The organism is Adhaeribacter sp. (assembly GCF_057359045.1).
Genome location: NZ_JBMQUD010000078.1, coordinates 57,672 through 102,804, shown reverse-complemented (window position 1 = coordinate 102,804; position 45,133 = coordinate 57,672). Strand labels below are relative to the sequence as shown.

Genomic DNA, 45,133 nt, shown 5'->3' with positions numbered 1-45,133 from the left:
CGGTTAAAATATTCGGGTCGAAAATGATGTCTTCGGGCGCAAAGCCGACTTCTTCGGTTAATATTTTGTAAGCACGAGCACAAATTTCAGTGCGGCGCTCGTAGTTATCGGCCTGACCTTGCTCGTCGAAAGCCATTACCACCACGGCGGCACCGTAACTGCGCACTTTGCGGGCTACTTCTTTAAATTTTTCTTCGCCTTCTTTTAAACTAATGGAGTTAACAATGCACTTACCCTGTACACATTTTAGACCGGCTTCAATCACGCTCCACTTAGAAGAGTCAATCATAACGGGCACGCGCGAAATATCGGGCTCCGATGCAATCAGGTTGAGGAAATGGGTCATGGCCTTCTCAGAATCGAGCATGCCTTCGTCCATGTTTACGTCGATAATTTGGGCGCCATTTTCTACCTGCTCGCGAGCGATAGATAGCGCCTCATCGAAATTATCGTTCAGAATTAATCGGGCGAATTTTTTGGAACCGGTTACGTTGGTCCGTTCGCCAATATTAATAAAAGTAGAACCTTCGAAAATGGTTAAAGGCTCTAAGCCGGAATATTTAGGAACGGCCGGTAATTGGGGTTTCTGGCGCGGTGAATATTCAGCAGCAATGCGGGCAATTTCTTTAATGTGCGGCGGCGTGGTACCACAACACCCACCCACAATATTTACAAAGTTATGCTCCAGAAAATCGCGGATGTGCGCGCCCATTTGCTCCGGACTTTCGTCGTACTCGCCAAAAGCATTAGGTAAGCCCGCGTTGGGGTAAGCGCTCACGTAAAACTTAGAGGCCTTCGACAAAGACTGAATATGCGGACGCAATTGTTTAGCACCCAAAGCGCAGTTCAAGCCTACACTCAACAAAGGCAAATGCGAGATGGAATATAAGAAAGCCTCTACGGTTTGGCCCGAAAGGGTCCGGCCGCTGGCATCGGTAATGGTGCCCGACACCATAATGGGCAAGCGCTTACCGGTGCGCTGCGAATACTGGTCGATGGCAAATAAAGCCGCCTTGGCGTTCAGCGTATCAAATATCGTTTCTACCAAAAGCGCATCCACGCCGCCGTCTACCAAGCCTTCAATTTGTTCGGTGTAAGCTATTACGAGTTCGTCGTAGGTGATAGCCCGGTAAGCCGGGTCGTTCACGTCCGGCGACATGGAAGCGGTGCGGTTGGTCGGGCCGATAGCGCCCGCTACAAAACGAGGCTTGTGCGGTTCGCGGGCGGTAAACTCATCGGCGGCCTCGCGGGCAATTCGCGCCGATTCATAATTAAGTTCGTAGGCCAGGCTTTCCATGCCGTAATCGGCCATCCCAATGGTAGTCGCACTAAAAGTATTAGTTTCTGCAATATCGGCGCCGGCCGCAAAATATTGGCTGTGAATTTCTTTAATAATGTGCGGCTGCGTGAGCGATAGTAAATCATTGTTGCCCTTCAAATCCGAAGGATAATCTTTAAAGCGCTCGCCCCGATAGTCGGCTTCTTCCAGCTTGTATTGCTGAATCATAGTGCCCATGGCGCCATCGAGCACCAGAATGCGTTTTTTAATTTCTTCTTCGATGCGCGTAATGGCGCTTTCGGTAGCAATCGTTGTCATAGTAATCGTGCGTTAAGCAAAAATTAGGGCTTTTTAGGCCAGTTTTTGCTTATCAAGATATTCGTGTGAGTTAGTCCGGATTTATGCAATCTGTTTATCTCATCTTTCCCACGGCCGTGTACCGTTTGCGGGATGGAAGTAGCACCCTGCTTGCCAGGGTTGCTAAGACTTCAACGGGCCATGTCCCTCGGTCTTTCTTGATAAGTGGTGCAAATATAAATAGTTAAAAGATAATTAACAAGTATATCTTAAATAGTATATATATTCTAAAGAGTAGCAATAAAAAAGTAGGGTAAAACATTTTATCACTGGAGAAAGCATAAGGGATAAGTCGCTTGCATAAAATAAATTTTCTAAAGCTTCTCAGCGCCACATTCGGGCGCAAGGGCCATGCATAAACTATGCTTTCTGGTGGCTGCTTAAAATATTTATACAGAAAGGTGTGGCATTGATTTTAAGGGTGCTTCTGGTTGATAATTTAGATTGGAGCAGTTCTGAAAAGTTGTTCCAAATAATCTTTCAAAGAAACTGGTAATAGCTCTTGCGCCGATAAATGCTAAGTAAAGGCAAATATTTGTTTTGTACTTTAATTTTAATTAGCTGTTCATAGTTTTTCTTCGAGCCACAGAAAACCCGCGCACACCAAGAAAAAAATAAAGAAGTAAATCTGGGGCCAGGGTTCCTGTTTGTAATAATATTGAAGCGGCTCTTTTTTATTTGTTGCTGCTTCTTTAATCCATGATTTTGTTTGGTTTAGCCTTATGTGCTGCTGTTGGGAAGTCCAGGCTGTAGCGGGGAAAACATAGAATGCGTGCGGTGTGCCGCCGGGTTTTTGTACCTGGTGCCAGCCGGCTTGCCGTGGCCAGTAAGTACCCGTAAACCGATGGGGTAAAACCGGGTGTTGGGCCAGATAAACAGACGTACTATCGGCCTGGGTTGTACGTACTAACGCTTCAGGAAAATCCGGTTTCGCCAGATTCCCAGTATATTCTGCGAGGTGTAAGGTAAGTTGCTGATTTACGTAGGAATGCGGCGTGGCGGTAGTGTGCCAGGTGTGGTTAGCCAATAGCGGTTTGGTTAGCTGGCTCAATACAAAAGCCCAATATTGGTTATAAGTTGCCGAATCGCCGGCCAGGCGCCAGCTAAAGGTTTCGGGAAGTAAGCTAAAGGCTACCGTTCCCCAGCCCTGTTTTTGGGCAGCAAGCAGGGTGCCCTGGGTATGCCAAACTAAATTCTTTAACGTTGGATTAAAATTAATGGTAGCGGGTGCGGTTAAACCAGACGCGGTTTTTTGCCTCTCGGGCCAATAAATAGCGGCTACATTTGTTTTGGCGTTTGGGGCCGGCTTAAACCGGAAAGCGGCTAATAATGGGGGGTTAGATGGCATAGGCCATGTGGCCGGAAGCGCTAATAACCCCAAACCATTCGTCCGGATGGCCCGGACTAAATTATTTTGCTCAGTTACGGTTAAGTGCTGCAGGGCATCCGAGTCGGTGACAATTAAATCGAATTGATTGAGTAGCGCGGAAGATAAAACCGAGAGGTTTTGGCGGTTAAAGTTAAGCCATTCGGTTTGGTAAACATTTTTACTGATAGTAGTGCGTACCGCTACTGCGTGGCCGGCAGCAGCCAGGTAATTCTTTAAAAATTTAAACTCGAAACCGGGCGAGGCTTGTAATAAGAGCACCTTAATGGATGGCCGGGGTGCCACAACTACTGGTACTGGGCCCGCATAAGTTGTTGGTTTTGATTTTTCCTTTTCTTCGAGGGTTAAAACCCATTCGCCGGTTTGTTTAGGTAAATACCGAAGCAAAAATCGGTTGTAACCTGCTTTGTTTAGGGTGATAGAATCCTGGCGTTTACCAGCCAGAGAAAGAAAAAGCTGAGTAGTTTTAGCCGTAGCCTGGTAATATTGGCCCGTAACGGTAATATTTTCTCCGAGCAGCATTTCATTTGGCCAGTTAACCTCAGTAACTCCTGCTGGCGGGGCGTTTAAATGCGTAATCAGTTGCACAGAATCTGCTTCGGCCAACTCATCGGCAGTTAAACCATATCCTAAAACGTGTAGTTGCCTTACCTGCGGATGGTTTGTTCTTATTTCTTTAAGGCTGTTTATTTGTAGGCCAGGGCCGGTTACTTGGGCGTAACGGAAAATACTTTGGTTGCGGCCAACTTTGCGTCTTAATACTTTTAAGGAATCGGGGTAGTAACCGGGGGTAAGCAGTATGGCCTGGGTGGTGTTTTGCCGGATAGTCCTTTGGGGAGGCCGGGCAACGAAAAGCAGCGCTATAACGGCCCCCACAATGGCCAGCGACCGCCAGGCCAATCGGCGACGATTAGGTCGCTGCCAGGCCAGCCATAACAGCCCGCCGGCCAGTAAAACAGCACCGATATAGTAATAAATGTTTGCCAATGGGTTAAGTACTATTTTATATTCTGGAAATATTTTTCGGCGAGTGCGTGCCGGTACGTTGGCGTTGGGGCCGGGGTGTTTACCGGTGGCGGTAACAAATTACTGAATGCCCTTATCAGGGTTTGTAAGCAAGATTGGCAAAGTGGTTGCCCGGTTTGCATTTGGGAAATAATAGTGCGCAAATCTTGCAAAGATGTTAAATACCTATCTGGTTCTTGTAAAGCCGCGGCGGCCAGTTCGGGGCCGGCCTGTTGCAATAAAGTTGCCTGCTTAGCGTCATAATTTTGTTTTTCAGTTTGTTTTAGTAACCAGGTAAGGGCCTGCCGGCTGGCCGGATAAAGATTTTTTGCTTCTTTTTTTGTTTGGGTTTCAATTTTGTTTACCTGGGTTAAATCGCCGGTTAGCCTTTTTTCGGCTTCCTTTAGTGGGGGTAAGGGAAAACCTGTTTTCCGGACGTATACCCGGCTACTTTGCTGCACGTCTTTCAGTAACCGTAAAGCTTTGTACTCAAAAGGCAAAGCCTGGCGGGGCTGGTGCAGACGTAAACGCAATTCGGCTTCCCACATTTGGGCCAGAGCTGCTTTTAGCTTTACTTTAATGGCAGGTTCAAAATAGGTAGCTTCTTCTTCGTTGTTGTGCCGGTGTATAAATGGGGCCAGCGCATTGCCAGAACTTTGGTTCCCGTGGTCGTGGCCATCGTCGTCGGAGTGGGTTTCCGGTTTTGCTGCTGGGTTGGCGCCCGCATTGGTTTCGTATTCTTCGCCTAGAAATTTGCCGTAGCGCAGGCGCAATATTTTTTGCTCTTCGCCTAAATTCTGTGATCTGTCTTGGAAAGCTGTTTTGTCCAGGCTTTTACTTTTGCTAATTAACTTTTCGGTATCGATAATGAGCTGGCGCTGGCTCCGGAAATAAGTGGGTACGGTATTCAGGCCCATGGCTAAACCATCAAAATCAGTAGTTACCGTTGTATCTTCCAGTTGTATTAGAAAACTTTCGGTGCGGGTATAACCACGATTATTATCCTGGGCCTGCAAATAAAAATACAGTTCGTCGCCGTACGTTAGGCCCAATGATCTTAGGTTTATGCTTTGCCGGGCCTGAAAGGAAGTTTTGTTTTCGTTGGCAGAAATATGTAGCGGTAAGTTTACTTGTTTAAATTTAACGTTTTCGCCGGAGCCCTGGGCAATGGTAGCTACCAAATCAACATTTTGTAACCTGTAATCGTCGGTAATAGTAGCCCGTACGGGTATTATTTGCGGGTCGCCGAAAGCTACCGCGGTAAATGCGCCAGGATTTTGTACCGTTATGCGCGGAGGCTGGTCTTTGATGACTGTTACTGCGTAATATTCCGACTTCTGGTTATTTAGGTTTATGGTATAAATAAAAGGCTGGGTTACCCGCAAACTAAAGGTAAACTGGTTGTGGTGCTCAGGTGTTGGTTTGAAATTTAGATTCTTCTTTCCGGCCCCGGACAACTGGAGGGTATTAACTGGCCCGGTTGTTTTAATTTCCCAGGTTATCAGAGCGCCTTCTTCGGCTTTAAAACTAGGTGTACTTACCCTATAAGGTTGGCGCTGGGTATACGGTGGTGGCACAACCCTAATAGTAATTTGCTGTACCTGGGGTAATATTTTCCGGACGGTTTGCATGGCCGGAGCCGAAATAGCTGTTGCGTTTGGTGCCTTTGGAGCCAATGACTTGAGTAAAAACAACAGGCCGGCAGCAGCCAGACAACTTATTAGAATATACCAGGCCTGCCGGTACTGTACGGGAGTAATTTGTGCCGAATTTAATTGATTGAAGTAAGGTTGTATGCGTTGGCGTTGCATTTGCTCCAGCAGCGTCAGTCTATCGGGCGGTAACAAAAATAGTTGGCAACTTTCTTCCAGTTCCGGATGGGTACGGTTTAAGTGCCGGCAAATAATGGCCGGGGTAATTTGTACTACTCCATATAATTGAAAGCCTGCCCACAACAAGAAAGCTCCTAACCCACCGAGGCAAAACAGCCAGATTATTACATTATAGGGCCATTGGTAAAGTATAGCGGCCAGCACCAGCAATACGCCCAGGAGCAGCACCCCGTAGTAACCCAGCTTACGCTGCATGTAGTTTTGCCGTACCTGCTGGAAAAAAAGAATAGAACTCATAAAGTAGCACGACGGTAAGACCAAATCCGTTCGAATAAAAATAACAAAGCCGCCATGCCCCAGAACCAATCTTGCAGGGGCTGCTGCCGGCTAAGCCTTGCCGGTAACAAATAGCGGACAAAAAAAATGGGCTGAGCCTGTTCCGGGCTCAGTATTCTTTGGTCGTGGGGGAGAAAATGCCCGGTGGTTTGTTCCGGGAAAAGCAAGTTATAAATAATTTCGGGGAAAAGCGGGTTTTCGGTTAAGCCGGCCCAGGCCAGGTTAAACCGGCTCCCGAAATAATAAATATTGCCTTTGCCCACGGATTGCCTTTGCAGGAGCTTTTCGCCAAAATTATTCGTCCAGATGGGGAAACTACTTGGGGAATTTGATAATTGCTGCTGGTAAATCCGGATAGTAGCCGGGGTAAAATCAGGACGAAACCAGGTAGTCTGGTTAAGTTTTGGAGCAGCAGGCGCATCTTTTAATAGTTGCATACCAGCTTGCAGGTGCTGATCTACTGCGGCGGACCAATTGGCATCGGATAACCAGAAAAGCCAAATACTGCGGGGGGTAATAGTGGTAGGGCTGGTGGTAAGATTAATGGAAATAGGTTGGCCTGTATAGCTGCTGATGGCTTTTAGGGCCGCTTGCACATATTGGGCATCGGCTTGCCGGGAGCGATCGTAAAAAACAGTTATTTCGGGTGGTGTTTGCTTAATCCGTACAGAATCGGAGCCGGAACGTAAATATTCCTGCCCGCCGCCAGGTAAGTACTGCCAGGAAGATAGTTCGGGTTGGAGCAGCGCGGTGCCGGATTGGGGCAATGGCATGGTAACCAGTTTAAAATGGGTGCCGGTGGCTGAACTGGTACCCAGGCGTACGGCAAGCGTATCGGGATTAATTTTAAAGGCGGCCTGTACCCACAGACGAGGCATTGCTGCCGGAAAAGTTAACCACCGGAAAGTGCGCGGCAAATTGGGCCGCGAACCTCTAAAATATTTTAACTCTGTGGGTGTGAAAATAATATTATCGGCGGTATCCGGAAAATTTTTAGCCAGGAGAGTAGCCATAAACCAATAATTTTCAGGCGCAGCCGGTACATTCATCGGTTCTTTCCCAGATTTAATAGCTTCCCATTTTGAGGGAGTAATTAAACTAAAGGAAGGCGTAAATGTGTGTAGGCTATAACCTTGCCCGATTAAGGAATCTACGGTAGATTGGATTTGCTTTAAAGATGCCGGGGCCAGCAAATCGGGCGCCACAAACACATTTTTACCCGGCACTCCGGCTTTGTTGTTTAGCCAAACCGGGCTGCACAAGCATAAAACCAGAAAACTAAGCAGCAAACAACGCAGCAGCAACAACCATAGGTTTTGTAACCGGAAGCGGCTTACCCGTTGGCTTGCGGCGGCTTGTAACCACCGGATGCTGCCTACCTGAATAACACCAGGCTTTTTCTTGTGCCACAAATGAATAAATACCGGTACCAAAAGACCTACCAAGGCAATTAACCAGAAAGGGGAAAGCAGTTGGAACATGCAGTAAAATCAGCTAGTAAAAATATTATGAGCGTTTAGTTGTGGGGTTATTTGTTTAGGTGAATAAGTGTTTTGTGGCAGAACCGGTGGTGGTAAACGTTTAAAGCAATTCAGTAATATTTTTGGCGGGTTTTTAAGAAGGTGCGCAGGGCCGTATCTAGCGGTTGGTGCAAATACAGGCGTTGGTAATGGATGCCTTTTTTTCGGAGCGATTGCTCCAGGTTAAGCAACCAGGCCCCGTATTGTTGCTGGTAAACCGTTCGGTGCCGGGCCGCATCTACCTGTACCTGTTCGCCGGTTTCCAGATCTTCAAAAGTAATTAAGCCGTTATACGTTAAGGTTTGTTCTTGCTGGCCGATTAAATGCAGTAAAATGACGTCTTGGCTCCGGTTGCGCAGCCCTTGCAACAAGCTGGTTATTTCGGTTTCCTGCTCGTACATATCGCTTATAAAAATTGAAATGGTTTTTTGTTTGGTGTAGCGCAGCAGCCGTTGCTGAATTTTTGCTTCGGCAAACTTGCCAGCGGGCGCTGTTTTGTCTAAAGTTTGCCAGAACCGGTGCAAATTACCCTGATTGGCCTGCGGCAGTACGTCTTGTAATTGCGCCTGCTGCAAAATGTGTAAGCTTATTTCGTCGCCTTGTTGCGTAGCCAGGTAGCCCAAAGCGGCCATTGCCAGGCGGGCGTAAGCTATTTTGCTAATACCGTTTTCGGTGTGGTTTAAAGAATGGCTGGCATCCAGGATAAACTGCACGCGCAAATTGGTTTCAGCTTCGGCCTCGCGAATAAAGTAGCGGTCGGATCGGGAAAACATTTTCCAGTCGAGGCGGCGTAAATCGTCGCCGGGTTCGTAGCTGCGGTATTGGCTAAATTCTAAGCCGGCTCCCCGGCGCTGACTCTGGTGCAAGCCCGTTTTAAAGCCCACTACTACCATTCGCGCTACCAATGCCAGGTCTTTCAACCGAATCAGAATTTGCGGGTTAATCATTTTTAATTGTTAATTGTTGGTTGATGATTGCCAAGTGCTTTGTTTGAAATCCTTAATTTTTTGCCCAAAGGCTAAATCCACCTCTCGCCAAAAAAATACTCAATACCAATATTTAACCTTAGCAATATTTTTATCTAAGTTTTACAGCACTTGCCCTGGAAAAAAATAATATCAAATAACTCATTTTAAAATAGCTGCCGGTAAGATAATGGCCTGCAGGAGTTTGGTTATGGCGTGATCGGTGTTTATTTCTTCGGCTTCGGCATTATAGCTTAATACCAAGCGGTGCCGGAGCACGGGGTAAGCCAATAAGCTAATATCCTGGGCGGTAACGGCAAACCGGTTGTGCAGCAGGGCGCGGGCTTTGGCACTTAAAATAAGCGCTTGCCCCGCTCGCGGACCAGCTCCCCAGCGTACGTAATTTTTAATAAAATCAACCTTAGAAATAGCCGGGCGGGTATTGCGTACCAATTGGTTTACAAAAGCAATTAAATCGGGGCTAATGGTTACTTCGCGAACTAAAGCTTGGAGCTTCATTATTTCGTCGGCGGTTATAACCGGCGAAATTTTTGAAGATTGCGCACCGGTAGTACCAGATAAAATATGCAGTTCTTCCTGCTCGGTGGGGTACTTAATGCGAATGTACAACAAAAAACGATCGAGTTGGGCTTCGGGCAAAGGGTACGTGCCGGCCTGCTCAATGGGATTTTGGGTGGCCAGAATAAAAAAGGGGCGGGGTAGCGGGTAGGTTTTGCCGGCGTAGGTTATTTCAAACTCCTGCATGGCCTCTAGTAAGGCGGCCTGGGTTTTGGGTGGTGTACGGTTTATTTCGTCGGCCAGCACAATATTTGCAAACACCGGACCGGCATTAAATTTAAAAAAGCGTTTGCCGGTGCTGTGGTCTTCTTCTAATATTTCGGTGCCCAAAATATCGGTGGGCATTAAATCGGGGGTAAACTGAATGCGCCGGAAAGCACAGGCGGTAGCCTGGGCCAGGGTCCGGACCAAAAGGGTTTTGGCCAAGCCCGGTACACCCTCCAGTAAACCGTGCCCGCCGGCCAATAAAGTTATGAGTACCTCTTCCAGCACTTGTTCCTGCCCGAAAATTACTTTGCCTACTTCGGTTCGGAGATTAGGTATTTTGGCTAATAAAGCTTGTACAGCGGCTTCGTTATTCATTTTTTAGCTGGTTTGATTAAAGTTTTTCAGATTTGGTAAGGCACTGCTGTTTTTTTTGTGGAGATAAGCGGGGGAATTGTCTCCATTAAGCAGGCTTTACCCAAAATCATTGGTGAGCGTTAATACAAGGTTTGTTATCTAATATTTTATTATCTCTATTAATTAGAGCAAAGTTTCCTTAGTTTAAAATGAATATAGTCCGGAATAGTTAAGCTTATTGCTTAAATATCAGGCGGTTAAAGCATGCATAATTATATTTACGCCAAATTTGGTATTGTCTTCGGCCAGCCAGCGTTTGTTCCGGTAGTCGTAGTCCCATTCGCAGCCGTAATCTTTGTTGCTGTATAACACTCCAATGCGGCCGTTTACCAGTATGGCTTTTAAATAATCGTGCACCAGGTCGTCGCCCCAGCCGTTTAGTTCAAAAGAAGTTGTAGGCGGCCCTTCCGGAAACTTAAAGAAAGCCCGGTAGAGCGGGTGCGCATTGGAAATTTTCTGCAAAGCGTTTGGGCCAAAACAAACCTGCATCTGCTGCTCAAACGAACGGGCAAAAAGGCCGTCAATATCGTGGTTGCAATCGTCTGCAAATACAAAGCCGCCGTTGCGCACATAGTTGGTAAAGTTGGTTTTTTCTTTGGGGCTAAACTGCACCAGTTTGTGGCCACTGAGGTAGCAAAACGGATACTTAAATATTTCCGGGCTTTCCAGCGCTACAATTTTTTCCTGGGCGTTTATTTTTAGTGTGGTGTATTCAATTAAAGAATTTAAAATATTGGTCGGCATGCGGGCGTCGGTGTCCCAATCGCCGGAGCGGTACTGCAGACGCACAAACGTAAAAGTCGAAACTACAGGCATGAATTAAGTTAAACGTAATGCTGGGCCAAGAGCCAAGTTTAGCCGTCAGAAAAAATATTCTCTCCCCAAATTAAGAAATATTCTAGTAAACCAATGGGTTTAGGTAATCTCTTACCCAAGCAAGTTCGGACAATATATATATCGGGGTTAAATAGCATACCCGAAGCAATGCTAAAAGTACTCTTAATTAAAGGTATTATTAAATTTAACTTCTAATCGACTAAGAATAATTTAAATTAAAATAAAATACCTTATATTGGTTAAGATTTTATCAGGTAAAGTAGTTTAATAGAAGTTTACCAAAATTTTTCTTTTCGCTCTTTTTTGCTGTTTGTCTCAGAATAAACCAATAGGTAAAAAAATAGTGCGTGGGTGTAATTTAAGTTGAGGCGGGAAGACAGAAGAAAAAATATATTTATTTATTAATATATTTAAAATTATTGATATATATTTGTTTAGCCAAAGCAGTAAAAATCAAAGTGTTAATTGCCTGGTCTAACATTACCCACAATGCTTTTGTATTTCGTAAATTTTTCTGGTCAGAATTCCCGTGCTCGGTGGCTCCCTATCTGGCTGATATTGGTTTTAGCGGCAGTGCTGCGGTTAAATAATATTACCCAGCCTTACATAGATGCTTTTAGTTGGCGGCAAGCCAGTACTGCCATGATGGCCGATAATTTTTTGCACCGCAACCCTAATATTTTATACCCCGAGGTAAGTTGGAGCGGACCGGGCCTTAGTTACCAGGGGCGCGAATTTCAGACGGTTACATATATGGCGGCTTTACTTTACCGCGTAGTAGGGCAGCACGATTGGGTAGGCCGCGGTGTGGCCATTCTGTTTGGTTTGTGGGGCATATTTGCGCTTTACCAACTTACCCGGCGGGTCTGGGACGAAAAACATGCCCTGGCTACGGCTTTGGTTATGGCCATTTTACCCGGTTCTGTTTTTACTGATCGTTCGTTTTTACCGGACCCGGCCATGGTTTCGTTGGTGGTAACCAGTTTATGGCTATTGGTGGCGTATCTGCAAACAAATAAAACGTGGTATTTAATGCTGGCGGCCATTATGGGGTGTTTGGGCTTTTTAACCAAAATACCGGGTTTGCTGGTGGGCATTCCTATGGTGTATGCTGCTATTGCCATTTTACAGGCTAAAAAAGAATTATCGTGGCAGCGGCTAGGCATTATGGTGGGGGTAGCACTAGTAGCTTTGTTGCCGGTAGTAGCTTATTATTTATGGGCGCGTCACCTGGCGCTTACTTACCCCCCGCACCATTTTGCCGGCTCCGGTAACTGGCTCTGGGATGAAGGTTTAAAAAGCTGGATAAGCAAGCGGTTTTACCTTCTAAGTTTCTACAATGTTATGCTTTATTGGTTGTGGGGCTTGCCAGGTTTGGTGCTGGTATTTTTTGGCTTGCTCTATCTGCCACCACTGGTTGCCACCTCTGCCCAGGAACCAACTAAAGCTTTGGTTAAAGCGCCGTGGTTTTACCATTTTTGGTTGGCTGGCTGTGTTTTCTATTATATTATTGGGGCGCAGGAGCTGATTCATAATCCCTGGAACTTCCATATTTTCAGCCCGGTGGCGGCGGCCTTTGCCGGGCGCGGACTGGTAATATTGGGGAGTTTGGGCAAAAATACCATTGGTGCCCGCTCTTGGCTGCCGGCTATGCGAGTAGCGGTAGTGCTGGTGTGTATGGGTTACTCGAGTATTTCTATTTTAAGAAACGCGCTGTACAACAGCCAGAATGCTTACCGCAGTTACCAAATGGGTATGGCCCTGCAACAGTTAAGTAAACCCCAGGATTTGGTAATTACCATTCCAGAAGATATCGGCGACCCGGTAGCTATATATTACAGCCGGCAGCGGGGCTGGGTATTTCCGCCGGCAGATGGCTGGGCCCCTACGGCCCTGCCCGCCAACGACCAGGAATCTATCCAACACCTCGAAAATTTACGGGCGCAAAGCGCCGATTGGTTTGGCATTGTTAGCACGCATTACCAGGATATACTGTATAACCACCCGCAACTGGCGCGGCACATTCAGGCAACTTGTCAGCTTCAGGTCCAAACAGAAAATTACATCATTTTTAAAGTACCCAAGCAGGCTGTGTTAGCGCGCACCGCTACGTCGCCGGCCCGACCGGGAACAGTGGTAAAATAACCCTATCGGCCCACCTGGTTTTATCCGGATTAAAAAATATTAGATAAAATGTATAAAGTTAAATTATCGGTTGTTATTACCCTGCTGAACGAAGAAGATAACATCCATCCGTTGCTGCAAAAGCTACATGCGGCCCTTACCGGATACGACTACGAAATTATTCTGGTAGACGACGGCTCTACGGACCAAACTGTAAACATGGTTAAATTATTTGCGGACGAACGCGTGCGGCTGCTTATTTTTTACAAAAATTATGGTCAAACTTCGGCTATGGCTGCCGGTATTGCCCAGGCCCAGGGCGAGTACATTGTAACCATGGACGGTGATTTACAAAACGACCCAACGGATATTCCGATGATGCTGGCCAAGCTCGAAAATGAAGGCTGGGACGTGGTGGGTGGCCGGCGGGCTAAACGACAGGATGGCATGGTGTTGCGCAAAGTGCCCAGTAAAATTGCGAACGCCATTATCCGGAAGATGACGGGGGTTTACCTGAACGACTATGGCTGCACACTGAAAATATTTAAAAACAGCATCGCCAAAAATTTAGGCCTTTACGGGCAGTTGCACCGTTTTGTGCCGGTGTTGGCCAAGTTGCAGGGCGCCAGAATAACCGAAGTAAATGTAAAGCACCACGCTCGCATTCACGGCCAATCTAAGTACGGATTGGGGCGTACCTTTAAAGTAATGAGCGATTTGCTGCTGATGGTCTTTTTCCAGAAATATTTGCAGCGCCCCATGCACTTATTTGGTTCGGTCGGTATAATTGCGTTTTTAGCCGGTTTAATTATTAATTTCTACCTCGTCGGTGAAAAACTGTTTGGTGCCGAAATTGGCGGGCGTCCCTTACTTATATTAGGTGCTTTGCTAATTTTAGCGGGCATTCACCTGATTACCTTTGGTATTATTGCCGAAATTCTGATGCGTATTTATTTTGAATCGCAGGATAAAAAACCGTACAATATTAAAGAAGTATATATTGGCCAAAACGAGTCTGAAAAAATATCTTAAATTTTGCTTAAAGCTGGCGTTTACCCTTGTAGCCGTATACTTTGTACTACGCGAAATTGACTTAAGCCAGGCTAAGCAATTATTAGCGCACCTGCAGTTTGGCTGGTTGGTAGCCGCTTTAATTTTGTTTAACTTATCTAAAATTGTAAGCGCTTTTCGGCTAAATAAATATTTCGAGGCCATTCCGGTAATAATAGATAAAAGCCTGAACCTGAAGTTGTACTACATTGGCATGTTTTACAATTTATTTTTACCCGGTTCTATTGGCGGCGATGGGTACAAAGTATATTTAATTAACCGGCTGTACAAAACCAAAGTTAAAGACCTGATAAGCGCCTCTTTACTGGATCGCATTAGCGGACTGGCCGCCCTGGCATTTTTAGCTGGTATTTTGCTACTTTTTACCAACCACCGGCCGGTATTTTTTAATTTTAACTTGGTAGTGGGGGTAGCTACCCTATTGCTGCTGCCGGGGTATTATGTATTTTGTGTTTGGTTATTCCGGAAATTTATAGGCCAGTTCTGGGTAACCGGGTATTATTCTTTTCTGGTGCAGCTTTTACAGGTAATTTGTGCGGTTTGTCTGTTGCAAAGTTTCGGCGTTCGTGGGCAATATATAGATTACCTGGCCCTTTTCCTTATTTCTTCGGTGGTATCGGTTTTGCCCATTACGGTAGGTGGCGTAGGGGCCCGCGAGTTGGTGTTTCTGCTCGGTTACCAATATTTGCCAATCGATAAAACTGTGGCGGTATCTTTTAGTTTACTCTTTTTTGGTATTACGGCGCTTTCTTCGCTGGTAGGCGGGGTTTTTACCGTAACCCCCAATACGCCGGAGGGCAGTATGCTTAACCCGCAAAAATTAAGTAAAAGAATATTTTAACTAAACAGTGAGATAGCGGGGCTTAAGAAAATCTCCTAACGACCAGCTACCTTACCGTTCTGCCTGTTAAATATTAAAACCTGATTCTGTCTTTGCCGGCTCTTAGTAGCCCGCACTTACTAACATAGAAATCAGCACCACGCCAATTCCAATGCCTAAAGCCCCGCCTGTGGCAGCTTTGCCTATTTTTCGGCGGTAAGCCTCAGCTTTGTAACCACTTACGTAGTGCGTGTTCTGGACCAGGTTGGTATCCATGTCTTCGGTGAATTTTAGTTTAGGCGGAACGGCTCCAATAATTATAGGGCCTGGCAAACCCATGGCCAGGGCAGTAGCGGCACTTCCCCAAAAAGCACCGGTTCCCCGGTAATGTTGGCGGGCATCTGTCCGGCCGCGCTGGTACATGGTTTTGGGATCGGCGTTGCTGGTGCTGTTTTGCGACGGAGTAATAATATTTTTGGTGCCGTCGGCATATTTAATCAGAAAAACCGACGCCTTAGCAATGGTTAAAACGGGGTAATGCAACGAATCGGCTTGTTTATAAATTATATCCTGTGAAGTAATATCGGTTACTTTAACCTTTAGTTCGTCGCCGGAATTGGTCAAAATAATGTCCTGTGCTTGCAGGCCCAGGGTAATAAACAGAAATAATAAAGATAGTATAGGTTTATTCATAAATAAAATAGGATAAAAGCTGTTAATGGGTGTGTTGTATAAGTATTATACAAATATATATTTTTGTTCTGAAGTATTGCTTAAACCTAAATATATTCATTGATTAATATAAACTTGCGGCGGGAGAGTCTATTCTTTTGATTTTAAGGCAAGAGAATATTTTACATTCTCTTGCGGGATGGGGTAAAATCTAAATTGTTAAATATTTAAATCAGCCGGGTACAAATAATAAGAAGCAAAAAAATGCGCTATATTTAATGCCCAGAATCAGACGTTTATTTTACCGGATATAAATAGGCAATTATCTGATAATAAATAATTTGTTCTGTTTAATTTTTGGCTTCTTAAAATAAGCAACCCGCTCAGGTAAGTAATTTAGAACTATTATTGTAAGCTATAATGGCCAATATTTGGTAGCGTACATCTTAGATAAATATTGATTGGCTTAGTTTTTAACGGAACTTACCCCCAGAATTAGATTTTACATTCTGTATAACATTTGTTTTATGGATGATCTTAAAATAACCATTGATACGCTTTCGGCAGAAGATAAAAAGGAATTTAACTATTTTATCCAACGGCAAAAAAACAAACGCAACCGCAAAGATTACGAGCTTTTTCAGTTATTACAGGGCAAAAAAAGTTACAAACCCCAGGAACTGATTCAGCGGTTGTACCCCGAAGAACCCAATGCCGTGGCGTATTATGCCTTGCGCAAGCGCCTGATGCAGCACCTCACCGATTTTATTGTGCTCAAGCGCATGGAAGAAGACCCAACCGCCGGTTCTTCGATTATGGGTATGCTCTCGCTGGCTAAATATTTATTTGATGTACGGGCCGACCGCCTGGCCTGGAATATGTTGCGTAAAGCAGAAAAATTGGCTATTGCCAACGACCAGTTTGATTTGCTTAACACCATTTACAATGTACAAATAGAAAAAGCCGATTCTGAGTTTGCCGACGACTTGGACGAGATAATCCGGAAGCGCAATGAAAACAAACTGGCCGCCGACGAAGACGAGCGGGCCAATATTGCCAATAGCTTAATTATAAAGCACCTGGAAACTACCCGCCAGCAAGGCCGCGATTTACAATTCGACGACACCATCCAAAACATACTCAAAGCTTACGGTTTAAAAGAAGCGGTAAGTCAGCGGCCAGCCTTGTTTTACAAGCTCATGTCTATTACCCGGAGTTCGGTGCTGGCCCGCAAAGATTTTTATTCTTTTGAGCCTTTTATTATTAGCCAGTACCAACAGGTGCAAGCCACGCACGGGTTTTCGCCGGCGCACCAGTATTATAAAATTAGCTTGCTTTACATGATTGCGCACGTGTTGTACCGCAACCGTAAATTTTCGCAGTCTAACTATTATTTACAGGAACTCTACCAAACCATTACCGGCGAGGGCAAAAGCCTTTACTCTACTTTTTACGCCAAGTACGTTTTCCTGAAAACCGCCAACGATGCCTTTTTACGTAACCTGGAAGGCGCACTGAGCCTGATGTATGATTTGCTGCACCAGAAAAGCCATTTGCTAAGTAAGCGCCAGACCCTAACCGCCAGTTTGGGGCTTAGCTTTATTTATTTTGCCCAGGAAGCTTACCAAAAAGCCAACCGGGTACTCATGAACATTGAGCATTCTGATAAATGGTGCGAAAAAATAATGGGTAAGGAGTGGGTTTTAAAAAAGCACCTCGGCGAGTTAATTATTCAATATGAGTTTGGCAACCTGGATATAGCTTTAGATAAAGTTAAAAATATTAGGCGGAATTGCCAGGAATTGCTGGAGCAGCCGGTATATAAAAATGTAGCTGCCTTTATCCAGCTTTTAGAACAACTTATATTACAACCCGATGCCGCTACCCGCCGCACTTTTTTAAACCAGGTACAAAATGTACTGGAGTTTGTGCCGCCCGAGCGCGAAGATTTGCAAGCCATGAGTTATTATGCCTGGCTTAAATCTAAAATGGTAAGCCGCCCTTACTACGAGGTTTTGCTGGAACTAGTGAGTTAAAATTGGATAGGCAGGTTAAAGCTGTTTGGCAACGTTGCCGGAAAAAATATTCTTTTCCGGCCGGCTAATTATCTGTTTAAAAAGATATTTTTGTTTTTTGGAGGGCTTGGTTGGCCGCAAGGAGGCTTAATTTTCTGGCAATTTGTTTATTATTTAAACAGATACTAAGTAGTTTACTATTTAAGCTATTATGGGTTCGTAATTTTAATCTAAGAAAACTAGCCCCAACCCTAGCCATTGCTGAAAGCTAAAAAACTAACTACTAATAACTAATTACTGCTAACTTATGAGTATGGAGCAAACTTGGCGCTGGTTCGGCCCCAAAGATCCGGTGTCTTTATCTGATATCCGGCAAGCCGGCGCTACAGGCATTGTAACGGCTTTACACGAAATTCCTAACGGCGAAGTATGGCCCGTAGAAGCCATTCAGGAACGGAAACAATTAATTGAGCTAGACGAATCGGTGAGCCCGGCACGTCCGCGGGGCCTGCGCTGGTCGGTAGTAGAGAGTGTGCCGGTACACGAATATATTAAAACGGGCCATCCCGAGCGGCAGCGTTGCATCGAAAATTACAAGCAAACCATCCGGAACTTAGCCGCGTGCGGCATAGATACCATTTGCTACAATTTTATGCCTATATTAGACTGGACCCGTACCGATCTGGCTTACGTGGTAGAAGATGGCTCTGAGGCTTTGCGTTTTGATGCGGTTGCTTTTGCGGCTTTTGAATTATTTATTCTGCAACGGCCCGGTGCCGAGGCCACTTACAACCAGGCGCAAATAGCGGTGGCTAAAGAATATTTTTCGGGTTTGGATGCCCAGGCCCAAAAACAACTACAAAATAATATTATTGCGGGTTTACCGGGTTCCGAAGAAAGTTTTACCCTCACCGAATTTCAGGCGGTACTAAACACGTATGATCAGGTAGATGATCAGCAGTTGCGCAAGAACCTGGCTTATTTTCTGCAGGAAATTATACCGGTTGCCGAAGAAGCTGGTGTGCGTATGGCAATTCACCCCGACGATCCGCCGCGGCCAATTCTGGGTTTACCCCGCGTTGTAAGCACCGAAGCCGATTTAGTAGAGTTACTGAACGTAGTAGATTCGCCGGCCAATGGCTTTACCATGTGTACGGGTTCTTACGGTGTTCGGCCCGACAACGACTTGCCCGGTATGGTGCAGCGCCACGGCCACAAAATTAATTTTGTGCATTTACGCAGCACCAAACGCGACCCGGACCAACCCGAAACGTTCCATGAAGCCGACCACCTGGCCGGCGACGTTGATATGTACGCCGTGGTACGGGCCCTGGTAGAAGAAGAACAGCGCCGTCGCCGCGAAAACCGCCCGGATTACCAAATGCCTTTCCGGCCGGATCACGGTCACCGCATGCTCGACGACTTACATAAAAAAACCAATCCAGGTTATTCGGCTATCGGGCGTTTGCGCGGTCTGGCCGAATTGCGTGGCCTGGAATTAGGGATAATCCGGTCTTTGGACTTGCAGCCTGAAACGGTATAATACCCAAGCATCATACTAACATCTTTAATTAAAAAACCGGCACCCCATTTTTGCCCCAAGCTAGAAGGTGCAAAAATGGGGTGCCAGGTTATATTTTTGCTTTTAATAGCAAATAAAATTTATTTTTTGGCTTAATTTGGCTTGATGTTAAGGTTGATGCCGGATGGGTCTAAAACAATTAATTAAAAATTTCTCGGTAGCCTTGGTTGCCCTCCTGTTTTTTATAGGGGTTACTTTGGCTGCTTATTTTTTTTTAAAGAAGGAGGCAGAGGAAAGGTTCAATAATCGGTATACCACGCAAACCGCCCAAGCTAAAAGTTTAATTTATCGCCGGCTGAACAATTATATCCAGGCTCTTAAAGGAGCCCAGGGGTTGTTTACGGCATCTAACGATCTTACCCGTGAGGAGTGGGCCAGGTACTTTGATAACCTGGGGGTATACCAGAATTATCCGGGCATACAGGGTATAGGTTTTGCTCAAGTAGTACACCCCACCGATTCAGCCGCTCATATTCGGGAAGTACGTGCCGAAGGGTACCCGGATTACACCATACAGCCGGTTGGCCAACGGGAAGTATATGTACCTATTCTTTATATAGAACCCTTTACCGGTCGTAACCTGCGGGCCTTTGGCTTTGATATGTTTAGTGAGGCAACCCGCCAACGCGCCATGGAACGTGCCCGCGATACTGGTGAGCCCTCGGTTACCGGTAAAGTAAAGCTGGTACAGGAAACGAACGAAGATGTACAGGCCGGCTTTTTAATTTACCTGCCCGTATACCAGAGCCAACAGCAAACGGCTACTTCCGCTGAGCGCCAGCAATTGCTTAAAGGTTATGTTTTTAGTCCTTTTCGGGCCAGCGACTTAATGAACCAACTGTTTAATGAGAGCTATAACGATTTTGCCATTCAAGTTTTCGACGGATATCCGTTAACCGCAGAAAACCTTTTGTACGCCAATCGGCCCGATTATCCCTTACCCGATGGTAAACAAGAGAAACTCCTGCAAAAAGATTTAAAATTAGATATAGCGGGCCGCACCTGGATTATTCATTTTCAGGCGCTCCCTGGTTTTTTAAATAACCGCAGCAAACTCCCCGATTTTGTGCTGGTAGGTGGTATTTTTATTAGTTTACTAATAGCTTTTGCCTTTTGGTCGTTGGGCAATATGCAATACACTAACCGGTTAAAACAAACCATTACCGATAATGCTACCGTAGGACTTTTTATCTTAGATGGCAAAGGCTATTGTACTTTCATGAATCCAATGGCCGAGCAGATGACGGGCTTTACTTTGGCCGAAATGCAGAATCAAACCATGCATAATCTTATTCACTACATGCATCCGGATGGTTCGCCGTTTCCAATGGAAGATTGCCCGTTGGGAATAACCCTAACCCAAAATACTTCTTTACGGGAGCACCAGGATGTTTTTATCCGGAAAGATGGTACTTTTTTTAATGTAAACTGTACAGCTACGCCGGTATACGAAAGAGGTGCTTTTGTGTATATGGTGTTAGAAGTACGAGATATAACCAAAGAAAAAATAGCCCAGGCAGCGCTAATTGAGAGCGAAGCCCGGTTCCGGAGCATGGCCGACAATGCCCCGGTAATGATTTGGCTGAACGATGAGAAAAACTTAACTACTTACCTGAACCGGCAATGGTTGGAGTTTACCGGTCAATCGTACACAGAGGCGTTGGGTAGTGGCTGGACCAAGGCCGTACACCCCGACGATAAATTAAGGCTGCAAAATATTTTTGTGCAAGCCCATTTAAACAGAAGCAGTTTTGAAGTAGATTATCGCTTAAAACGAAAAGATGGCGAGTACCGTTGGGTGGTAAGCAACGGTAGCCCGCGTTTTAATAATGCCGGTAATTTCTTGGGCTATATTGGTTCGGTAATAGATATTACCGACCGCCGGGAAGCCGAGCAGAAAACAAAAGAGAACGCCAACTTACTGCATAAAATATTTCTGGAAGTACCGGCTATTGTGGCTTTAATCCGGGCAGCCGATCAAACCTATATTTTTTCAAATCCGTTATACCGCAAATTTTTAGGTAACCAGGCTTTGCCGGGCAAGGATATTCGGTTGGCCCATCCCGATATTTCTGGCCCAGGTTTATTTGATCGGGTAGACCAGGTAATTAGTACGGGTAAACCTTACGTGGGTAAAGAAGTGCCCATTAGCAACGAACTTAACGGAAAAAAACAAACCGGCTATTTCAACCTGGTTTACCAGCCTATACTGGACCCCGATGGGGCAGTAGAGGCCGTGTTGGTATTTGCTATAGAAGTTACCGAACTGGTAAACAGCCGGCGTAAGCTTATGCAAGCCAACGAAGAACTAAAACGGATGAACGATGAATTACGCCGTACCAACACCGATTTAGATAACTTTGTGTATACTGCTTCGCACGACCTAAAGGCGCCCATTGCCAACCTGGAAGGTCTCATTAATGATATGATGCACAGCATTTATACCCAGTTGGCTCCCGAAGAGCAATATGTATTACAGTTGCTCCAGGATTCTATTAACAAGTTAAAACGTACTATTTCTGATTTAACCAATATAACGCGGGTACAGAAAGAAGTAAACGAAAGCGAAATAAACCTTTCTTTTGCCGAAGTGCTGGCCGATGTAATGTTGGATATCAATCCGTTGGTGACCGAAGTGCAGGCCCAAATTACAACCGATTTTGCGGTACCCCAAATAACCTATGCCCGTAAAAACCTGCGCAGCATCTTATACAACCTGGTTTCTAACGCCCTTAAATACCACGACCCGGCCCGGCGCCCCGAAATTACCATCAGTACTGCTGCCGCCGGTAATTTTGTAAAACTTTCGGTTACTGACAATGGCTTAGGTATTCGGCCCGACCAGCAGCACAAACTTTTTTCTATGTTTAAGCGGGTGCATACCCACGTAGAAGGCAGCGGCATTGGGCTCTATATTGTAAAACGAATTGCCGAAAACAACGGCGGACGCATAGAAGTACAAAGCGAGCCCCATAAAGGATCTACTTTTACCGTTTACTTCCAGGTATAACCACTAATGGCGAGCAGCATATTTGCCCGGTAGTTAAAATCCGCATTATTTATTTAGTCGGGCTATCGGGTTAATAAAAAGCCGGCTAATTAATTATAACTATTCCTGCGATAATATTTAGCTAAAAAAGAAACCCAGCCTTTACGCTGGGTTTCTTTTTTATGTACCTGGGTACCAGTTACGTAAGCGTACCTCTATTTTGTTATCGCCGGCATTTACCTGGGTTTTAAAGGCGGCAACGTCACTTAAGCCATTCTGGCCCCGGTAATGGTATGGATATACTATTTTGGGTTTAAAGGCCAATACGGCTTGGGCCGCCTGGTCTACATCCATGGTATAAGGTAAATTCATGCAAATAAATGCTGCATCAATATTTTTAAGGGCACGCATTTCGGCTATATCTTCTGTATCGCCGGAAAAGTAAAGGTTTTTATCACCAATAGTTAGTACATAGCCGTTGCCGCGCCCTTTGGGGTGACGGGAATCAGCCGTTTCGGGGAGGTTGTACATGGGTACCGCTGTAATAGTAACGCCAAATTTAGTGTTTTTAGCACCATTTGCCAGTACCACCACTTTGGGTTTAAAAGCAGGGGGCAACATGTCGGCTACCGCCTGGGGTACCACAAACGTTGCTTTAGATGTATTTATGGCTGCCAGGGTTTTAAGGTCCATGTGGTCGCCGTGAATGTCAGTAATTAAAATTAAATCAGGCGTATCCAGGCCGGCAAAAAAGTTAGCGCCACCAGCCGGATCTACGTAAATGGTTTTGTTGTCCCATTTTAAAACAGCCGAAGCATGTTGTACCGGCTGAATGGTAAGCGGTCCTTTTTTAGTATCCAGCTTATCGGGAGTTGCCCGCTGGGCATAAGCCTGTAACATAGTAAAAGTAAACAAGGTGAGTAAGAGGTACTTTAGTTTCATGAGATAATAAGTTTAGGGGTAAACAATTGCCATAGCTTAATGTTTGGCCAGTGTTAGTACGATTATTCTATAAACGTAGTAGTTTAAAGATAATAAAAATGTTCACCTGCCTATTTTATTTACGTCTTGAATTAAATATACCGAAGATAAATTTTAAAGTGAATTACCTTTTGTAAGCGGATCCGGTTTATATTAAATAATTCCTTACACCATATTTGCTACTCATTTTATGCTGTTTCGAGCTTAAAAGATCTACCATTTGGACACAACTATGAAATGGCTCATTTGCTATAAAGTTTCTTCCTGCTTCTGTTATTTCTGGAGCGAATCTTTTGGGTAGAAAGCCATACCGACTACTTACCGTTATGCTTAATTACCTGTTTTACTTCCTAACCAGAAGATTCTTCTGGAACCAAGATTCTGGAATTCTTCGGATTCTGCAGAATGACCGAGATGGCAGGAATGTGTCTTAATCCTAAGCTTAAAAGATGAGGAAATTAATTTGAGATTAAATTCATAAAATAATTTTTTCTAAATAAATTAATATTTGGCGATGGATATTAATTATTGTATTTTTGACAATAACTAAGTAGCCCATTATTCAATTAATAACTATTTACGCCGTATAACCTTTATATCTGCCCAAATCATTAATTAACCTAAACCATGACCCAAAATATTTTTTTTAAACCTGCCTTCTTTCTGCTGCTAGGAGCCGGTATTTTCTTAAACGCTTGCGGCAATCAGAACGGGAATACTGCCCAAACCGAAGCAACCCAGGAGGGTACGGCTACTAATAGCGATAGTACTCAGCAAAAAGCCATCTCTAAACCGTTGGTAACCAATATTTATACTGCCGATCCTTCGGCCCACGTATTTAATGGTAGAATTTATATTTACCCCTCGCACGACATTGAAGCCGGCATTCCGCAAAACGACAACGGCGACCATTTTGCGATGCGCGATTACCACATTCTGTCGATGGATAGTATAGGCGGAAAAGTAACGGACCATGGTGTGGCGCTGGACGTTAAAGATATTCCGTGGGCCGGCCGGCAGTTGTGGGCTCCCGATGCTGCTTTTAAAAACGGTACTTACTACTTGTATTTCCCGGTTAAAGATAAAGAAGATGTTTTCCGGATTGGCGTAGCTACAAGTAAATCGCCGGTGGGGCCCTTTAAAGCAGAGGCCAAACCTATTGAGAATAGCTTTAGCATGGACCCGGCAGTATTTACCGATACCGACGGAAAATCGTACATGTATTTTGGGGGTATCTGGGGCGGACAACTACAACGTTGGAGCACGGGAAAGTATAACCCCAAAGATGAATATCCGCAAGACGACCAACCTGCTTTAAGCCCCAAAGTTGCCCGATTGAGCCAAAACATGCTGCAATTTGATGAACCCGTGCGGGATATACAAATCTTAGACGAAACGGGTAAACCCCTGCTGGCCAAAGACAATAATCGCCGCTTTTTTGAAGCTGCCTGGCTACACAAATACAACGGCAAATATTACTTTTCGTACTCTACCGGCGATACCCATTTTATCGCTTACGCCACCGGCGATAATCCTTACGGACCTTTTACCTACCGTGGCGTAGTTCTAAACCCGGTTATTGGCTGGACGAACCACCACTCTATTGTAGAGGTAAACGGTAAATGGTATCTCTTTTACCACGACAGCGAATTATCGGGTGGCCAAACCCATTTGCGCAGCGTAAAAGTTACCGAACTAAAACACCGCCCGGACGGCACCATCGAAACCATTACAGCTTATACCAAATAAGTTAATTGGCGTTCATAAAAAAAGGCACTTGTTATGTAACAGGTGCCTTTTTTTATTATTGATGCCGATGTAAATTAATACTCCGTTTTAATATTTAATAAAGCTAAATATGGGTGTGTTTGTTTAATTCGTACACACTGATAAGCGAGTAGCATTTATTTACTTGTAATAAGCTGATTTTAAATGCTTATTCTTATCAGACTATACGGCATCGGAAAGGCTGGTAAAAGTAAAGTCCCGGATTTTCATAGGCGGTACTAAATGGCCCCCCATGCGTTGGGGCTTGCCCAGTTCTTCCAGGTTGTTCAGCATAATAATAGGGCTTTCGTTAAACCGGAAATTTTTGATGGGGTGCTTTATTTTACCGTTTTCAATAAAGAAAGTACCGTCGCGGGTAAGGCCAGTATAAAGCAAGGTTTGCGGGTCAACGGCCCGGATATACCACAGGCGGGTTACCAGAATTCCGCGCTCAGTGGTTTTAATCATTTCTTCTACCGATTTGGTGCCGCCCTGCACAATAAAACCGGCTGGTGGAGGCACCGATTTAATGTTTTTCTTTTGGGCCCAAAACCGCGCAGACGGCATAGTTTTTACCACGCCTTTTTCAATCCAGGTAACTTTTTCCAGGGGGCGGCCATCGCCCGCCCAGGTACCCGTTGGAATTTGAATATTGGTAGGGTCAGAATAAATGGTAATTCGTTCATCAAATAATTTTTCGCCGAGTTTGTTGCCACCGCCTTTTTTAGCCAGGAAGCTACGTCCTTCGTCGGCAGAGCGGGTATCGAGGCTGTTCATGAGCGCGCCCAACAAACTGGCATCGGTGTTAGATACCAAAGCGGCTGGCTCCAGAATTACGGTGTATTTGCCGGGTTCAATGGCTTTGGCGTTGGTAGAACCTATTGCCTTGGCAATGGCAAACTGCGAGGCTTCGGCTGCATCAAATTTGGTTACATCGCTTACATCGCGGGTAGCATAACCCGAACCGGTGCCATCGGCGGTGCGCATGGTTACCGAAAACTCCAGGTTAGTACTTTGATCGTAAGCAAATAAGCCTTTCGAGTTCATTTTAGCCCGAAAAGCCGATGCATCTTCCAGGAAACCCGCTGCCGTCAGGTTTTTGGCGTTGGCCAGTTCTATGCTTTTTCCGGCGGCTTCGGCCCGGTACTCGGGTTTTATATTGGCGGTAGTCGGGAAATAAGCGTTGGCGGGTAAATATTGCTGTGGCCCCAGCAGTTCTACATATTCGGGATTTTCTGGGGCCAGACGGGCCGTTTCTTCGGCGCGTTGTACTACTTTGCGCAAAGAGGCATCGTCGAATTCATTAATAGTAGCAGTGCCAGAACGTTTACCAAAACGGGCTTCAACGGCTAAAGCTATATTTTCAGAACTACCACTCGTAGACACGCTGTTGCGGGCGTACCGGATATTGCCGCCCAGGCTGCCGGTTAAATTGGCTTCGCACTCGGTAGCTTTGGTGTAACTAAGTACTTTGCGTAAAATGGCTTGTGCTTCTTCTTTAGATAATATGGCCATATTTAAATTAGCTTTTAGCAGTAAGCTATTAACGCTTAATAAAATTTTAAATATTTTTTAAACCTGAGGTATTTATTTTTAAGCTGGGTCAATAATAAAGCTTATAGCTTAAATTAACCTATAGGGTCTGTGTTATCAATATTTTAAAGCTAATACCTACCCGCTAAATATTATACCTTACGGGCGGTGTTAATTACGTTAACCCCGTTAAATCGGGTGGTAGCACTACCGTGCGATACCGCGCTGATTTGGGCAGGCTGGCCTTTGCCGTCGAAAAAAGAACCGAACATCCGATAATCACTTTCGTCGCAAATGGCGCTGCAGGAATTCCAGAATTCCTGGGTATTCGATTGGTAAGCTACATCATCGAGCATACCTACAATTTTGCCCGCTTTAATTTCGTAGAATACCGTACCGCCAAATTGGAAGTTATAGCGCTGCTGATCGATAGAGTACGAACCCCGGCCGGCGATATAAATACCTTTTTCTACATTTTTGATTAAATCATTAACCGAAAGCTTGGTTTTGCCGGGCGCCAGCGAAACGTTGGGCATACGTTGGAATTGCACCGAACTCCAGTTATCGGCGTAGCTACAGCCGTGCGACTCTTTTTCACCGATAATATGGGCCTGGTCGCGGGTTGCCTGGTAATTTACCAGTACCCCGTCTTTAATTAAATCCCAGCGTTTGGTTTTTACCCCTTCGTCGTCGTAAGCCACGTAGCCCAGCGAACCGGGCTGGGTTTTATCGGCAAAAATATTAACGAGCTTGCTCCCGTATTTAAAGTTTTTAGTTTTCCATTTATCTAGTGTGGCAAAACTGGTGCCCGCGTAATTGGCTTCGTAGCCCAGTACCCGATCCAGCTCTGTAGCGTGCCCCACCGATTCGTGAATAGTTAGACCCAGGTGATTAGGTTCCAGTATCAGGTCGTATTTGCCGGGCAACACCGATTTAGCGGTAAGTTTAGCTTGGGCTTGCTTTGCGGCCAGGGCGGCATCTTCCAGAATATCGTAATACTTGTTGTAGCCTTGCAAATCGGTGCCGGTGGGGCCCGCAACTTTAGGGGCAGGGGTGCTTAAATATTCGTAGCCCATGCCCATAGGTGCGCTCAAGGCTTCGCGGGTTTTAAATTTGCCGGTAGCTTTATCTATAGCGGTAACCGTAAAAGTGGGCCAGATGCGGTGAATATCCTGGTCGATGTAAGAACCATCGGTAGAAGCAAAATATTTTTGTTCGTTTACCTGAAATAAATTGGAGCTTACAAAATTGGCGCCGTTAGCCTGGGCTTTGGCGTTGGCGTTCAAGAGTAAATCTATTTTTTCGGCTACGGGTACTTCAAAAGCGTTCTTTACAATGGGGGTACGCCAGTTTATTTCGCCGGTGCCGCTTACGGCAGCCAGTTGTACGGGTTCTTTCTGGTATTTGGCATTGGCCTTGGCAATAGCTACTGCCTGCGCGGCGGCATTGGCCAAACCGGCTTCGGTTACGGTGTTGGTAGCCGCAAAGCCCCAGGTACCATTAGCCAGCACCCGCACGCCTGCTCCAAAAGACTCAGCGTTTACAATATTTTGCACCTGCTGCTCACGGGTAAATAAATATTGCTGTAAATACCTTCCAATCCGCACATCGGCGTAAGTAGCCCCGTTGGATTTAGCTGCATTTAAAGCCGCATCGGCCAGGCGTTTTTTAACCGCTACATCTAAAGTTTCCAAAGCCGCTTCGGGTGCAATTGGTCGGCCAAAAACCGGTATATCGGTGAGGGCCAGGCTGCCTATACCCAGAGAAGTTAACTGAATAAAATCACGTCTTTTCAAAGCAAATCTTAATTATTTATTAAATATTCCGGTATCAGGGTTTGTATAAACAACCTGTTAAATGAATATTATTTAAATAAATAAAATATTGGTCAGAAAAGCAAGCTGGCCAGGTTTGTTTTAAGTAACGTTGTTGGTAAGCAGAAACACCCGGCTACGGGCAGCAGCAGGGTGTTACGTATTAGCTTATTTTTTATCTTATTGTACCAGAATAATAAATCCTGCTCAGGAGGCTTGGGGCAGTTGTATCGCTAAATCAGAAATACCGCTTTTACCTAACCTAGAGGTATATTCTTCGGCCTGGGCACGGCTCCCTAACTGGTTGGCCAATACCCGCTGCACCCAATAGCTATTTAATTCCTCTTCTCTAAAGGCTAAGTGCTGACGGAAGTTTAAGTTTTTCCGGGCATCGGTGCTATAGAAAGAATCTTTTAACAAGGTATATACCAACGGCTGGATATTGAGGGTATTTTTATTTGGTTCAAACTGCACAACCTGGGGAGCTGGCTCTGGCGTGGGTGCCGTTGCTGGTTTTAGTTCTGCTTCAGGTGTTTTGGTAGGTTTAGCGGCTTTCGCCAGGGTTCTTGCTTTGGATTTCTTTACCCGGGAAGAAGCATAAGCCGGAATTATTTCTACAGTTACCGGTGCCGAGCCATCTTCGTATAAATCTATTTTGCGGGCGGCTGCTTCAGATAAATCAATAATGCGGCGTTTATTGCCAAATGGTCCCCGGTCGTTTATCCGGACGATTACTGATTTTTTTGATTCTTGATTGGTAACTTTAACTTTAGTGCCAAACGGAAGAGAAGGATGAGCCGCGGTCATGCGATGTTTGTTGTAAACTTCGCCGCTGGTAGTTGGCTTGCCATGGAAATGCGTGCCGTACCAAGTTGCTAATCCTTTTTGAATTTTGCCCTTCTTTTTGGCAAAAGTGGTGTTAGTTAGGCAAAGCGATAAGATAAAAATAAAGCTGAATACATAGTGTAATTTCGTAATACGCATGTGTTCATCTATTGGTGAGGTTGCAAAATTACGAACCATTTTGAGAAAAACTAATTTTAAGGCCCTAGGGCGATGTGGGTGACCGGTGTAGTAGGGGAGACGACAAAAAGAAAATAATGATTTTAAGGGCTTCTAATTAGATCGAAAATCTTTTCATACAGCTCTTATAAGCAGTTTTTTCTAGATATTGAAAAAATATGTATATAGGATAAATTTAATATTACTCAAATCTTTAGCAAATAAAAAATACGTGTTTATACGTATGTTATTTAAGTATATGTATCGGGTGATCTGGCACGCTGTAATTATTTATGAATAAAGTACTAGATAATGGTTTAAAAATGGCATTTAAATAGGTAAATAATGGATTTTGGCAAAGTAGATAATATAACTACCGTTAACTTCAAGTTACCACCCGATCATCCGGATACAGCCCGTGTTTTAACAACCGCAGAGCGGTTAACATACTTGCAGCCGCAGGTATACGTAGGTTGTCCTACCTGGAACAATAAGCCTTGGGTGGGCAGTTATTACCCGGCTGGCGTAGCGGCATCTGAACAACTGTACTGGTACAGTCGTCAGGTTAATACCATTGAGTTAAACACTACCCATTACCGCATACCCGATGCTGCTACCATAAAACGCTGGCACGAAACCGTGTCGCCCAATTTTACCTTTTGCCCCAAACTGCCGCAACTCATCAGCCATGAATTGCAATTAGAAAACAGCCAGGATGTAACCCAAGCTTTTGTAAATAGCTTGCAAGGCCTCGAAGAACATTTGGGTTGTGCTTTTCTGCAACTGTCGCCAACTTTTGGTACCCGCAGTTTATTTGTTTTAGAGCAGTACTTAAGTGCCTGGCCGGCTGCTATTCCGTTGGCGTTGGAGTTACGGGAAAAAAACTGGTTTAACCAGGAGGCAGGCTTTCAGGAGGTATGTGCCGTTTTAGAGGCGCTGGGATTGGCTACAGTTCTTTCGGATGTGGCCGGCCGCCGGGACGTGTTGCACATGCGCCTGACGAGCCCTACGGCTTTTATCCGGTTTATGGGGTATGGCTTAATTCCATCGGACTATATCCGTATTGATGAATGGGTTGCCCGCTTAAAAATATGGTTTGAGTTGGGCTTACAAAAGCTATACTTTTTTATTCATCAGGAAAATATCGCTCAAGCGCCGGTATTAATTAGTTACTTTCTAGACCAACTGGCACTACAATGTGGAATAAAGCTGGAGAAGCCCAAGCCTATTCCGCAGCCGGTGCAAGGGAGTTTGTTTTGATACTAGTTTTAGTAAGCTCGAAAGTAAAGGATATCGACATTTATCAATTTTTATTTTATGAATATTTTCATTTTATTTTGCATTTATAAAATAAAAATATATATTTATTAACTCTTGATTTTACTCCTTTGTAGAGCTTAAAGTATTAAGTATTATTTTAAGCTATCTGTATTTTGATTGTTTAACTAAATATTTGATTCATGAGATAGTATTTATAGAAATTTCTGATGGGAGATTTTCACTTTATAGTAAGGCACGCACTTACTGGCATTGTTCTTATCTTTTTTATTTATATCGGTCTTTATATTTTTCACGATTTGTTGGCCATCAAAGTGTTTGAATGGATAATGGATGTAAAGCCCGAACAGGAAAATCATTTAAAGGATGTATCTTCTTTGATTGCTCTAGTGGTAACGGCATCCGTTATAGGTATAACAATTCAGGGAATTTATACTGCCTATCTGCACCTGCGCAAAAAAGCTTTTACCGATAAAGCACGCGAGCAAGTAGCAGAAAGGGTAAAAAAATCAATAATCGAGAATTACAATGGGGCAAATCAATCTCAGAAAGAAGAAGATTTAAAGTGCATTAATAAAATGCCCGCCGATGCCATATTTGTTTGGCTATATCATACAGATGCTCCTCCGCATCTGATTGAGTGGGCACGTCGTAGACGAAGTTACCACTATATGGGTTGGAATTGGGCTATTGCTACTGTTTTAGGTTTGTTGATAGGTGGTTTGAGTCCTCTTATTTTAGCTAGTAATTATATACCTGAAATAAGTTTATCACTGATAAATATTTGTTTAGGGGTGCTTACATTAGGCTGGCTAATAGGAACAATTAAACTAGCTGAAATAATGAAGCGAGATGTAGATTCTATGGAATTAATCTGGAGTTGTGCCTGTCTTTATCCGAAAGTTAAAAAAGGTGTAAAAAAAGCAAAGGTAAACTCCGAATTACCTTTTGCTTTATAAATTAATTTAAGTGAATCGGTGCTAAACTTGGTTACTTATATTATTATAGGTATAAAAATTATAGGTATAAAATATAAAGAGGAGAAATGCCTTTGTACAGCAGTTCTCCTCTTTATAACTTTAGCTCGGTTGTAATTATAACTTAAAGCGGTCTTCGGGAATAGTTTTGTTTACTTCTATACTTTGTACCTCGGTAAGTACTCCTTGCTGGCCGGCGTATAACAACATCCGATGCGGAAATTTAACACCATTTACTTCGCGGTAATCACCGAAGTCGGTGGTTTGGGTAGCGTTGCCAAGGGTAGTTTCTTCAATCTCCATTTCGCGAAGTTTTAAACCGGTTTCCGAATCGATATAGTAAATGGTGCGTTTGCCGTTGGGCATGGTTAATTCTACCCGGTAAGTAGCCCGTCCATTCAGGCGCTCCATGCCAATCAGGTTCTTTTTAACCCCCATTTTATCCAGCGTCAGGACATTGGTAAAACCTAACTTAAGTTTTTGTTCTTTTACTTCGTCGGGGTTTAGGGCGCGTGTTTGACCGTTGCCTTGCGATTTTCCTTTAGTGCCGTTTATTACGGTGCGTTGCACTTCGTTGCTGCCGTATTGCAACGACTGGTAAATTTTATCGTTCCCCTTTTGCAATTGGGTCATGGTTAAAGTAGCAGCCGGAGAGTTAATGTTGCTGGTGATTTTTACATCTTTAATTTTTTCCAGGTTAGCCCGGCCACCCAGGGCCTGAATGTAGCTGTCTAATACTTTCTCGGCGGTCATTCCGGCGGGTACTTCCAGCGAAGCGCGCTCTACCTTATTGCCGTTTACATCATAATATTCCAGTTGGCCGTCGGCGTCGAAGCGAGCCAGGCGGCGCTCAATATAATCGGCGTTGCCTACGGCTAAAATATAAGCGTTAGTAGGGGTAATATATTTCTGCGCCGCCTGGTGCACGGCTTCGGGCGATACAGCAGCTACATTTTTAAGATAATTGGCGTAATAATCTTTCGGTAAATTATACCGGGCTGTGTTAATTGAGAACAAAGCAACCGTTTCGGGGTTTTCCAAAGAACGGGCAAAACTGCCCGATACCATGCTTTTGGCCCGTTGCAGCTCAGTTGCTTCGGGCTGGCCGGCCCGCATACGATAAAGTTCTAGCACCATCTGGGCTACGGCGCTGTCGGTTACTACATTCCGGACACTGGTAGACGCGGTAAACTGCCCTATATATTTATCGGGGTTTAACTGCGAGTAAGCACCATAGGTGTAAGCCCGCTTTTCGCGCAGGTTATTCATCAGGCGGGAGTAGGGGCCACCCAATATATTATTCATTACGCTGGCGGCAATGGCATCTTCGTTGCCTGGTTTTAAATCGGCCTGGTTCGAGAAAGATAATACGGTTTGTACCGCACCGGGCCGGTCGACAATGGCTACACGGGTACCGGTAATAGGGGCGGGTGCCGGTACGGTAAACTCAGGTACGTTGCCTTTTTTCCAGGGGCCGAAATATTTCTTAACCAGCTTCTTTATTTCTTTGGTGTTTACATCGCCCACAATGGCTAAGTAACCGGCATTAGGTTTAAAGTAGTTGTTATAATAATTCTGAACATCGGTCAGGGTTACATTACCGATTGATTTTTCGGTAAGCGGTTCGCCGTACGGATGATTGCGGCCAAAAAGCAAAGTGCTCCGGACCATCCGTTCTACCTGGTTGGGGTTGGCTTTGGCCGAGGCTAAACCCGACAGCGATTGGGTTTTTAGTTTATCGAGTTCTTCCTGCTTAAACTTCGGGTTTATTAATATGTCGGCGGTTAAGTTAAATAACTGGGGCAGGTGCTTTTTCAGGGCCGAGGCACTTAAGCCGTTGCTAAACGTACTTAAATCAGCCCCAATAAAATCAATTTCTTCGTCGAGTTGCTCTTTGGAACGGGTTTTGGTGCCGGTGCGCAGCAAAGAGCCGGCTAAGTCTACGTAGCCGTTTTTATCGCCTTGTACCAGCGGGTCGTTGTCTAATATTAACGAAATGGATACGGTAGGTACTTTGTGATTTTCTACTACGTAAACTTTAAGTCCGTTTTTTAAAGTAAAGGTTTCGGCCTGGCCTACGGTTACAGTGGGCGCCGGGCCCGGTGGCGGTGGCGTTTGCTTTGTTTGGGCAAATACCGCCGGCAAACCCAGGCTGGCGGCAAGTAAAGTAATATATAATTTCTTCATGATTAGGCTAAGAGATAAACGTTACTTAACGCGGGGCAAATAATGCAGTACCACCCGGTTTTCTTTTGTTAAATATTGGTTGGCCACCCGGGTAATATCGTCTTTTTTTACGTTCAGGTATTTTTGTAATTCGGTATTAATTAAGTTGGTGTCTTTGTAAAACAAGTGGTAATGGGCTAATTGCTCGGCCACGCCCAGGTTGGTGGTATATTTCTGAATCAAGGCGTTTTCTACCTGGTTGCGCAATTTCTGGAACTCACGGTCGCTCAACGGCTCTTTTTTTACCTGTTCAATTTCGGCATCCAGCGCATTTTCAACAGACTCCACTTCTTTGCCTAAATTAGCTACCGCAAACGCCAGGAATAAACCTGGGTCTTCCAGTTCCATTGGGAAAGAACCCACGTAAGCCGCCGCCTGTTGCTGGTCTACTAAGGCTTTGTTCAGGCGGGCGCTCTCGCCGCCGGTAAGCAAAGTTGTGAGCATAGAAATGGCGTAATAATCCGGCGAGGTAATGGGCGGAATATGGTAGGCCTGTACTACGGCCGGTAACTGCACATCATCAAATACAATCTCGCGTTTTTCGGCGGTTTGCTGCGGTTCCGTTTGCGTAGGGCGGTTTATGGCCCGGGTGCCCCGGCTAATAGAGGCAAAGTACCGTTGAATTAATTCGCGGGCCTGGTTCAGATCTATATCGCCTGAAATGCTTAAAACGGCATTGTTAGGCACATAATAGGTCCGGTAAAAATCTACAAATTCTTCTACGGTAGCTTTATCTATGTACTGGTCGGAGCCAATGGGTACCCAGCGGTACGGATGCTGCGTAAAGGCATTGGCAAACGCTTTTTCCAGAATAGAGCCGTAAGGCTGGTTATCTATACGCTGCTTTTTTTCTTCTTTAACCACGCCGCGCTGAATATCTACCGAAGCCTTGTCTATTTTATTGCTCCGCATGCGCTCGGCTTCGAGCCAAAGCCCCAGGGCCAATTGGTTAGAGGGCAATACTTCGTAATAAAAAGTACGGTCTTGGGTGGTGTTGGCATTGTGTTCGCCGCCGGCTTGCTGCACCAGATTGGCGTACTGCCCAGGAGAGATATTTTCGGAGCCGGCAAACATTAAATGTTCAAAGAAATGGGCAAAGCCGGTGCGGTCGGGTTGCTCGTTTTTAGAGCCTACGTGGTACATCACCGAAACAGCTACAATGGGGGTCGATTTGTCCTGGTGCAGAATTACATGCAAGCCATTGTCTAAATCGTACTCGGTAAACGTAATTTTATTGGTTTGCGCCTGGCTAAACAACCCGCCGCTTATCAATAAAAGCGTTATTAAAAACTTTTTCATAAAAGGTAAAAAGATGATCTTAAAAATCAGGAATTAAAGCAAATATAGGAGATAATAAGGGAATTTATGTCGTTCTGTTTACAACGAATAGGATAAATTATAAGTATTTCTTGCCGGGCTACCGGTTTAAAGAATAATATTATAAAATATTTATATTTAAAAAGATGCTTACGGCTTTTAAGTAAAGCGTTGGGGTAGTTAAAGAATATTTTACGCCGGTTTTTATACCCTTTTGTATTAATTTAACTAACTTCACTCGTTGCAGTTAAGTGGGTAAGCCGGGTTTAAGCCAAAGTAAAGGTAACTTACCGGTTAAGGAAAGGGGCAGCCCTTGGGTAGTGGGACGCACGTAAAAAGTTTAATTGAAATAATGGCAGACGAAAAAATACAAAACAATCGCCGACAGTTTTTAATTAAAACCGGGCTGGGCTTAGCCGGTTTAGCCTTAGGGAATAATATTTTAGTAAAAGGTAATACGTTACCGCCCCGGGGCAACTCCCGCCAAACTGCTGATCCGGGCTTTAGTTTAAAAGAAAAGCACCCCGATTTGGTGGTTTTAAGCGATAAACCCTGGAACATAGAAACCCCGGCGCACCTGCTCGACGATGCCGTTACGCCCGCTGATAAGCTTTTTGTCCGGAATAATGGCCTGATACCCGGAAACCTGGACCCGAAAACCTGGACCCTGACCATAGCCGGCGAATCGGTAGAGAAAGAAACGGTTTTTACCCTCGATGATCTAAAAAATAAATTTAAACACTATACCTACCAACTGGTGCACGAGTGCGCCGGCAACGGCCGCAAGGAATATAGTCCGCCGGGCCACGGCAACCAGTGGACCACCGGTGGGGTAGGTTGCTGCGAGTGGACCGGGGTGCGCCTGCGCGATGTTTTAAATGCCGCCGGTATAAAAAATGATGCCGTGTATATTGGTTACTATGGCCACGATACCCACCTCAGCGGCAAAAACGAAGTGCCTATTTCGCGCGGTGTACCCATGCGCAAAGCCCTGGAAGACGAAGCCCTGATTGCCTGGGCCATGAACGGAAAAGATATTCCGGTAGTGCACGGCTATCCTTTACGGTTAATATTTGGCGGTTGGCCAGCCTCTACCAGCGGTAAATGGCTCCGCCGCATTGCAATCCGGAACAAAGTGCACGACGGGGCCAAAATGAACGGTGCCGATTACCGCTTACCCCTGAACCCGATAGCGCCGGGCGCGAAAATTACGGCCACCAACGAAAACATGCGCATTATTGAAGCCATGCCGGTAAAATCGCTGATAACTTACCCCAAAACCGGTGCCCAAATAACCGAAGGTACCACTTTGGCATTGCGGGGTCACGCTTGGGTCGGTGACCGTAAAATAAAAGCCATGCACGTATCTTTTGATTTTGGCGCTACCTGGCATAAATGCAGCCTAAAAGCGGCGCGTAACCGTAATTGCTGGCAGCAATGGACCGCCCAGTTAAAATTACCCCAAAAAGGCTATTACGAGATTTGGGCCCGCGCCACCGACAGCGAAAACGTAATGCAACCCATGCTGGTACCCGCCTGGAACCCTGGTGGCTATTTAAACAATGCCTGTCACCGGATTGCCGTGCAGGTGGTGTGATTTTATGTTGGAGGTATATGATAATTGTGAAGTTGCAAAGGGGGGATTGTATCAGATGCGTAGTTATTCTTGTTATCTGCTAGTTAGGGGAAAGTAAAAAATAAAAGATACAGCACAATTGCCATCAAGAAAAAGTTTATGAAAAATTATATACACTTGATTATCGCTATTTGCTTTATCGTTTCCTGTAAGCCAAATTATTTGGAAAAAGACAATCAAGCAGATGTAGAAGAGATGATTACGGACTTCTATATCAAATATGGAATAAAAGAATACACCCCGACATACTTTTCTGGACCTATTGGTAAGCAAACCATTTCAGACGTAAATTATAATACAACTGCTATTAAATATAGCGTAGGGCATAAGTTCAGGGGATATTTTTCTGATGATAACACTGGTGAAGATTTTATGATGCTTGGAAGGGACGTTTGGTATGTAACGATTACCAAAGATGGAATTTCCCTTTCTTCTCAAAACTATTCTAAAGAGAAAGTCTTAGAAGTCTTGGGTAAATAGTTTTTTAAATATTCTGGTTTGCCTCACTACTCTATTAAAAAATACCTACCCCTAACAAGGTGTAAACGTCAGCACCGGCCGACGGCCTCCGCCGCCGTTTACACTAGACGTTATAGCTGATTTATGGAATTATATAAAACATTAATAAGCTCCCCAAAATTCTCTAAAGTTATAACCTTTGAGAAAGAATATTCAGAGAGGATTGGTGTATATAAACACGAATCATATGTTGACTATGTAATTACAATTAAACCAGCAAATTCTGATAAACTTGAAATAACCTTTGAAGAAGATGAACAAACTGGAGTTGTCATCGAGCCAATAGCCAAAGGAATAGAAAGAGCCTTTTCCGAACTAAATTCGGATGGCATTGCTCTCAAAGGTGTAGAAATTTCGATAAATAATGGACACTATTGGGAATCAGATTATCACCCAGGAAAATACAGTAATTTTACTGCCAAGAGATTTAAAGAAATCGTATTTGAAAAGGGTATAAAAAAAATTACAAAACCGGTAGACTTTAGAGAAACAGATAGAGAGACATCGTTTGAAAAAATCCCAACAGGTATAAGTAAATACAATTTATTTAATTATAGCATTTTTAAAGATTTTCATCTACCAAATACATTAGATCATAAATTATCAATACCCCAAAATTTAATTTTAAAAAAGGAAATATCATCAAAAGACTTTAGGTTTAAAATTCAATTTTCAATTGTTCCAAATGATTTTACCTATAAACATTTGAATATTGTTAGGATTTACGCCCCTGAAAGAATAACTACAATAAATGCCATGTTCATTTTATTTGATGGTATAGAGAATCTTATCGAGGATATTTATAAGAACAATTACAACTTAGGTGGAATGCTTATTTATGTTCATGATTCAAATATTGAATATTCAGGTAGGCAAATTGATTTAACTATGGACTTTTATTGGTTCTTGAAAGGCTTAATTCTTAGAAGCAACTCTATTGAATCAATATGAAATGTTTATTTTAAAAGAAAAATTGGCTATAACCATACCTAAAGCACAATAAAGCGTGCCTTAGCCTTGTACGTTGAGTAGAATTAAAAATGAAAGTAATAAACCTTTGCTTTAGTATTATATTATTTTCCCTATATCACTCATGCAGCATTAAAGATATCAATTATAAAGTTTCCAAAGCTATTTCTAAAAAGCATAATTATAATAACCTTATCTCTGACAAGAATTTTAAATTATCAAGAAAGGCATTAATCAACTCTGGAAAACTAAGCTTTGTAAATTTGAGTAGTGACACGCTTTATATATTAGAAATGGTGGACGGGGAGTCTAATGTGCTACTAGCAAAAGCTTTTAATACTGATAAATCAGTAGAATATAAATTCCATAATAAAGCAATTTCTTTTGACGATCACCAATACTTTTCGGGTAAAATCGAAACTTTAGTTGAAAAAGGGAATACACTAGAAATTATGAAGCAAGAAAGTTTATCTGAAACTATTCATCCTAAAACAATAGTTTACGCTAGTCGAATTATATTTAAGAATAAAGATCTTAATATTTTAACATATTCATTTAAATACTTTTAAGTATATAAATAACAATCTTTTAATGGAACATTGTAATAAAAATAATTCTACTTAAAAAGGCATGAGCATCATGCTGTAACTGACGGACTTGCACGTCTAACAACAACATATATTTAGAATTTATCCGCGTTTAAATAAAGATTATCTGCTAACAAAGCTAAAACGCTTTTTAGTGGGGTTATATTAATACATGAACATTCAGAGAAACTCCTTTCCTAAATTCTTAAAATTTATTCCGGGGCTAGCGGCTGTTTTGCTGTTGTTTTTAAGTGTCGGTGCGAGCCTCCCGGAGCAAAAGCCTAACCAACTTAAAAATACTTTGGTGCTTAAAACAGCCGTAGTTGCCGATAGCCTGGATAAGCAAACCGGGTTAATTATTGCGCCGGGTTATACGTTGGTAAAACAAAACTGCATCCGGTGCCATTCGCCTAAACTTATTACCGACAAGCGGGCTACCCGCGATGGATGGCTAGCTACCATCCGGTGGATGCAGCAAAACCAGGGTTTATGGGATTTAGGCAAAGCCGAGCCGGAAATACTGGATTATTTAGCCACGCATTATGCCCCTACTAACGAGGGGCGGCGTCCTCAGTTAAAAAATATAGAATGGTATAAACTGCAGTAAGCAAAACCTTACCGCTTACTTACGCTAAAGAAATTTCTCTAAATAAATGCAAGGCAAATGCAGCTGGTAAAGATTGGTGCGGGTGAAAAGCAGAAAGGCGTATATTGGCCCCGCAAAAAAGAAGCTGCTTTTAAATGAAAAATAATTATTGGCTCCCGTTCTTATTCTTATTTATTCTGATTGCTTGCCAGCACAAAACGACCAACCCACCTACTATGGAAACCCAGGAAGAAAATATGGCGCTTGTAAAGAAATTTTTCACCTATTTTAATCAGCACGATTGGGCGAAGATGGCCGGTTTGTACACCAATCCGGCTGAATTTAAAGATCCGTCGTTTGGCCAGGAGGTGGTAAAGCAAACCCAAGCGCAAATAGCAGCTAAATACAAAGAAATGGCCGACCTTTTCCCGGATCTGCAAGACGAAGTGGTACAAATTTACCCGTCCGGCGATAAGCACGTAATTGTGGAGTTTGTATCGTCGGGTACTGCCCCGGATGGCACTAAATGGACGTTACCTATTTGCACCATATTTACCATTGAGAACGGCGTAATCACGAAAGATTTTACTTACTACGATAATCCTCCGGAAGAATAAATAATTTCTTTATAAGTAGGAATTTCGCAAAAGCCGCCCTGGCTGTGTGTTTTCACCAGCTAATTTTCTGAATAATTCCGGCAACGCCTAAAATGAAATAATTATTTAGCATCCGTTGGGCGAAAGTCCTGTACAAGATAAAAAAAGGCTCCCACAATAATAACAGAGCCCTTTTTATATAAAGTTTATGGGCACTAATTACCGCCGGCGCGGTTAAGCTCTTCTAAATTGGTGTTGCGTTTTTTAGCTTCAAACTGTTTGCCTTTGTTAAACCGGTAGCGCAGGTTTACCCGCACACTTTGTTGCGCAAAATATTGGTTAAACTCATTTACGTTGCCGTTTACGTTGGCCGCGCCAATTACCCGACGGGTCCGGAAAATATCCGTTACATTCAGGCTACCTTCCAGTTTCTCTTTCATAAATGTTCGTTTTAAGCCGGCATCTAAGCCCCAGTTGCCCGAAATACGGTATAAGCCATACGCCAGTGGTCCCTGGTAAACGCCGTTTAACTCCAGCCGGAAATTCTTAGGCAACTGAATATTGTTGGTAGATTGGGCATAGAAAAACAATTGCTGGTTCCGGATAGATTTGTCTTTTAATTTAATGGTATAATCCTGTTGCGAAAGGGTCAGGTTATTGTTCATGTCCCATTTAGAATTTATTTTAATGGGTGCTACCAAAGAGGCGCTTTGCTCTACAAACTTTTCTACGTTTCGTTGCTGAAAAATAGTGGTGTTGGTGGCATTATCCTGCTCCGGAATTTCTGTAATAATATCTTTGCCCCGGGCGTAACCTACGGTTAAAATATAAGAATTCTTGAGGGTTTGGGTAAGCTGGAACGAGTTGGTGTACTGGGGCCGCAAGTACGGGTTGCCCTGCGCCGAGGTATATTTATCCAGAAAGAAAATAAACGGATTCAGGGCATCGTACCGGGGCCGGTTTATGCGACGGCTGTAGTTATAGGTTACCTGGTAATCTTTGCTTACTTTCTGCGATACAAAAAGGCTCGGGAAGAAATCGAGGTAGTTACGGGTGTTGGTAGAATCTTTGGTAACCGAATAACCTTCGGCATCGGTTTGCTCGGCGCGCAAGCCGCCCTGCACTTTAAATTTATCGCCTAAACTGGTGCTAAAATTGGCGTAGCCGGCAAAAATATTCTCGGTATAAATAAAATGGCTGCTCCGCCGGGTATCGGGTATGTTAATATTATCGCGGTGCAGAAAAAACTTTAGATTATTATCTGATACTACGTGGCTGGCCTTGGCGCCCAGTTCTATTTTGGTATTTTTATTAAGCGGTTTGGTAAAATCTATTTTGGCCGAATAAATATTAAATTCAGGGGTGTTGTCGCTGCTGAGTAGGTCTAGTTGGCCCCGGCCGCTTTCGCTTACTAATTTGCTGTAGTTAATAAATCTGGAATCGCGCTGGTCGTTTAATACCACGTAATCTAAATCGGCGGTAAGAGTGGTGCCTAGCGAATCTAGCTTACCGGCATAATGGGCGTTTAGCGTGGTATTAACAAATTGGCCTTTAATTAAGTTAGTAGCCGTTATAAGCGAATCCTGGGCCGGTGTGCCGTTGCGTAAAAAAGAAGTAGTGCTAAAATCGTTATCGGCCCTAAAGTGCATTATGTTGGCCATAATGCCCACGCTGTGTTTGGCATTAATATCAAAGTCGGTACCCAGGCGCAACGAAGGTATAAACCGGGTGCCTTCTTCGCGGCCGGCCTGGTCAAACACTACGTTTTCGGTTTCGCTGTTAAACTCGCGGTACATAGTATTGGTGCGTAAATTTACCCGGCGCGATACATCTACATTGGCAAAAGAATTCCATTTACCCTTTTTGTAATTAATATTGCCGCCCCCCGAAAAACCGGTTAATCCGTTATGCTGAAAGCCACCAAAGACACTGCCGTTAAACCCGGCCAAATCATTTTTCTTCAGGTTAATGTTAATAATCCCGGCGGTACCCTCGGCATCGTATTTGGCCGATGGATTGGCTATTAGTTCCAGGTCTTTCAGGTTGTCGGCCGACATGCTTTGTAAAAAGGTTTGCAGTTCTTTACCCGACAAATAAGTAAGCTTGCCATCAATCATAATGCGTACGCCCGCCTTGCCGTTTAGCTGAATATTGCCGTCCTGGTCTACGAAAACCCCCGGCGAACGGGTTAACACATCGTAAGCGGTATTACCGGCAGCTAAGGCGGTACCCTCAACACTTACCACCATTTTATCGGCGTGGTTGGTAATGGTGGGGCGTAAAGATTGCACTTTAACTTCTTTTAAAACTTTAGTATCGGTGCGCAGGGTTAAGGTGCCAAAATTTTTCGTGAAGGCTTCGTCGGTAACGGTAAAGGGCGGAGTGTCGGTGCGGGCATAGCCAACTAAGCTTATCCGCAGTAAATATTTGCCGGCTACGGGTGTTTTAATCCCAAAATTTCCCCCGGCATCGGTTATGGCGCCGGTAACAGCTACCGAATCGGGTAGTCGCAAAACGGCAACATTGGCAAATGCAACGGCCACTCCTTGTTCGTCTTTAAGCGTACCCTGTAGTAAACTGTTTACTTGCGCCTGCGTGGGCAGCATCTGGGTCAGAAAGATTATAAAGATAAGAATGCGGTACCAGTTATTCATGTTTGGGTATTCTTTGGGGGTTGTTGTATCGTGTCAGAAATTAGTAAACTAGCATTGTGCCAGAATGATAAAGAATTGTAAATTAGATGATTATGTAAAAATCAACTGTTTTTATGTTCGGAAACAATACACTTTTTGTACGCTACCGCACATCTGCTAAATGCCGGCTGTTTGCTTAAATTTGCACCAGATTGGTTGGCTGCTATTATTACCAGCTAACAGGCAACCGGTATTATTTTTTTGTTACCACAATGCCATTGAGCAACTCCAGCACCAACACTCGTCTTTTGCCGAATAGTTACAGCTTGGTTCACTAATAATTACTGCGGGTTAAGCATTATTTAAAGTTTTATCGGCTAACCTTACGTTTTAAGGGCGGGGTGTAGTGCAAATATCCTGTGTCCAGGCGCCATGTTCAAGCCATATCGGCTGAATAGCAGAATTTAGGGGGCGAACGGTAGAATTATGGTTTTGAAATAACCGGCGCTAATATTTGGACAAGAGCTAAACAGGTATTAGGCGGCAGTAATATTGGTTAGAAAACAGACCCGCTGCTAATCTCTGGCAGTACTGAACCAGCAGAGCAGGGATATTTTCTGGTAGAGCTACTGAGATTAATTATTTAAGTTTTGCGGAAGGGGCATAAAAAAACCTGCCCGGAGGCAGGTTTTAAAGTTTGCTGTGTGTAATTAAAGGGGAAATTTTTATTTAATGGGTTTTACTAAGGGTTATTCTACTACTTTGGTAAGGGCCACAAAGTTATCGTGTTGTTTTGGTGATAACACGGCTAATACATTTTTGTTGTATTCTTCGTCAATGGCTTTTAATTTTTTAGCCCGCATTTCAGTATCGTTGGCATACATTTCATTTACTTCTTTGGCAGCCATTAATTTTTCTACCGTAAAAGCTTTTACTCTAATGTACTCTTGCTCGTTTAAACCAATTTTCTGAGCCAGTTGGCGGGTAGTTTCAGTGGCTTTCGCTTTAATTTGCTCAGGCGTGTCCTGGGCAGCCTGGGCAGACAGCAGTACTAAAAACAAAAAGGCGGAAGTAAATAATTTTTTCATAATAATAAATATAAAGTTAATTCTATATAGCTTAATTCTGTTGTTTACTGTTTTACTTTAATTTGGTTGCTATTTAATATAGATAATAAAATATATGCAATTATATATAAATATCCTGACATAAAAAAAATATTTGAGAAAAATATTTTAAATTAATTTTAGAATAATGCAATATATTAAACTTAAATAAGTCATTCCGAAATCTGGAAAATATTAACGTTCTTAAATATTAATTAAAATTTGATTTATATCATAAAAATATATCTAATTATTTAGTAAGCAAAGAAATTAGATGCATTTAATTAATAATATATTTTTTTTAATATTTATCGTTAGGGTAAATTTTCACCTTAGTTTTTTGAAACAATTTAGTAGCAGTTTTAAAAGTTTAAATAGGATGAATGCTATTTGGGTTAAATAAATTTGTTGGTAAAAATGAGGTTGATATTTATGTGTTTTAGCAGGTATTTGGCTGGGTCTATAAATAAATACAAAAGAGCAAAGCCAGGTTAAGCACCGGCAAACAGGAAGTCTACACGCAAACGAGCAAGTAAATATTGCGGAAATCTGCGGGCAAGAACCTGGCTTTAAGAAATAATGCTTGCAGCGTTCTGGTATAATGCTATACAAAGTTGCCAACTTACTTACGGCTAAAGGAAGCACCGGTAAGTAAGTTGGTATAAATTAGCTAATGTAATAATTGATTTACAGCGTATATTAATTGGGTGAGTTTGGGTACTTTGGTTTAATTTATTTGCCAGCCTTAATAGCCTTTAGGTAAAGTAATGCCTTTGATTTTGCGGTAAAGAGAAATAGCTGCCTGGTCGGTTAAGCCCGAAATAAAATCTGTAATGCGCAGTATACGGTTGTAAGTATCTGGGCTGATGGTGCGGTTTACATCTAAATATTGGTCCGGAACCAGATCGAGTAATTTCTGGTGCCGGCGGGAGTTAGGTGCAAAAACGGCTTGTAAAAACACTTCGAGTAAGCCGCCCAATACCTCAAAACCAGCTGCTTCAATTTCCAGTACCGGGCGGTTGCGGTAAATCTCTTTTACCGATAAAGCTTTTATTTTATCCAGTACGGCTTTGCAACTCACTTCCGAAATCAAAGGGCTATCGTAAGTGCCATTGAGAATTGCGGTTTCGTTCTGAATAAATATTTCGGCGGTTTCGGTTATAAGTTTATCTATAATACGGGCGCGTAGGTAACCAATTTGCTCGCGCCAGTCGTAAAACTCCAGGCTCGATTTACGCGCCGGGCCCTGGTCCAGAATTTGGTTTAATAAAGCCAAGCCTTGCTCCGGCGATATTAAGCCCAGGCGGCAGCCATCTTCAAAATCAATAATGCGGTAGCAAATATCGTCGGCGGCCTCTACCAGAAAAGCCAGCGGGTGGCGGTGGTAAAATACCTGATCGGTTACTTTGGGTATCAGCCCCAGTTCATCGGCAATAATCCGGAACCAATCTTTCTCGCTCTGGAAAAAACCGTACTTTTTTTCGCTGGTGTGGGTGGTGCCTTTTAGGTTAGGTAAGCTTTCTTTCGGGTATTTGGTAAAAGTAGCCAGCGTGGTATAGGTTAGGCGTAAGCCGCCGGGCATGTTGCACTGGGCCGGATAGGTATGTGTTAAAAT

At 43.8% G+C, this 45,133-nt stretch carries 32 protein-coding genes and 1 riboswitch (1 of these 33 running past the window's edge); of the genes, 15 read left to right on the top strand and 17 right to left on the bottom strand.

The features are described from left to right. The 7 genes from ACO1R6_RS12615 to ACO1R6_RS12585 all read right to left on the bottom strand — a co-directional run. A partial coding sequence (locus tag ACO1R6_RS12615; RefSeq protein ID WP_486265219.1) for a homocysteine S-methyltransferase family protein occupies positions 1 to 1,597 on the bottom strand: 1,597 nt, incomplete at its 3' end. Between the two features lie 96 nt (positions 1,598 to 1,693). After that, positions 1,694 to 1,804, bottom strand: a riboswitch (SAM riboswitch). Positions 1,805 to 2,201: 397 nt separating this feature from the next. Continuing rightward, entirely contained in the window at positions 2,202 to 4,010 is a 1,809-nt protein-coding gene (locus tag ACO1R6_RS12610; RefSeq protein ID WP_486265218.1) for a hypothetical protein, read from the bottom strand. An 11-nt stretch (positions 4,011 to 4,021) separates the two neighbouring features. After that, a complete protein-coding gene (locus tag ACO1R6_RS12605; RefSeq protein WP_486265217.1) occupies positions 4,022 to 6,157 on the bottom strand; it encodes a hypothetical protein in 2,136 nt (711 codons plus the stop codon). After that, the gene (locus ACO1R6_RS12600; RefSeq protein ID WP_486265216.1) at positions 6,154 to 7,677 is read right to left on the bottom strand and encodes a BatA domain-containing protein; all 1,524 of its coding nucleotides are present in this window, start codon (positions 7,675 to 7,677) and stop codon (positions 6,154 to 6,156) included. Before ACO1R6_RS12600 ends, ACO1R6_RS12605 begins: the two co-directional genes overlap by 4 nt. A 110-nt stretch (positions 7,678 to 7,787) precedes the next feature. Continuing rightward, complete coding sequence (locus ACO1R6_RS12595; RefSeq protein ID WP_486265215.1) at positions 7,788 to 8,663, bottom strand: DUF58 domain-containing protein; 876 nt, start codon at positions 8,661 to 8,663, stop codon at positions 7,788 to 7,790. Positions 8,664 to 8,843: 180 nt separating this feature from the next. Next, a complete protein-coding gene (locus ACO1R6_RS12590; protein ID WP_486265214.1) occupies positions 8,844 to 9,842 on the bottom strand; it encodes an AAA family ATPase in 999 nt (332 codons plus the stop codon). A 228-nt stretch (positions 9,843 to 10,070) separates the two neighbouring features. After that, the gene (locus ACO1R6_RS12585; RefSeq protein WP_486265213.1) at positions 10,071 to 10,697 is read right to left on the bottom strand and encodes a DUF4159 domain-containing protein; all 627 of its coding nucleotides are present in this window, start codon (positions 10,695 to 10,697) and stop codon (positions 10,071 to 10,073) included. Positions 10,698 to 11,207: 510 nt separating this feature from the next. On the opposite strand from ACO1R6_RS12585, the gene ACO1R6_RS12580 reads away from it, so the two are divergent. From ACO1R6_RS12580 to ACO1R6_RS12570, 3 genes are read left to right on the top strand one after another with little or no spacing between them, the layout of a single operon-like run. After that, entirely contained in the window at positions 11,208 to 12,863 is a 1,656-nt protein-coding gene (locus ACO1R6_RS12580) for an ArnT family glycosyltransferase (protein ID WP_486265212.1), read from the top strand. A 48-nt stretch (positions 12,864 to 12,911) separates the two neighbouring features. After that, positions 12,912 to 13,874, top strand: coding sequence for a glycosyltransferase family 2 protein (locus tag ACO1R6_RS12575; RefSeq protein WP_486265211.1), 963 nt, complete (start codon positions 12,912 to 12,914; stop codon positions 13,872 to 13,874). Next, positions 13,843 to 14,754 (top strand): lysylphosphatidylglycerol synthase transmembrane domain-containing protein, encoded by a 912-nt coding sequence (locus ACO1R6_RS12570; protein ID WP_486265210.1) that lies wholly within the window; start codon positions 13,843 to 13,845, stop codon positions 14,752 to 14,754. The genes ACO1R6_RS12575 and ACO1R6_RS12570 overlap by 32 nt, the downstream gene beginning before the upstream one ends. Before the next feature lie 102 nt (positions 14,755 to 14,856). Here ACO1R6_RS12570 and ACO1R6_RS12565 read toward each other — a convergent pair whose 3' ends face one another. Beyond that, the gene (locus tag ACO1R6_RS12565) at positions 14,857 to 15,426 is read right to left on the bottom strand and encodes a hypothetical protein (RefSeq protein WP_486265209.1); all 570 of its coding nucleotides are present in this window, start codon (positions 15,424 to 15,426) and stop codon (positions 14,857 to 14,859) included. Positions 15,427 to 15,932: 506 nt separating this feature from the next. On the opposite strand from ACO1R6_RS12565, the gene ACO1R6_RS12560 reads away from it, so the two are divergent. The 3 genes from ACO1R6_RS12560 to ACO1R6_RS12550 all read left to right on the top strand — a co-directional run bounded on the left by ACO1R6_RS12560 (position 15,933) and on the right by ACO1R6_RS12550 (position 22,012). Then, a complete protein-coding gene (locus ACO1R6_RS12560; protein WP_486265208.1) occupies positions 15,933 to 17,441 on the top strand; it encodes a hypothetical protein in 1,509 nt (502 codons plus the stop codon). A 286-nt stretch (positions 17,442 to 17,727) separates the two neighbouring features. Next, a complete protein-coding gene (gene uxuA / locus ACO1R6_RS12555; RefSeq protein ID WP_486265207.1) occupies positions 17,728 to 18,963 on the top strand; it encodes a mannonate dehydratase in 1,236 nt (411 codons plus the stop codon). Positions 18,964 to 19,126: 163 nt separating this feature from the next. Further along, on the top strand, positions 19,127 to 22,012 hold the full coding sequence (locus ACO1R6_RS12550; protein WP_486265206.1) for a CHASE domain-containing protein: 2,886 nt from the start codon (positions 19,127 to 19,129) through the stop codon (positions 22,010 to 22,012). 159 nt (positions 22,013 to 22,171) lie between these two features. Here ACO1R6_RS12550 and ACO1R6_RS12545 read toward each other — a convergent pair whose 3' ends face one another. Further along, positions 22,172 to 22,933 (bottom strand): MBL fold metallo-hydrolase, encoded by a 762-nt coding sequence (locus ACO1R6_RS12545; RefSeq protein ID WP_486265205.1) that lies wholly within the window; start codon positions 22,931 to 22,933, stop codon positions 22,172 to 22,174. Between the two features lie 666 nt (positions 22,934 to 23,599). Here ACO1R6_RS12545 and ACO1R6_RS12540 point away from each other — a divergent pair. Continuing rightward, complete coding sequence (locus tag ACO1R6_RS12540; protein WP_486265204.1) at positions 23,600 to 24,721, top strand: glycoside hydrolase family 43 protein; 1,122 nt, start codon at positions 23,600 to 23,602, stop codon at positions 24,719 to 24,721. Between the two features lie 201 nt (positions 24,722 to 24,922). Here ACO1R6_RS12540 and ACO1R6_RS12535 read toward each other — a convergent pair whose 3' ends face one another. The 3 genes from ACO1R6_RS12535 to ACO1R6_RS12525 form a co-directional block, all read right to left on the bottom strand. Continuing rightward, entirely contained in the window at positions 24,923 to 26,254 is a 1,332-nt protein-coding gene (locus tag ACO1R6_RS12535) for a TldD/PmbA family protein (RefSeq protein ID WP_486265203.1), read from the bottom strand. A gap of 170 nt (positions 26,255 to 26,424) precedes the next feature. Continuing rightward, positions 26,425 to 28,068, bottom strand: coding sequence for a TldD/PmbA family protein (locus ACO1R6_RS12530; RefSeq protein ID WP_486265202.1), 1,644 nt, complete (start codon positions 28,066 to 28,068; stop codon positions 26,425 to 26,427). 225 nt (positions 28,069 to 28,293) lie between these two features. Further along, a complete protein-coding gene (locus ACO1R6_RS12525) occupies positions 28,294 to 29,109 on the bottom strand; it encodes a septal ring lytic transglycosylase RlpA family protein (protein ID WP_486265201.1) in 816 nt (271 codons plus the stop codon). Positions 29,110 to 29,433: 324 nt separating this feature from the next. On the opposite strand from ACO1R6_RS12525, the gene ACO1R6_RS12520 reads away from it, so the two are divergent. Both ACO1R6_RS12520 and ACO1R6_RS12515 read left to right on the top strand, forming a co-directional pair. Continuing rightward, a complete protein-coding gene (locus ACO1R6_RS12520; RefSeq protein WP_486265200.1) occupies positions 29,434 to 30,348 on the top strand; it encodes a DUF72 domain-containing protein in 915 nt (304 codons plus the stop codon). 227 nt (positions 30,349 to 30,575) lie between these two features. Next, positions 30,576 to 31,325, top strand: a complete 750-nt coding sequence (locus ACO1R6_RS12515; protein WP_486265199.1) for a hypothetical protein — start codon at positions 30,576 to 30,578, stop codon at positions 31,323 to 31,325. 135 nt (positions 31,326 to 31,460) lie between these two features. Here ACO1R6_RS12515 and ACO1R6_RS12510 read toward each other — a convergent pair whose 3' ends face one another. Both ACO1R6_RS12510 and ACO1R6_RS12505 read right to left on the bottom strand, forming a co-directional pair. Beyond that, positions 31,461 to 33,530, bottom strand: a complete 2,070-nt coding sequence (locus ACO1R6_RS12510) for an insulinase family protein (protein WP_486265198.1) — start codon at positions 33,528 to 33,530, stop codon at positions 31,461 to 31,463. Between the two features lie 21 nt (positions 33,531 to 33,551). Then, positions 33,552 to 34,868 carry a M16 family metallopeptidase gene (locus tag ACO1R6_RS12505; RefSeq protein ID WP_486265197.1) on the bottom strand — a complete coding sequence of 439 codons (1,317 nt, stop codon included), beginning with the start codon at positions 34,866 to 34,868 and terminating at the stop codon, positions 33,552 to 33,554. 370 nt (positions 34,869 to 35,238) lie between these two features. On the opposite strand from ACO1R6_RS12505, the gene ACO1R6_RS12500 reads away from it, so the two are divergent. The 6 genes from ACO1R6_RS12500 (at position 35,239) to ACO1R6_RS12475 (ending at position 39,800) form a co-directional block, all read left to right on the top strand. Further along, complete coding sequence (locus ACO1R6_RS12500; protein WP_486265196.1) at positions 35,239 to 36,483, top strand: sulfite oxidase; 1,245 nt, start codon at positions 35,239 to 35,241, stop codon at positions 36,481 to 36,483. 138 nt (positions 36,484 to 36,621) lie between these two features. After that, complete coding sequence (locus ACO1R6_RS12495) at positions 36,622 to 37,002, top strand: hypothetical protein (RefSeq protein ID WP_486265195.1); 381 nt, start codon at positions 36,622 to 36,624, stop codon at positions 37,000 to 37,002. 123 nt (positions 37,003 to 37,125) lie between these two features. Then, positions 37,126 to 37,992 (top strand): hypothetical protein, encoded by an 867-nt coding sequence (locus tag ACO1R6_RS12490; protein WP_486265194.1) that lies wholly within the window; start codon positions 37,126 to 37,128, stop codon positions 37,990 to 37,992. A gap of 89 nt (positions 37,993 to 38,081) precedes the next feature. Next, a complete protein-coding gene (locus tag ACO1R6_RS12485; protein WP_486265193.1) occupies positions 38,082 to 38,579 on the top strand; it encodes a hypothetical protein in 498 nt (165 codons plus the stop codon). 190 nt (positions 38,580 to 38,769) lie between these two features. Continuing rightward, on the top strand, positions 38,770 to 39,204 hold the full coding sequence (locus ACO1R6_RS12480) for a hypothetical protein (protein ID WP_486265192.1): 435 nt from the start codon (positions 38,770 to 38,772) through the stop codon (positions 39,202 to 39,204). A 134-nt stretch (positions 39,205 to 39,338) separates the two neighbouring features. Beyond that, positions 39,339 to 39,800 carry a nuclear transport factor 2 family protein gene (locus ACO1R6_RS12475; RefSeq protein ID WP_486265191.1) on the top strand — a complete coding sequence of 154 codons (462 nt, stop codon included), beginning with the start codon at positions 39,339 to 39,341 and terminating at the stop codon, positions 39,798 to 39,800. 194 nt (positions 39,801 to 39,994) lie between these two features. On the opposite strand, the gene ACO1R6_RS12470 is transcribed toward ACO1R6_RS12475, so the two are convergent. The 3 genes from ACO1R6_RS12470 to ACO1R6_RS12460 all read right to left on the bottom strand — a co-directional run. Then, positions 39,995 to 42,433, bottom strand: a complete 2,439-nt coding sequence (locus tag ACO1R6_RS12470; protein ID WP_486265190.1) for a TonB-dependent receptor domain-containing protein — start codon at positions 42,431 to 42,433, stop codon at positions 39,995 to 39,997. Positions 42,434 to 43,161: 728 nt separating this feature from the next. Further along, positions 43,162 to 43,500 (bottom strand): hypothetical protein, encoded by a 339-nt coding sequence (locus tag ACO1R6_RS12465; RefSeq protein ID WP_486265189.1) that lies wholly within the window; start codon positions 43,498 to 43,500, stop codon positions 43,162 to 43,164. Positions 43,501 to 44,263: 763 nt separating this feature from the next. Further along, positions 44,264 to 45,133, bottom strand: the 3' portion of a protein-coding gene (locus tag ACO1R6_RS12460) for a deoxyguanosinetriphosphate triphosphohydrolase (protein WP_486265188.1). 498 nt of this gene lie beyond the right edge of the window; only the last 870 of its 1,368 coding nucleotides appear in the window; the start codon falls outside the window, past its right edge; its stop codon occupies positions 44,264 to 44,266.

Excerpts from the sequence above, each read along its gene's own strand:
- ACO1R6_RS12515 (WP_486265199.1), top strand. The coding sequence starts at position 30,576 with ATGGGAGATTTTCACTTTATAGTAAGGCACGCACTTACTGGCATTGTT.
- ACO1R6_RS12545 (WP_486265205.1), bottom strand. The coding sequence starts at position 22,933 with ATGAAACTAAAGTACCTCTTACTCACCTTGTTTACTTTTACTATGTTA.
- ACO1R6_RS12470 (WP_486265190.1), bottom strand. The coding sequence starts at position 42,433 with ATGAATAACTGGTACCGCATTCTTATCTTTATAATCTTTCTGACCCAG.
- ACO1R6_RS12590 (WP_486265214.1), bottom strand. The coding sequence starts at position 9,842 with ATGAATAACGAAGCCGCTGTACAAGCTTTATTAGCCAAAATACCTAAT.
- uxuA (WP_486265207.1), top strand. The coding sequence starts at position 17,728 with ATGAGTATGGAGCAAACTTGGCGCTGGTTCGGCCCCAAAGATCCGGTG.
- ACO1R6_RS12485 (WP_486265193.1), top strand. The coding sequence starts at position 38,082 with ATGAAAGTAATAAACCTTTGCTTTAGTATTATATTATTTTCCCTATAT.
- ACO1R6_RS12520 (WP_486265200.1), top strand. The coding sequence starts at position 29,434 with ATGGATTTTGGCAAAGTAGATAATATAACTACCGTTAACTTCAAGTTA.
- ACO1R6_RS12550 (WP_486265206.1), top strand. The coding sequence starts at position 19,127 with ATGGGTCTAAAACAATTAATTAAAAATTTCTCGGTAGCCTTGGTTGCC.
- ACO1R6_RS12465 (WP_486265189.1), bottom strand. The coding sequence starts at position 43,500 with ATGAAAAAATTATTTACTTCCGCCTTTTTGTTTTTAGTACTGCTGTCT.
- ACO1R6_RS12495 (WP_486265195.1), top strand. The coding sequence starts at position 36,622 with ATGAAAAATTATATACACTTGATTATCGCTATTTGCTTTATCGTTTCC.
- ACO1R6_RS12490 (WP_486265194.1), top strand. The coding sequence starts at position 37,126 with ATGGAATTATATAAAACATTAATAAGCTCCCCAAAATTCTCTAAAGTT.
- ACO1R6_RS12505 (WP_486265197.1), bottom strand. The coding sequence starts at position 34,868 with ATGAAAAAGTTTTTAATAACGCTTTTATTGATAAGCGGCGGGTTGTTT.
- ACO1R6_RS12540 (WP_486265204.1), top strand. The coding sequence starts at position 23,600 with ATGACCCAAAATATTTTTTTTAAACCTGCCTTCTTTCTGCTGCTAGGA.
- ACO1R6_RS12580 (WP_486265212.1), top strand. The coding sequence starts at position 11,208 with ATGCTTTTGTATTTCGTAAATTTTTCTGGTCAGAATTCCCGTGCTCGG.
- ACO1R6_RS12510 (WP_486265198.1), bottom strand. The coding sequence starts at position 33,530 with ATGAAGAAATTATATATTACTTTACTTGCCGCCAGCCTGGGTTTGCCG.
- ACO1R6_RS12500 (WP_486265196.1), top strand. The coding sequence starts at position 35,239 with ATGGCAGACGAAAAAATACAAAACAATCGCCGACAGTTTTTAATTAAA.
- ACO1R6_RS12525 (WP_486265201.1), bottom strand. The coding sequence starts at position 29,109 with ATGGTTCGTAATTTTGCAACCTCACCAATAGATGAACACATGCGTATT.
- ACO1R6_RS12480 (WP_486265192.1), top strand. The coding sequence starts at position 38,770 with ATGAACATTCAGAGAAACTCCTTTCCTAAATTCTTAAAATTTATTCCG.
- ACO1R6_RS12595 (WP_486265215.1), bottom strand. The coding sequence starts at position 8,663 with ATGATTAACCCGCAAATTCTGATTCGGTTGAAAGACCTGGCATTGGTA.
- ACO1R6_RS12575 (WP_486265211.1), top strand. The coding sequence starts at position 12,912 with ATGTATAAAGTTAAATTATCGGTTGTTATTACCCTGCTGAACGAAGAA.
- ACO1R6_RS12565 (WP_486265209.1), bottom strand. The coding sequence starts at position 15,426 with ATGAATAAACCTATACTATCTTTATTATTTCTGTTTATTACCCTGGGC.
- ACO1R6_RS12535 (WP_486265203.1), bottom strand. The coding sequence starts at position 26,254 with ATGGCCATATTATCTAAAGAAGAAGCACAAGCCATTTTACGCAAAGTA.
- ACO1R6_RS12600 (WP_486265216.1), bottom strand. The coding sequence starts at position 7,677 with ATGTTCCAACTGCTTTCCCCTTTCTGGTTAATTGCCTTGGTAGGTCTT.
- ACO1R6_RS12605 (WP_486265217.1), bottom strand. The coding sequence starts at position 6,157 with ATGAGTTCTATTCTTTTTTTCCAGCAGGTACGGCAAAACTACATGCAG.
- ACO1R6_RS12560 (WP_486265208.1), top strand. The coding sequence starts at position 15,933 with ATGGATGATCTTAAAATAACCATTGATACGCTTTCGGCAGAAGATAAA.
- ACO1R6_RS12585 (WP_486265213.1), bottom strand. The coding sequence starts at position 10,697 with ATGCCTGTAGTTTCGACTTTTACGTTTGTGCGTCTGCAGTACCGCTCC.
- ACO1R6_RS12475 (WP_486265191.1), top strand. The coding sequence starts at position 39,339 with ATGAAAAATAATTATTGGCTCCCGTTCTTATTCTTATTTATTCTGATT.